Raw genomic sequence first — 57,671 nt, 5'->3', positions numbered from 1 at the left:
ACCGGCCCAAGGCCAAGCGCGATTTCGGCGTGCTGGCCGCGCTGGAACGGCTGGGCGTCAGCGTCCACGCCACCGGCCACAACATCAAGGCCCTGTGCAGTTTCCTCGGCGAGAACCTGGTCAAGGCGGCGCGGCTGGTCAAGGAACCCCGCCGCTTCCGGCTGACCGCCACCGTGCATCAGATGGAGCAGGTCGGGCTGGATGCGGTGCCGCTGGTGGCGCTGTTGTCCTACCTGGTGGGTGCGGTGATCGCGTTCCTCGGCTCGACCATCCTGCGCGACTTCGGCGCCGAGATCTACGTGGTCGAGCTGGTCAACATCGCTTTCCTGCGCGAGTTCGCCGTGCTGCTGACCGCGATCGTGCTGGCCGGCCGTACCGCCAGCGCCTTCACCGCGCAGATCGGTGCGATGAAGGCACGCGAGGAGATCGATGCGATGCGTACGCTGGGCCTGGACCCGGTCGACCTGCTGGTGCTGCCACGCTTGCTGGCGCTGCTGGTCACCCTGCCCTTGCTGACCTTCATCGCGATGATCGCCGGCCTGGCCGGCGGCATCACCGTCGGTGCGTTCGACCTCGACATCCCGCCGCAGATGTACATCGCGCGCATGCACGAGACGATGGAAGTGCGGCACCTGCTGGTGGGCCTGTCGAAGGCGCCGGTATTCGCCCTGGTGATCGGCCTGATCGGCTGCCTGGAAGGGCTGAAGGTGGAAGGCACCGCCCAGTCGGTGGGCGAACGCACCACCTCCAGCGTGGTGCAGACCATCTCGCTGGTGATCATCATCGACGCCTTCGCGGCGTTGTGGTTCATGCACATGGACTGGTGACATGAGCACATCCGCCCTCCCCGAATCCATCGACATGCACGACGACCAGGGCCACGAACTGGCCATCCGCGTGCGTGGCCTGGTCAACCGGTTCGGCAGCCAGACCGTGCACGAAGACCTGGATCTGGACGTACGCCGCGGCGAGATCCTGGGCGTGGTCGGCGGCTCCGGCACCGGCAAGTCGGTGCTGATGCGCTCGATCCTCGGCCTGCGTGTGCCGGATGCTGGGCAGATCGAAGTCCTCGGCCGCGATGCGCGTGCCGACGACGCCGAGAGCCGCCTGCACATCGAACGCAATACCGGCGTGCTGTTCCAGGACGGTGCCCTGTTCTCGTCGCTGACCGTGGGTGAGAACGTCCAGGTTCCATTGAAGGAACACCACCGCGAACTGCCCGATCGCTGGCACTACGAACTGGCGCTGCTGAAAGTGAAACTGGCCGGCCTGCCCGCCGACGCGATCAACAAGCTGCCTTCGCAGCTGTCCGGCGGCATGCGCAAGCGCGCCGGCCTGGCCCGGGCGCTGGCGCTGGATCCGCCGTTGCTGTTCCTGGACGAACCCACCGCCGGGCTCGACCCGATCGGCGCGGCCGCGTTCGACCGCCTGATCAAGACGCTGCAGGAAGCGCTGGGGCTGACCGTGTTCCTGATCACCCACGACCTGGACACGCTGTACGCCATCTGCGATCGCGTCGCCGTGCTGGCCGACCGCAGGGTGGTGGCCAATGCGCCGCTGCCGGACATCGAGAAACTGGATCATCCGTGGATCCAGGAATACTTCCACGGACCCCGCGCGCGCGCCGCGCGTGGCGAACAGATCGAGAGTGCCTGAGCCATGGAAACCAAAGCCAACTACGTGCTGATCGGCGCGTTCACCCTGATCACCGGCCTGGCCCTGCTGGCCTTCGGACTGTGGGCGGCCAAATACTCCTCCGACCGCACCTGGCAGGAGTACCGCGTGGTGTTCCGCGAAGCGGTGACCGGCCTGTCGGTGGGCAGCCCGGTGCAGTACAACGGCATCGCGGTGGGCTCGATCACCGAACTGAACCTGGTGCCGGACGACCCGCGCCAGGTGGTCGCGCGCATCCGCCTGAACTCCAACACGCCGGTCAAGACCGATACCCGCGCCAAGCTGGCGATCACCAGCCTGACCGGCCCGTCGATCATCCAGCTCAGCGGCGGCACGCCGCAGTCGCCGGCGCTGACCACGGTCAACAAGGACCCGGCACCGATCATCCCGACCACGCCCTCGGCGCTGCAGAACATCACCGACGTGGCCAACCGCATCGTCGAGCGCATGGACCAGATCCTCAGCGACCGCAACGTGGCCTCGATCAACGCGACGCTGGCCAACCTGGAGACGATCAGTGGTGGCCTGGCCGACCGTGACCAGGGTACGCAGGCGCTGCTGCTCAGCGCGCGCGATGCCGCCCGCAGCCTGGACACCACGCTGAAGACCACCAACGGCACCATCGAGCGCCTGGACAGGAACCTGGTGCAGCAGCTGCCCGGCATCATCGACAAGCTCGACACGACCCTGGCCAAGCTCGATTCGGCCGCCGGCAACGCCGATTCGATCCTTGGCGAGAACCGCGCCGCAATCAACAGCTTTGCCAACGATGGCCTTGGCCAGCTGGGCCCGACGCTGACCGAACTGCGCGGCCTGATCCGCGACCTGCGCCGGGTCAGCGACCGCCTCGAGAACAACCCCGCGCGCTACCTGCTGGGCCGCGACGCACCGAAGGAGTTCGAACCCAAATGAGCCCGACCACCCTTCCGCGCCTGCTGCTGGCCGCTTCGATGGTCACCCTGCTGGGCGGCTGCTCCATCCTCGGCAGCAGCGAGAAAACCGCGGTGACGCTGTACTCGCCGTCCGTGCAGGTCAAGGCGGACCCGGCATGGCCGCAGGCCAGCTGGCAGCTGGTGCTGGCCAAGCCCAGCGCCGCGCGCATGGTCGACAGCCCGCGCATCAATGTGCGGCCGACACCCTCCCAGCTTGAGATCTACAAGGGGGCCAGCTGGGCGCAGCCGGCCACCGACATGATCGAGGACACCCTGCTGCGTGGCTTCGAGGATTCCGGCCGCATCCGCGGCGTGGCCCGCAGCACTGCCGGCATCCGCGCCGACTACAAGCTGTCCACCGACGTGCGCCGCTTCGAATCGGATTACCAGGGCCAGGCCACGCCGACCGTGGTGATCGAGGTCAACGCCAAGCTGATCCATGTCGCCGACCAGCGCGTGGTGGCCGACCGCACCTTCCGCCAGGCGCAGCCGGTCGGCAGCACCGACGTGCCGGCGGTGACCGCGGCGTTCGAGCGCGGCCTGCAGCAGCTGGCGCAGGACATGGTGGGCTGGACGTTGACCAGCGGCCAGGCCGACCAGCCGAACGTTGCACGCTGATCTCCGCATTCGCCGGGCACGTGGTTGCGGGGTCAGATCCCTTTCCTGCCGGAAAGGGATCTGACCCCTTCTTCGTCAACGTGGGGTAATCCAGCGGAACGTCAGGTTGATGCGCTCGCCCTGCACCCGCGTCATCTTCGGCAACGCGTGCTGGTAGAAGCGCTGGGTCTGCCCGGCCATCAGCAGCAGGTCACCATGGCCAAGCACGAATTCGGCCTTGCGCGCCGGATCGTCGCGTCGGCGCAGCAGGAAACGGCGCGCCGCACCCAGGCTCAGCGACGCGATCACCGGGGCCGGCCCCAGCTCCGGCTCGTCATCGCTGTGCCAGCCCATGTAGTCGCCGCCGCCGCGATAGCGGTTCAGCAGCACGCTGTTGAAGCGACCGTGGCCTTCGGCCCGCAGGCGCTCGCGCACGGCCTGCAACACAGGCGGCCACGGATGCGGCACGAACTCGGCACCGGAGTAGCGGTAGCGCGCCTGCGGGTCGCCGATCCAGCAGCTCAGCCGCGGCGAATCCACCCAGTTGCCGAACATCCGGATGCGGTGGACCTCCCACCGCACGTCGGCCTGCAGCGCCCCCATGAGCCGGTCGGCGTCGGCAGCGGCCAGCCAGCCCGGCAGGTGCTGGACGTCGGCGTCGGGCAGGTCATGGGGAAACAGCATGGTCACACGCTAGCACGGCGGCGTTTGCCGTCATCGTCGCCAGCACTGAGAATGGCACCATGACCGTTGCCCAGATGCCGATACCGTCCGATTGCCACCTGTTGCGGGTACTCGCCCGATGAGCGTGCGTCAATCACTGTTCCCGTTGCTGCGCGCCGTGTTCCGCGCCTTGCCGCTGTCGCAGGCACAGCGCGACCGCCTGCGTACCCGCTGGCTGGCCCGGCACGGCGACTGGGTGCCCCCGCCACCGAAGGGACAGCAGGGCACGGGCGGGCTGCGGGCCAGCGCGCAACTGCGCTGGCGTGCCGACGAGGCCGCGATCGGCTACCGCCGGCACCAGAAGGCCGCGCTGCCGGAGCCGATGCCCGCCACGCTGGTCGCGTTCTACCTCCCGCAGTTCCACACCTTCCCAGAGAATGACGCTTGGTGGGGCAAGGGCTTCACCGAATGGCGCAACGTCACCCGAGCGCTGCCACAGTTCGAAGGCCACATCCAACCGCGGCTTCCGGCCGATCTGGGTTTCTATGACCTGCGCAACCCGCAGGTGATGCGTGACCAGGCGCAGCTTGCCGCCGAGCATGGCATCGGCGCGTTCTGCTTCTATTACTACTGGTTCAGCGGCCGCACGCTGATGGAAGACCCGCTGCGCCAATGGCTGGCCGACGACAGCATCGAACTGCAGTTCTGCCTGTGCTGGGCCAATGAAAACTGGGCGCGACGCTGGGACGGCCGCGACGACGATATCCTGATCGGCCAGCAGCACAGCGCTGAGGACGATCTGGCCTTCATCGCACATGTCGCGCCCTACCTGCGCGACCGCCGTGCATTGAAAGTCGAGGGTCGGCCGATGCTGCTGGTCTATCGCCCGAACCTGCTGCCCGACGCCAGTGCGACTACCGAGCGCTGGCGCCGCTGGTGCCGCGATAACGGTGTAGGCGAGATCCACCTGGCCTACGTCCAGGGCTTCGAGCGCCCCGACCCGCGCGACATCGGCTTCGATGCGGCGGTCGAGTTCCCGCCCAACATGAGTAATCCGCGCTCACTTTCGGCGCAGCAGTGGCTGCTCAATCCCGACTTCAATGGCGACGTGCGCGACTGGCGCGAACTGGCCAGCGGAATCGCCGCCCGTCCCCTGCCCGATTACCCGCTCTATCCCGGGGTCAACCCCGGTTGGGACAACGAGGCCCGACGTTCCGGTCGCGGCCGCGTGTACCTGCACGCTTCACCACGTGGTTACCGTGACTGGTTGCGCACCACGATTCATGAACGCCTCTCCGCAGCACCGCAGGCGCAGCGACTGGTGTTCATAAACGCCTGGAACGAGTGGGCTGAAGGTGCCGTGCTGGAACCGGATGCCCGCCTCGGCCATGCCTGGCTGCAGGCCACCCGTGAGGCGCTGTTGCCGGCGCCGGCACCGCGTCCGGCACCGGCAGTACATCTCCATGCCTGGTACCTGGAAACGCTGCCGGAGGTGCTGTCCGCGCTGCGCGAGGCAGCACTGGACTGGACAATCGTAGTGACCACGCCGGCAACGCAGATCGATCAGGTTCGGCAGGCCCTGGTGGCACACGGACTTGAGGGTGAGGTGGTGGCCGTGGACAATCACGGTCGCGACATCCTGCCGTTCCTGGAGGTCGCCGAACGGCTCCTCCAGGCAGGGCACGAAGTGGTGCTGAAACTGCACACGAAACGCTCAACCCATCGCGCAGATGGCGACCAATGGCGGCAGGAACTACTGCAACGGCTGGTACAGGGCGGACGCGCCGCACGCATCCTTGCCGCCTTCCAGGCCGACCCCGGACTGGGCATGGTGGTGGCCGAAGGGCATCTGCTTCCCGTTGCCGAATTCGTCGGTGGCAATGGCCCCCTACTGGCACGGCTGCAGGCGCGGCTTGGACTGCCCCCCCCCGTGGACACCAGTCGATTCGGCGCCGGCAGTATGGGCTGGTGGCGGCTTCAGGCCCTGCGCCCATTATTGGACGCGCACCTGTATCGCAGCGCATTCGACATCGAGCAGGGCCAGATCGATGGAACGCTGGCCCATGCCGTTGAACGTGTATTGGGTGCGTGCTGTGAACACGCTGGACTGCGCATCACGACAGCCGCAGCCTGCCTCGGCGAGGCCGATGCCAGCAGCGACGAGTACGCCTACGCCCGACGCAGCTGACATGGAGGGGGCACAACGCGCCCCCTCGCCCGTATCAATCAGTCGCGCTGGAACGCAACGCCGGTCTTTTCCTTCAGCTCTTGATCGCTGACACCCGGCGCGGCTTCCACCAGCAGCAGGCCCTTGTCAGTCACGTCGAATACCGCCAGATCGGTGATGATGCGGTCGACCACGCCCACCCCGGTCAACGGCAGCGTGCATTCGGCCAGGATCTTGTGCTCGCCGTTCTTGGCGGTGTGCTCCATCAGCACCACCACACGCTGCACGCCAGCCACCAGGTCCATGGCGCCGCCCATGCCCTTGACCATCTTGCCGGGCACCATCCAGTTGGCCAGGTCGCCCTTGTCGGTCACCTGCATGGCACCAAGGATGGCCAGGTTCACATGGCCACCGCGGATCATCGCGAAGCTGTCGTGGCTGCCGAAGTAGCTGGCACCGGCACGCGCGGTGACGGTCTGCTTGCCGGCATTGATCAGGTCGGCGTCAACTTCAGCGTCGGTCGGGAACGGGCCGATGCCGAGCAGGCCGTTCTCCGATTGCAGCCATACGTCCACGCCTTCGGGAATGTGGTTGGCAACCAGCGTCGGCAGGCCGATGCCCAGGTTCACGTAGGCGCCGTCGGTCAGCTCCTGGGCAGCGCGTGCCGCCATCTCGTCACGGGTCCACGCCATGTCAGTTGCCCTCCGCGCGGATGGTGCGCTGTTCGATTCGCTTTTCAGGATGCGCGTTGTGCACGATGCGGTGCACATAGATGCCCGGCAGGTGCACCTGGTCCGGGTCGATGGCGCCGACCGGCACCACCTCTTCCACTTCCACGATGCAGACCTTGCCGGCCATCGCGCAGGCCGGGTTGAAGTTGCGCGCGGTCTTGCGGAACACCAGGTTGCCAGCCTCGTCGGCCTTCCAGGCCTTGACCAGCGCCACGTCGGCGCGCAACGCGGTCTCCATCACGTAGTGCTTGCCATCGAACGCGCGGGTTTCCTTGCCCTCGGCCACCACCGTGCCATAGCCGGTGGCAGTGAAGAACGCAGGGATGCCCGCGCCGCCGGCACGCAGGCGCTCGGCCAGGGTGCCCTGCGGGTTGAATTCCAGCTCCAGCTCGCCGGCCAGGAACTGCCGCTCGAATTCCTTGTTCTCGCCCACGTAGGACGAAATCATCTTCTTGATCTGCCGCGTTTCCAGCAGCTGGCCCAGGCCGAAGCCATCGACGCCGGCATTGTTGGAGATCACGGTCAGGCCCTTGACGCCGCTGTCGCGCAGCGCAGCGATCAGCGCCTCGGGAATGCCGCACAGGCCAAAGCCGCCCACGGCCAGGGTCTGGCCGTGGGCGACCACGCCCTGCAAGGCCTCCGCTGCACTGGCGTAGCGCTTGCTGCGCTTGCCGCTGGAAGTCGATTGCTGCATTGCTGTACTACCCTGCACGTTGAGGATGACGGCATTCTAGCTGGAGGGCGGCGAAGGGCCTGGATGCGCCGCAGCATTGACGAAGCGCCGGGCGGGCATTGGGTAGAATGGCTGATTCCACCCAGAAGGGTGCCTCATCGCCTGCGCCCCTCCATCTACGATGACGCTGACCTTCACCGACGAAGACCTGTTCCGCTGGATCGACGAATGGACGCTGCAGAAAAGCGAGCAGTGCCTGGGTGGCGTGCGCAACCGGCAACTTCGCGAGGGTCTGCTGACGGCCGAGGTGCAGGGTTCGGCCAAGCATCCCTACCACGTGGAGATCGATCTGGCCGCCAGTATGCGCACCGCGCGCAGCCGCCTGCAGAGTGCCTGCTCCTGCCCCGTCGGCCGCGCCTGCAAGCATGTGGCGGCGGTGCTGGTCTCTCACATGCTGGAACCGCTGGCCATGGATGAGAGCCCCCTGACCGTACAGGATCTGGCGCAACCGCCGCGTGCTGAATTGCTGGCGGATCTCTCGCGTTGGCAGAGCACCCGGATCCGGCCGGCCCAGCCACGCCGGAACGGTGTCATCTTCGAACTGTCCACCTACAACCATCGCCCCGCCGTGCTGGTCCGGCGCGTCAAGTACGGTGCCGATGGTGCAATCAACCCGGGCAAGTGGATGGATATCACCGCAGACCTGCTGCTGGAGCCCCCCGCATACCTCACCCCGACTGATCTGGCGGTGATGATCCAGCTACGCACCCAGCGGCAGCCCGCGACGAAAGACGAATGGATCGACTTCGCGGCCACCCTGCAGCTGATCGTCTCAAGCGGCCATGGCTGGGTCTCATGCGGTACGCAGGACGTGCCGGCCCGGCCGGGCGCTCCACGCCGCGGCGAACTGGGCTGGGCCGTTGACATGGCGCAGGGCGCGACGCTGCTGGAACCCACGTTGAGCGTGGAGGGCGGCGCCAGAGGCGTGGTCCTGGGCCGGAGCGCGTGCTATCTGGATCCGGTCACCGGCGAGGTCGGCCCACTGCTGCTGGATGTCAGGCCCGAGGACGCCGACGCCTTCCTGAGCCTGCCCAGTTTGTTACCCAATGAAGCGTCGGTGGTCGCACAGATGCTGCAGCAGATCGACTCTGCGCTGCCGCGCCCCGGTAAAAGCGACACGCTGCCCACCCTGCAGATCACCTCGATGATTCCCGTGCTGCGCCTGCATACGATCGAGTTCCGGCCGGCATGGCTTGGCCGCCGCGACCCTTCGCAGTGGGCCGATGTCGCGACCGTGGCCTTCGAATACGACGAGCACATCCGGTTCCTGGATGATCCGAGCCTGTTCGCACACGATCCGGAGGGCCAGCTTGCGCTGCTGCCTCGCGACCTGGCTGAGGAATCACGCCGCGAGGCCGAGCTGCGCACGGTGGGGCTATATCGCGACACGGCCCCGCGGGCGCCATTGGAGGGCGCTGGACCTCAGTTCCAGCTGCGCACCCATGACTGGACACGGTTTCTGCTGGACGACGTGCCGCGCTTGGAAGCCTTGGGCTGGAAGGTGGAGACGGACGACGATTTCCGCCATCGCATCACCTGGGTGGATGAGATCGACTTGGACATCCAGGCGGACCCGGCGGATGCGGGCTGGTTCCACCTGGGCCTGGACATCCAGGTGGAAGGCCGCAACGTGTCGATGGTTCCGCTGCTGCAACAGGTGCTGCAGTCCGATCCCCGCTGGATGCGTGGCCAGCTGGACGCCATCGGCGACGATGAGAACATCCTGTTGACGACGGGCGACAACACGCGCCTGGCATTGCGGGCCGCACGACTGAAGCCGATCATGGCCCTGTTGGCGGACCTGTTCGCCCAGCGTGGCGCGCCGCTGCGCCTGTCTGCGCTTGACCGTGGCCGCCTGCAGGCGCTGCAGGACACGGCGCGCCTGCAGTTCCGGGGGCGCAAGGACACCCAGGCGCTGGTGCAGCGGCTGATGCAGGCACCCGCATTGGGTGAAGTGCCGCCGCCGGCAGGGCTGGTGGCGACGCTGCGTCCCTATCAGCGCGAAGGACTGTCGTGGCTCCAGTACCTGCGCCAGCAGGGCCTGGGGGGCGTGCTGGCCGATGACATGGGCCTGGGCAAAACCGTGCAGACGCTGGCGCATGTGCTGGTCGAGAAGGAAACCGGTCGCCTGGACCGTCCGGCGCTGCTGGTGGTGCCCACTTCGCTGCTGCACAACTGGCAGAACGAAGCGGCACGCTTCACCCCGGGCCTGCGCGTGCTGACCCTGCACGGGCCGGCACGTGAAACGCTGTTCGAGGCGATTCCCGGGCACGACCTTGTACTGACCACCTACCCTCTGCTGTGGCGCGACGAGCAGGCGCTGCAGGCACATGCCTACCATCTGCTGATTCTGGATGAAGCCCAGCAGGTGAAGAATCCGAAGTCTCGCGCGGCCATCACCCTGCGCACGCTGCAGGCCCGCCATCGCCTGTGCCTGACCGGCACGCCGCTGGAGAACCACCTGGGCGAACTGTGGACGCAGTTCGACTTCCTGCTGCCCGGCCTGCTCGGCAGCGAGAAACAGTTCAACCAGCATTGGCGCCATCCGATCGAACGCGGCAGCGACCACCGCCGCGCCACGTTGCTGGCGCAACGGCTGCGTCCGTTCATCCTGCGCCGGCGCAAGGACCAGGTGGCGTCAGAGCTTCCGCCCAAGACTCTCATTACCCGCGCGGTGGAAATGGAGGGCGGCCAGCGTGATCTCTATGAAACCGTGCGTGCGGCAATGGAAAAGCAGGTACGCGAGGCCATCAGCGGCAGCGGGCTGGCGCGCAGCCATATCGTGGTGCTGGATGCACTCCTGAAGTTGCGCCAGGTCTGCTGCGATCCGCGCCTGCTGCCTGGTGATGCCCCGGCGCGCAATGCGGGCTCAGCCAAGCTGGAGCTGCTGCGTGAGATGCTGCCGTCGATGGTCGAGGAGGGCCGGCGCATCCTGTTGTTCTCGCAGTTCACCGGCATGCTGGCGTTGATCGCGCAGGCGCTGGATGATCTGGGCCTGGCCTACGTGACCCTGACCGGCGACACCCAGGACCGGGCCACGCCCGTGCAGCGCTTCATGCAGGGCGAGGTGCCGGTGTTCCTGATCAGCCTGAAGGCAGGTGGCGTCGGGTTGAACCTGACCGCCGCTGATACCGTCATCCACTTCGATCCGTGGTGGAACCCGGCGGCCGAAAACCAGGCCAGCGATCGCGCCCATCGCATCGGCCAGCAGCAGCCGGTGTTCGTTTACCGGCTGATCGCCGCAGGCAGCATCGAAGAACGGATTGCCGAGCTGCAGGAGCGCAAGGCCACGCTGGCCGACTCCATTCTCGAAGGCGGCGGCGCTACGGGGCCGCGCTTCAGCGAAGAAGACGTGCAGGCGCTGCTGGCGCCGCTGCCGGGCCTGCCCGGCAAGCGTCTGCGTAAAGCGGGCAAGCGGTCGACGCGAACCTGACCCTCGGACGCCAGTCACGTGGCGTTGCGGCATGGAAACGATTCCCATACAGGACTGGGACTACAATCGTGGGCTGAGTTCCCCAAGGATCCCGATCAATGCCTCTGCCCGCCTTCAAGGCCTATGACATCCGCGGCCGTGTGCCGGAAGAACTGAACGAAGACCTGGCCCGCCGCATCGGCGTCGCCTTGGCCGCGCAACTCGCTCCCGGTCCAGTGGTCCTCGGCCATGATGTGCGCCTGACCAGCCCCGCGCTGCAGGACGCATTGGCCGCAGGCCTGCGCGGTACCGGGCGCGAGGTGATCGACATCGGCCTGTGCGGTACGGAGGAGGTCTATTTCCAGACCGACCATCTGGGCGCGGCCGGCGGCGTGATGGTCACCGCCAGCCACAACCCGATGGACTACAACGGCATGAAGCTGGTCAAGGAGAACGCGCGGCCGATCAGCTCCGATACCGGCCTGTTCGCGATTTCCGATGCGGTCGCCGCCGACACGTCCGAGGCGCAACCGCCGCGTGCCGCGCAGAGCGCCCGGCACGACAAGAGCGCGTATATCCAGCATCTGCTGAGCTATGTCGATGCTGGCAAGCTGCGCCCACTGAAGCTGGTGGTCAACGCCGGCAACGGCGGCGCCGGTGCCATCGTCGACCTGCTGGCACCGCACCTGCCGTTCGAATTCATCCGCATCTGCCACGAACCGGACGGCAGCTTCCCCAACGGCATTCCCAACCCGCTGCTGCCGGAGAACCGCGCCGCCACTGCCGACGCGGTGCGCGAACACGGCGCCGATTTCGGCATTGCCTGGGATGGTGACTTCGACCGTTGCTTCTTCTTCGACCACACCGGCCGCTTCATCGAGGGCTACTACCTGGTCGGCCTGCTGGCCAAGGCAATCCTGGCGCGCACCCCCGGCGGCAAGGTCGTGCATGACCCGCGCCTGGTCTGGAACACCGTGGACATGGTCGAGCAGGCCGGCGGCGTACCGGTGCAGTGCAAGAGCGGCCACGCCTTCATCAAGGAAAAGATGCGCGCCGAGGACGCGGTGTACGGCGGCGAGATGAGCGCCCACCACTACTTCCGCGAGTTCGCCTATGCAGACTCCGGCATGATCCCGTGGCTGCTGATCGCCCAGCTGGTCTCCGAAAGCGGGCGCTCGCTGGCCGACTGGGTCGAAGACCGCATGGCTGCCTACCCGTGCAGCGGCGAGATCAATTTCAAGGTCAGCGATGCCAAGGCCGCCGTCGCACGCGTGATGGAGCACTTCGCGGCGCAGTCGCCCACGCTGGACCACACCGATGGCATCAGTGCCGACTTCGGCGACTGGCGCTTCAACCTGCGCAGCTCCAACACCGAGCCGCTGCTGCGCCTGAATGTTGAAGCCCGGGGCGATGCCGCGCTGATGCAGGCGCGCACCGACGACATCTCCCGCCTCATCCAGCAGTAACCGAGGAACGCATGAGCAGCATCCAGCCCGTCATCCTGTCCGGTGGATCCGGTACCCGCCTGTGGCCACTGTCGCGCGAGGCGTATCCGAAGCAGTTCCTGCCCTTGGCGGGTGAACTGACGATGCTGCAGGCCACCTGGAAGCGTGTCGCGCCGATCGCCGCGCGCGGGCCGCTGGTGATCGCCAACGAAGAGCACCGTTTCGTCGCCGCAGAGCAGCTGCAGCAGGTTGGCGCCGAGCCGGCCGCGATCATCCTCGAGCCGATCGGTCGCAACACGGCCCCGGCGATCGCGGTGGCCGCGCTGGAAGCCACCCGCGACGGCGCCGATGCGCTGCTGCTGGTGCTGCCCTCCGACCACGTGATCACCGACGAGGCGGCGTTCCGCGCAGCGGTTCAGGCCGCCGCCGGTGCCGCCGAAGCCGGCAAGCTGGTCACCTTCGGCATCGTGCCGACCGGCCCGGAAACCGGCTACGGCTACATCAAGGCCGCCGATGGCCAGGGCCTGCGTGCGGTCGAGCGCTTCGTCGAGAAGCCCGACCTGGATACCGCGACCGGCTATGTGAGCAGCGGCCAGTATTACTGGAACAGTGGCATGTTCCTGTTCAAGGCCTCGCGCTACCTGCAGGAACTGGAACGCTTCCAGCCCGCGATGCTGGCTGGCAGCCGCCAGGCCTGGCAGCAGGCGCGCCGCGATGCCGACTTCACCCGCCTGGACAAGGACGCCTTCACCGCCGTTCCGTCCGATTCGATCGACTACGCGGTGATGGAGAAGACCGCCGATGCGGTGGTGATTCCACTGGATGCGGGCTGGAACGATGTCGGTTCGTGGACTGCGCTGCGCGATGTCTCGCAGCAGGACGGCGACGGCAATGCCCACCAGGGCGACGTGATCGCCATCGACTGCCGCAATACCTATGCCTACGGCCAGCGCCTGGTGGCCATGGTCGGCCTCGATGACGTGATCGTGGTCGAGACCGACGATGCCGTACTGGTCGGCAAAGCCGACCGCATGCAGGAGGTCAAGACCGTGGTGGCACAGCTGAAGGCCGAAGGCCGCAGCGAGGCCACCTGGCATCGCAAGGTCTATCGCCCGTGGGGCGCCTACGATTCGATCGACAACGGCGAGCGCTTCCAGGTCAAGCGCATCACGGTCAAGCCCGGTGGCACGCTCAGCCTGCAGATGCACCACCATCGCGCCGAGCACTGGATCGTGGTCAGCGGCACCGCCGAGGTGACCCGTGGCGATGAAGTGATCCTGCTCAGCGAGAACCAGAGCACCTACATTCCGCTGGGCGTGACCCACCGCCTGCGCAACCCGGGCAAGCTGCCGCTGGAACTGATCGAGGTGCAGTCCGGCAGCTACCTCGGCGAGGATGACATCGTGCGCTTCGAGGATACCTACGGGCGCAGTTGAGGTTTGCCCGGGGTCGGATCCCGTTGCTGCGCAGCGGGCTCTGACCCGTTCCTGATCGGCCCGGCCGCGCGGCATCGCCGGGCACGGCCCGGCGCTACGGCCATCAGGCCAGCTCCGCCATCACCCGCTTCAGGCCGTCCTGCCAGGTTGGCAGCACGATGCCGAAATCCTGCTGCAGCTTGCGGTTGTCCAGCACCGACCAGGCTGGACGCTTGGCCGGGGTCGGATACTCGGAGCTGGGAATCGCCTCGACCGTCGGCACCTTGGCCAACACGCCGGTAGCCAACGCTTCGGCGAAGATCGCCTCGGCAAAACCATGCCAGCTGGTCTGGCCGCTGGCGGTCAGGTGCCAGGTCCCGGACAGCTGCCCGGGATGCTGCAACGCCTGCAGGGTGACATCGGCGATCAGCGCGGCAGGCGTCGGCGTGCCGACCTGGTCGGCCACCACCCGCAACGCATCGCGCTCGGCCCCGACGCGCAGCATGGTGCGCAGGAAATTCGCGCCGTGCGAGGCATACACCCACGCCGTGCGGAAAATCAGATGGCGGCCACCGGCCGCACGCACCGCGTCCTCGCCATCGCGCTTGCTGGTGCCATACACGCCCAGCGGTGCGGTCGGCTCGTCCTCGCGATAGGGCGCGCTGCCCTGGCCATCGAACACGTAGTCGGTCGAATAGTGTACGAACGGCACGCCGTGGGCCGCGCACCAGCGCGCGATTGCGCCCGGCGCCTGCGCGTTGGCAGCGAAGGTCGCATCAGCGTCCTGCTCTGCGCGGTCAACGGCGGTGTAGGCGGCCGCATTGACCACCAGCGACGGCTGCACGCGATCCAGCAGTGCCGGCAGGCTGTCGGGCTGGCCGAAGTCGGCCGTTTCGCATGCACTGCCGTCCGGCAGCTGGCCGCTGCGGGTAGTCGCGACCACCTTGCCCAGCGGTACCAGCGCGCGCAGCAGCTCCTGGCCGACCTGGCCATTGCCACCGAACACCAGCACGGTCATGGCACGTAGACCGGCAGGCGGTCTTCAGCAATGTCCTTCAGGAATGGCGCGCTCTCGTCCTTGGCCGACAAGGTCGGGGCACTGACCGGCCAGTCCACGGCGATGTCCGCATCGTTCCAGCGCACGCCGGCATCGAAGTCCTTGAGGTACACCTCGGTGCACAGGTAGCTGAACACCGCACGCTCGGACAGCACAGCGAAGCCGTGCGCGAAGCCCTCCGGAATCCAGAACTGCTTCTTGTTCTCCGCGCTCAGCACCACCGCTTCCCACTGGCCGAAGGTCGGCGAGCCGCGACGGATGTCGACGGCCACATCGTAGACCTCGCCTTCGAGCACGCTGACCAGCTTGCCCTGGGGGCGCGGCCACTGGTAATGCAGTCCGCGCAGTACGCCCTGCGCGGACGTCGACACGTTGCTCTGCACGAAGCGATCGGGCAGGCCCAGCGCGGCGAAGCGCTCGGCATTCCAGGTTTCGAAGAAATAGCCGCGGGCATCGCCAAACACCGCCGGCTCGATCACCACGCAACCGGGCAACTTGGTTTCAATCACTTTCACGGAACGACTCCACGCAGGGCAAGCTTGTGCAGGTACTGGCCGTAGCCATTCTTGATCAGCGGCGCAGCCAGTGCTTCCAGCTGCTCGGCGTTGATCCAGCCCTTGCCGAACGCGATTTCTTCCGGGCAGCAGACCTGCAGGCCCTGGCGGGTCTGGATGGTCTCGATGAAATTGGAGGCCTCCAGCAGCGACTGGTGCGTGCCGGTATCGAGCCAGGCGTAGCCACGGCCGAGGGCCTCCAGGTGCAGGTGGCCCTCGCGCAGGTAGCGCTGGTTCAGATCGGTGATCTCCAGCTCGCCACGCGGCGACGGCTTGAGCTCGGCCGCATAGTCGCTGGCATTGCCATCGTAGAAGTACAGGCCGGTGACCGCGTAGTTCGAACGCGGATTCTCCGGCTTTTCGACCAGATCGATGACCTTGCCGTCCTTGTCGAACTCGGCTACTCCGTAACGTTCCGGGTCGTTGACCCAGTAACCGAATACGGTCGCGCCCTGCTCTCGCTGGTCGGCGTTGCGCAGCACTTCGCGCAGGCCGTGGCCGTGGAAGATGTTGTCGCCCAGCACCAGGCAGCTCGGCTTGCCGGCGACGAAGTCGCGGCCGATCAGATAGGCCTGGGCCAGGCCATCCGGGCTCGGCTGCACCGCGTACTGGATGTCCATGCCCCATTGCGAACCGTCGCCCAGCAGCTGCTGGAACAACGCCTGCTCGTGCGGGGTGTTGATGATCAGCACTTCGCGGATGCCCGCCAGCATCAGCACGCTGAGCGGGTAGTAGATCATCGGCTTGTCGTACACCGGCAGCAGCTGCTTGCTGACGCCCTTGGTGATCGGATACAGCCGGGTGCCGGAGCCACCGGCGAGGATGATGCCTTTACGCTGCGTCATGTCGTCTCCAGGGTTCAGGCCGCAGTGCCGATGCGCTGCAGACGGTAGCTGCCGTCCAGCACGCCGTTGACCCACTCCTGGTTGTCCAGGTACCAGTCGACGGTGAAGGCGATGCCCTGCTCGAAGGTGTAGGCCGGCTCCCAGCCCAGATCGTTCTTCAGCTTGGACGCATCGATCGCATAGCGGCGATCATGGCCGGGGCGGTCGGTGACATAGGTGATCTGGCTGCTGCGCGGCTGGCCATCCGCACGCGGGCGGCGCTGGTCCAGCAGTGCGCAGATGGCCTGCACCACTTCGATGTTCTGCTTTTCCGAATTGCCGCCGACGTTGTAGGTCTCGCCGACCTGGCCCTTGGCCAGCACGGTGCGGATCGCCTCACAGTGGTCGGACACGAACAGCCAGTCGCGCACCTGCTTGCCATCGCCGTACACCGGCAGCGGCTCGCCGGCCAGCGCCTTGGCGATCACCAGCGGGATCAGCTTCTCCGGGAAGTGATACGGGCCGTAGTTGTTGGAGCAGTTGGTGGTCAGCACCGGCAGCCCGTAGGTGTGGTGGAAGGCACGCACCAGGTGGTCCGAAGCGGCCTTCGACGCCGAATACGGGGAATTCGGGGCGTACGGCGTGGTTTCGCTGAACTTGCCGGTCTCGCCCAGAGTGCCGTAAACCTCGTCGGTGGACACGTGCAGGAAGCGGAAGGCCGCTCCCTGTTCGGCCGGCAGCGCCTTCCAATAGTCACGGACCGCTTCCAGCAGGCCCAGGGTGCCCACCACGTTGGTCTGGATGAAAGCGCCCGGGCCGTCGATGGAACGGTCCACGTGGCTCTCAGCGGCGAAATTCAGTACGGCGTCGGGCTGGTGTTCGGCCAGCAGGCGGGTGACCAGGGCGCTGTCGCCGATGTCACCCTGCACGAACACGTGGTTCGGGTTGCCGTCCAGGCTGGACAGGGTCTTCAGATTGCCGGCATAGGTCAGGGCGTCGAGATTGACGACCTTGATGCCACGGGCGACCGCTTCGAGAACAAAGTTACCGCCAATGAATCCGGCACCGCCGGTGACAAGCCATGTGGGCACTACCTGTTCTCCTGATCGAAATTCATCCAAGGGGTGCCATGAAGCACCCCAGCACAGCAGCACAGGATACATGTGGTTCGTCTTCACGACTGCCTGCGTGACGTGAACGACGCACTGGATTCACGCGAGCCATGCCGCAGCGCAGCATAACCATACGCATTCGCATGGTCGTCCCAAGCCAGCTAGAATCGGGATCCCACCCCCGAACCGGTTGCTGTTGCAGGACCGGACGTTCTCCCCGTTATTGAAGGACCCCGTACCAGATGAAAATCCTCGTCGCGTACAAGCGCGTGGTGGACTATAACGTCCGCATTCAGGTCAAGCCGGACGGTTCCGGCGTGGTCACCGACGGCGTCAAGCTGTCCCCCAACCCCTTCGATGAAATCGCCCTGGAAGAAGCGCTGCGCCTGCGCGACAAGGGCATCGCCAGCGAAGTCGTGGTCGCCACCATTGCTCCGGCCGATGCCCAGGCGCACCTGCGCAACGGCCTGGCCATGGGCGCCAACCGCGCCATCCATGTGGTCACCGACCAGGCCATCCAGCCGCTGACCGCCGCACGGACCCTGCTCAAGCTGATCGAGAAGGAACAGCCGGACCTGGTGATCCTCGGCAAGCAGGCCATCGACGACGACGCCAACCAGACCGGCCAGATGCTGGCCACGCTGTGGGGCCGCCCGCAGGCGACCTTCGCCAGCAAGCTGGACATTGCCGACGGCAAGGCCACGGTGACCCGCGAAGTCGACGCCGGCCTGGAAACGCTGGAAGTCGATCTGCCGGCGGTGGTCACCACCGACCTGCGCCTGAACGAGCCGCGCTTCATCAAGCTGCCGGACATCATGAAGGCCAAGGCCAAGCCGCTGGAGACCCTGCAGCTGGCCGACCTCGGCGTTGAAGCCGCCGACACCTTCAAGACCACCCAGTACGCCGCACCGTCCAAGCGCAGCAAGGGTGTGATGGTCAAGGACGCGGCCGAACTGGTGGCCGCACTCAAGCAGAAGGGGCTGCTGTAATGAGCAAGATTCTCGTCATCGCCGAGCACCACGACGGCAAGCTCAACGCCGCCACCGCCAAGACCGTCAGCGCTGCTGCCGCCATCGGCGGTGCCAGCATCGACGTGCTGGTGCTGGCCGCCGACCCGGCCGCCGTTGCCGCCGAGGCCGCGAAGATCACCGGCGTCGCCAAGGTCCTGACCGTGGCCAACGCTGCCAACGCGCAGCCCATCGCGCAGGTGCTGGCGCCGCAGATCGCGCAGCTGGCCAAGGGCTACACCCACGTGTTCGGCCCGTCGACCACCTTCGGCAAGGACCTGATGCCGTGCGTGGCCGCCCTGCTCGGCGTCAACCAGGTCTCCGACCTGATGAGCGTTGAAGGCAGCCACACCTTCAAGCGCCCGATCTACGCCGGCAACGCGATCATCACCGTGGAAGCCCCGGCCGACCAGATCGTGGTCGCCACCGTGCGTGCCGCCTCGTGGCCGGAAGCGGCCCAGGGCGGCAGCGCCGTCGTCGAAGCGGCCAGCGTCGATGCTGCCCTGCCGACCCACACCCGCTTCGTCGGCCTCGCCGCGGGTGCCAGCGACCGCCCTGACCTGCAGAGCGCCAAGCGCGTGGTCTCCGGTGGCCGTGGCGTCGGTTCGGAAGAGAACTTCAAGGTGATCTTCCAGCTGGCCGACAAGCTCGGTGCCGCCGTTGGTGCCTCGCGTGCCGCGGTCGATGCCGGCTACGTGCCCAGCGACCTGCAGGTGGGCCAGACCGGCAAGATCATCGCCCCGGAGCTGTACGTGGCCGTGGGTATCAGCGGTGCGATCCAGCACCTGACCGGCATCAAGGATGCCGGCACGATCGTGGCGATCAACAAGGATCCGGATTCGCCGATCTTTGAGATTGCCGATATTGGTCTGGTGGGGGATCTGTTTGCGATCCTGCCGGAGCTGGAAGCGGCGCTCTGACATTGGACGGGCTGCTGGCCAGGGCGTCCTCGGACGCCCTGGTCCACGCTGGAAAGTGCATGACACCAAGATTCCTACGCTTCCTGGTTTCTGGCGGCTCCGCCGCCGCTGTGGAGTACGCCGCGTTTTTCGTGCTGCAAACCACCTTGGGCCCTTCCTGGCTGCTGGCCAGTCAGTCGCTCAGCTTCGCGTGTGGTTTTGTGGTCAGCTTCCTGCTGAACCGTCACTGGGTGTTCCATAGCGAAGGGAAGGCCGGACAGGAGCTGCTCAAGTACGGAATCGTCGCAGGTATCAATCTTGCCGCCGGCAATCTGGCGATGCTGTTGATGGTGGGAACCGCGGGGATGCATCCGCTCATCGCCAAGTTCATTGTGATGGGAATGATCGCCGCTTGGAATTACCTGATATTTTCCCGACTGGTTTTCAGCACGAGCGCTACGCAGCGGTGATCGCCCAAGCAAGCCAAGGGTCGCGGGCGACACCAAGAATCCAGTAGCGAACCAGAAGAACAGCGCGTTCCATGGATATGAACCGACATCCATTGATGTCGGTTTTTTTTGCAAACAGCGCAGCCGGTCGCATTTTTCAGCATTGATCGCCACGATCAGCAAACTTTCCACCTCTGCGAGTGGGACGTGTTTCGCAACGTATCAATTCACTACACAACGCAATGTTTCGACACTCAATCATAAATGTGACAGTGCAGTGAAGAAGCCCTATGATCCAGCCCGCCAAGGAGTGCCGATCATTCAAGTTCGGCACCTCGCGCATTCCCATTCCCGAGAGGCACGCAGGAAGAATTCCTTGGAGATTCTTCCATCTGGCTGATGAGCATTAGTAACTTGAACATGTGGCGGCGCCTCCCGGCCTGGGGAACCTGCGTTGCTGGATTACTGACCGGCGTATTGTTGTTGCGGATGGACCGCTATTACACGCATGCCGATCTTCTGTACCTGGGCATCAGTTTCCTGCTGGAACTGGTACTGCTCGATCTGGTTACTCGCTTCGCGCTTGGCGTCGGCAACCGGTGGCTGCGGATCGTTGCGCTGGTGATTCCCGCAGCAGCGGGTTTCGTCTACGTGGCCCAACTCTATTCGGCATGGCTGTCCGGGGGACTGATTCCACCCATTGCCTTCGCCAATCAGGAAGTGGTTGGACTGATCGCATTCAACGGCGTGTACGCGATGCTGGGTGCCTATCTGCTCGCCTTCATCGCATTCGCCGTTGTCCATCGCGCGGACGAGCCACGCTTCAGCCCACGCACTTCATTGGCATTGCTGGCCATGGCTGCGGCTGTCTATGCCGGTATGATCCACGCTCAGCCCCTGGCTCGCGGGATAGTCATTGCGCGTGGCGAGGCACCGATCTCGTCGTTCCTGCGTGCCTATTCCACCTTCGCCAGCATGAGCGGCCGCGCCCAGCTCACTGCAGCGGAGCTGCTTGAAGCGCGTGCCGAGTTCTCGCGGAAGAAGGTCTATCAGCAGGGATTCCCGGCCGAGATGACCGCCAGCCTGCCGGCCAAGCCGAACGTCATTGTGATCTTCACCGAAGGCATGTCTGCCCGCTGGATGGATACCTATGACAGCGCCCATGCCGGCGTGACTCCCAACCTGGACCGTCTGGCCGGGGGCTCGCTGGTAGTCACCAACTACTACAACCATACGGCTGCTACATTCCGTGGCCTGCGCGGGCAGTTGACCTCCGGCCACCAGGAAGTCGATGGGTACAACGAAGAAGGCACGGGCATCGGCCAGCGCGACGTTTCAGCCGACATCACCGCCGTCTCCCGGGCGAGCATCGCAGACATACTTCGTGCGCAGGGCTACAGCAGCATGTTCTTCCTGTCGCAGCAGGAGTACATCAACAAGATGATCGACACTCTGGGCTTCGACCGCGTACTGGGCCGCGACTACCTGTATGACCGCCACGTCCGCGGGAACACGCACGGTGCCCGTCCGAAGTATCTTTCCGACGTCCAGTTGTTCGACAGCATGCTCTCCGAGCTGGAAGCGCAGCCAGCTGACAAGCCATTCTTTGCGGCCGCCTACAACTTCCAGACCCATGCATTCCTGGATGGCAGCAACACATACGGCAAGGGCGACAACATCGTCCTGAACAGGTTCCACACCTACGACCACGACATCGGCCACTTCATCGATCGATTCATGGCCAGTCGACTGCATGAGAACACCCTGCTGGTGATCACCGCGGATCACTCCACTTTCCCCGGGCCGAATGCCGTTGCTGCGGACCCCCGTGTCCAGGGCTACTTCGTCGACAAGATTCCCCTGCTGATCTACTGGAAGGGGGTGGAGCACCACACGATCGACGCTGGTGGCAAGAACTCGCTGGATCTGGCGCCTTCGTTGCTCAGCCTGCTGAACGTGAAAAGCGCTCACAACCTGTTTCTGGGTTGCACGCTCTTCGAGCAATGCGCGCTGGACAGGGTGTCCAATATTGGCGTCGAGTACATCCTGACCGACGCCAACAGCTCGTACTCCGAGTACTACGTTCCTCCGGAACAGAAGGCGTATTACGAGCAGTCAAAAGAAACGATCGAACGCTACAAAGCGATGGATCTGATCATCGATACCCGATGATCGGCAATCTGGAGCACCTGAGGGTGCTCCAGATGCAAAGATCAGTTGTTCGGGGCGAACATTGGCCGTTCCAGCTGGAGCATTGAGCGCCCCGCCGTCATCGGCACCTTGCGGATCTCCTTGGGCGCGAAGGGCACGGCACCGAAATACTCCTCAATGCCATACATGGTTTCCTGCTCCGGCGCGCAGTGGAACACCATGCTCTTGCGCGTCCTGCCCGGCGAACGGATAGGCGTACCGCCATGCGGCAGCTCCGGGTGCCAGATGAAGCAGTCCCCTTTCTTGATCAGAGCGATGTGCTGCGGGATGCCGCGACGGTTGACTTCTTCCGCCACCCGCCCGATGTAGCGATTGAACGCATCGCCCAGTTCCGGCGGGGTAGCTCCAGTCGCCTGGATCGGCTCGATCTCGATCTTGTGCCCGCCGGGGAAGTACTGCAGCGGACCGGCATCTGCATGCACATCCTCAAGAGCGAACCAGATCCCCGCAAACATGTTGTTCGGCCGAGTGTGGAAGAACGGTGTATCGCGATGGATCGCCTGCTCGCTGGACTGCTCGAAGAAGAGCGACGTCGCCACGAATGCGCGATCAGAGAAGAACGTATCAAGTGTCTCCATCACCAGCGGCTTGCTGATGGCCAGCTGAGCCGCTTCGCTGACAAGATGCATGTTGGTAAGGCGCGAATGCCTACCGGTCTGCATGACGAACTGATCAGCCTCTTCCTTGTGCTCGTCAACGTACGCATTGAATGCATCGCAGATTCGGTCGCACTCCTCCGCGGTCAGTACACCGGTCAGGTGCACGAACCCCTGCTCATGCAGATTGGCGGCCGCCGAAGCCGCCGTGTGCAGCACCGGTTTACTGCCCTTGCTGCGCGAACCCAAGACGAAATCCAACAGGCCCATTGCTTTTTCCTTGAATGACACGGCCCCCTTTCCGGGAAGCCCGCTCGGGATTCCGAAGCCGCCGCCAAGCGTGCAGGCACCTAACCCCCCCTGTCCGGCAATCACCATGCACTGGCATGGGACCTAGACCGCCGGCCACGCGGGGAGGGTACCACGGGAACCGCTAAGGCACCGAGACGCCTTGCTGATTAAGGCATGAAGAAGTTAAAAGCAACAAACAATATCGCTAGAATGCTGGCTCGAACCCCAACCAGCCTGGGCGGAGCCCCTCCAACGTGCGCCTGCCCCCCCCAAAAAAGGGCCTTCTGCCGCCCGGCCCTCCCAGATGGCGAGGCGTCCTGGCGCTTTCCATCGTGACAGCGGGCTACCTGGCCGTGCTGGCCTACGTGGACCGTGACACCCGCGCGCTCGAACGACTGACCGCTCTTGCCGGCCCTTTGCTGGTGTGTTCGGCATTGGTGCTGGCCAGCTTTGCACTGCGCTATCAGCGATGGCATGGCGCACTTCAACGACAGGGGCACCCTGTCGGTCAATGGCACGGGCTGCGTGCCTACCTGGCCGGTTTCGCGTTCACGGCATCCCCCGGCAAAGCCGGCGAGCTGCTGCGCATCCGCTACTTCGCGGGTATGGGCGTACCGTCGCGCACCGTACTTGCGACCTTCATCCATGAGCGAGGCCAGGATCTGCTGATCCTCACGCTACTGGGCATGAGCGCAGCCGCCCTGGTGCCAGCACTGGGCGCAGTGCTGGGCCTGGTTCTGACGCTGTTGATCCTGCTCCTGCTGACCAGCTGCAGCGCCTGGTTGCAGACACGTCTGTTGCGGCTGATCTGCTTGGTACCCGTCACACCCTTCAGACGCCTTGCCTCCTTCCTGCTCGATGGTTTGATCGCAGCCGGACCATTGTGGAGGCCGGCTGTCGCGCTGCCCGGCATGGCCTGGGGAACGATCGCCTGGCTGCTGAGTGCCCTGGCATTCGCCACACTCTGCTCTGCCGTCGGCCTCCAGCTGGCCTGGCACCAAGCGCTGGGGATCTACCCGATTGCAATGCTGGCAGGCGCGGTGTCATTTGTTCCTGGTGGCGTCGGCACAACCGAAGCAGCCATCGCCCTGATGCTCGCTGCCACCGGCGCTTCGCTGGACGCGGCCCTGGCGGTAGCTGTCGGCATTCGGTTGACCAGCCTCTGGCTGGCGGTGGCCGTGGGCATGCTGGCCATGACGAATCTCGAACTGCAAACGACCCGCACCCTTTCCCTACCCTCCCGTCTCCATTGACCCGCCATGCACCTACTGCACACCGGAGCGCAGAATTTTGGCTATTGAACACCGTGCCCTGTGCGTCGATCTGGATGGCACCCTGCTCCGTTCGGACGTCCTCTACGAATCGTTGCTGGCCCTGCTGGCCCACAACCCGCTGTACCTGTTCCTGGTGCCGTTCTGGCTGCTGCGGGGCAAGGCCTACGTAAAGCGCCAGCTGGCATCGCGCGTGCAACTGCCCGCCGAGACCCTGCCCTATGACGAGCGGGTCTTGGAGATCCTGCGCACGACCTCCCAACGCCCCCGCGTGCTGTGCACGGCCTCTGACCGGCTGCTGGTGCAGCCCATTGCCGACCACCTCGGGCTGTTTGAAGAGGTGATGGCCAGCGATGGCCAGACCAACCTGTCAGGCAGCAACAAGGGACAAGCGCTGGCAGCGCGCTTTGGCGAGCGCGGCTTCGACTACATGGGCAACGGCACGGTGGACCTGAAGGTCTGGGCTCATGCCGCTGGCGCGATCGTGGTCAACAACGGTGCCGGGCTGGCCAACGCTGCGGCGAAGCAGACTGAAGTGCTCGGCCACCTGCCTTCGCAGAACGGCGGTCTGATCACGTGGATCAAGGCGCTGCGCATCTACCAGTGGCTGAAGAACCTGTTGGTGCTGGTACCACTGCTGACTGCGCACCGCTTTCTCGATCTCACCTCGATCATCGATGCGGGCGTGGCCTTCCTGGCCTTCGGTCTATGCGCATCCGGCGTGTACCTACTCAATGACCTGCTCGACCTGACCCCGGATCGCATGCATCCGCGCAAGCGCAAGCGCCCATTTGCTGCGGGCACATTGCCGCTGCTGCATGGTCTGATGGTGGCGCCGCTGATCACCCTCGCCGGCTTCGCCCTGGCGCTGGCCTGCAGCCCGGCTTTTGCAGGCGTGCTGCTGTGCTACTACGTGATGACCCTGAGCTACTCGCTCAAGCTCAAGCGCATTGTAATGATCGACGTGGTGATGCTGGCGGCGCTGTACACCGTGCGCATCATCGGCGGCGCGGTGGCGATCAACTCCGAGCTGTCGTTCTGGCTGCTGGCATTTTCGATGTTCGTGTTCCTCAGCCTGGCCATGCTCAAGCGCTACACCGAACTGGCCTCGGCACTGGCCAACGGCAAGGAAATGGCGATCGGCCGCGGCTACTCGGTGGCCGACCTGCCTCTGGTGCAATCGCTGGGTGCCGCCGCCGGCTACATCGGCGTGCTGGTGTTCGCGCTCTACATCAACAGCCCAGAAAGCCTGGAGCTCTACAGCAGCCCCAAGCTGCTGTGGCTGTTGTGCCCGATCCTGCTGTACTGGATCAGCCGCATGTGGATCGTCTCGCACCGTGGTGACATGCACGACGACCCGATCGTGTTCGCGGCCATGGATCGCGGCAGCCAGATCGTCATCGGCCTATGCGTACTGATCGTGCTGATCGCCATATGAGTGGAACGCTCGGCCAATCCTGGGGGCGTTACCCACGGGTCGAACAGCGGATCGCTCCGATGCTCGACCGTCGGTCCCTCCTGCCGCTGCCGCCGGAGGGCGGTACGGTGCTGCCCCATGGCAATGGCCGCAGCTACGGCGACAGTTGCCTGAATCCTGGCGCCACGCTGCTGACAAGCCGCGCCCTGGACCGCTTCATCGACTTCGACCCTGCCACGGGCATCGTGCGCTGCGAAGCCGGGGTAACCCTGGCCGATATCCTGGATATCGCGCTGCCGCGTGGCTGGTTCCTGCCGGTCACGCCGGGTACCCGCTATGCAACCGTGGGCGGTGCGATCGGCAACGATGTGCACGGCAAGAACCACCACCGTGCCGGCACCTTCGGCCACCATGTGCGCTGCCTGGAACTGCTGCGCAGTGGTGGTCTTCGCCAGCAACTCAGTCCGGCTGACGACAGCGGCCTGTTCGCGGCCACCGTGGGGGGGCTGGGCCTGACCGGCTTCATCACCTGGGCCGAACTGCAGCTGCGGCGGGTTCCTGGCCCCTGGATCGAAACCGAATCGATCCGCTTCGACAACCTGGCAGAGTTCTTCGCGTTGTCGCGTGATTCGGCCAGTGATTTCGAGTACACGGTTGCCTGGATCGATTGCCTGGCCAGGGGCCCCGCGCTCGGGCGCGGCCACTTCCTGCGCGGGGACCACGCTCCGGGCGAGGCGCACGCGGCCACGCCCAGCTCCGCACCCCGGCGCAGCATGCCGCTGGTACCACCGGTATCGTTGGTCAACAAGCTCACACTGCGCCCGTTCAATACGCTTTACTACTGGCGACAACTGGCACGCCGCGCACGCCACCTGTCGCACTATCAGAACTATTTCTATCCGCTGGATGGCATCAACCACTGGAATCGCATGTATGGCCCACGCGGCTTCCTGCAGCACCAGTGTGTATTGCCGCCGCAAACCGCTCAGGACGCCACCGCCGCACTGCTGGGCGAAATCGCCCGCAGCGGGCGCGGCTCGTTCCTCGCGGTGCTGAAGGAGTTTGGCGACCGGCCTTCGTCGGGCCTGCTCTCTTTTCCGCGCCCCGGCACCACGTTGGCACTCGATTTCCCCAATGAAGGCCCCGGCCTGTTGAAGATGCTCGACCGTCTGGACCGCATCGTCAGTGAGGCCGGTGGTGCCGTGTACCCTGCCAAGGACGCGCGCATGTCTGGCGCTCTGTTCCGCCAAGGCTACCCGGCCTGGGAAGCATTTTCCCGCTTCATCGACCCCCGATTCTCATCCGGCTTCTGGCGCCGGGTGATGGAGTAAGCATGCAGAAGATCCTGATCATCGGCGCAACCTCGGCCATCGCTGAATCGGTTGCACGCCTGTACGCCGCACGCGGCGCTGCGCTCTATCTGGCCGGGCGCAGCGCGAGCAGGCTGGACGCCATTGCCGCTGACCTGCGCGTACGCGGCGCTCCGCATGTGCACAGCGGCGTGCTTGACGTGAATGACGTGGCCGGCCATGACGCTCTGCTGGACAGCGCCTGGGCCTCCCTGGGCGGTGTGGACACCGTCCTGATCGCCCACGGCACCCTGCCCGACCAGGCCGCCTGCGATGCCTCGATCGGCCTGTCCCTGCAGGAATTCGCGACCAATGGCACCTCCACCATCGCCCTGTCCGCCGCGCTAGCGCAGCGCCTGCAGTCCGGGGCCAGCCTGGCCGTCATTTCTTCAGTGGCGGGTGACCGTGGCCGCGCGAGCAACTACCTGTACGGAAGCGCCAAGGCCGCCGTCACCGCCTACCTGAGCGGCCTGGGCCAGCGCCTGCGTCCGCTCGGCGTCAACGTACTGGTGATCAAGCCTGGCTTCGTCGATACACCCATGACCGCCGCCTTCAAGAAGGGCGCCCTGTGGGCCACCCCGGACAAGGTCGCGGCCGGCATCCTCAAGGCCATCGGCAAGCGCAAAGCCGTGGCCTACCTGCCAGGGTTCTGGTGGGCGATCATGATGATCATCAAGAACATCCCTGAAGCTGTGTTCCGTCGAATTTCCCTCTGACAACATCACGAACCAGGACGACCGCATGCCAGATATCGATCGCGATCTTGATGTGTTGTATCAGCACCGTTTCCCTGCAGAAGAACTCGCCAACAAGAACCGCATCTGGCAGGTGCTTTGCAGCGAGTACTTCAGCAAGTTCGTCAGCGCCAGCGACACCGTCGTCGACATCGGCGCAGGGTATTGCGAGTTCATCAACAACATTCCTGCAGCCGGCAAGATTGCGGTCGACCTGAATCCTGATGTGCGGCGCTTCGCGGCAGAGGGGGTGCGCACCATCAATGAGTCCTGCACGGCCGTGGCCTCGATTCCAGATGCCAGTGTCGATGCTGTGTTCATGAGCAATTTCCTGGAACACCTGCCCAGCAAGGATCTGGTGCTGCAAACGCTGCGCGAGAGCGCGCGCATGTTGAAGCCAGGTGGCCGTGCGATCATCCTGCAGCCGAACATCCGCTTCCTGTACGACGAATACTGGGACTACTTCGACCACCACACAGCTTTGAGCGACCGCAGCCTGGTGGAGGGCGTTCTGATGGCGGGACTCGAGCCCCGCGTTGTCATTCCCAGATTCCTGCCCTACACCACCAAGAGCCGCCTGCCGCAAGCGCCATGGCTGGTGTCGCTGTATCTGAAAATCCCTCTGGCGTGGTACATCCTGGGCAAACAGGCGCTGGTTGTGGCTTACAAGCCGCGCTGACCTTATTCCATTAGCAGTCGAGCTGGTCCATGGCAAACAAGAACGACAAGATCGTCATCACCGGCGCAGCCGGCCTGGTGGGGCAGAACCTCATCGTGGAGATGAAGCAGCAGGGCTACACCCGGCTGGTGGCGATCGACAAGCATGCGCACAATCTGGACATCCTGCGCAAGCTGCACCCGGAGGTCGAAACGGTGCTGGCCGATCTGGCCGAACCTGGCGCCTGGGCCGAACGGTTTTCCGGTGCACGCCTGGTTGTGCAGTTGCACGCACAGATCACGGGAAAGACCACCGACCTGTTCGTACGCAACAATCTGACCGCGACGGGCCATGTACTGGCCGCGTGCAAGGCGGCCTCTGTACCCTACATGGTGCACATCAGTTCTTCAGTGGTGAATTCGGTGGCCAAGGATGACTACACCGACACCAAGCGCGAGCAGGAACATATGGTCGTGGCCAGCGGCCAGCGCCACTGCGTGCTGCGCCCCACCTTGATGTTCGGCTGGTTCGATCCCAAACACCTGGGCTGGCTGTCGCGCTTCATGGCGCGCACCCCCGTGTTCCCCATTCCGGGCGACGGCAGGTTCATGCGCCAGCCGCTGTACGAACGCGACTTCTGCCGCTGCATCGCCAAGTGCATCGAGACCGAACCCGACGGTGAGGTGTTCGACATTGTGGGCGACACCCGCGTGGACTACGTGGACATCATCCGCACCATCAAGCGAGTGAAGAAGCTTCACACTATGATCGTGCACATCCCGATCGGCTTCTTTGGGTTCCTGCTGAGGATCTACAGCCTGTTCAGCAGCAAACCACCATTTACTGCGGACCAGCTGAAGGCGCTGAGCGCCGGCGACGACTTCAAGGGCGTCGATACCGAAGCAGTCTTTGGGGTAAAGCAGACGCCGTTTGAGGAAGCAATCCGCGAAAGCTATACCGACCCGCGCTACAGCCACATCGTGCTGCAGCGCTGAACAAACAGAACAGACGGAACCCAATTCGAATGAGCACTTTCGCCATCATTGGTAGTGGCCCGATGGGCTTGATGGCAGCCCTTGAGCTGCTGAAGAAAGGTCACCAGGTTGATGTGTACGAGCGTGATGACCGTATCGGCGGCATGTCGGCCGACTTCGATTTCGACGGCCTGCGCATCGAACGCTACTACCACTTCATCTGCAAGACCGACTATCCGCTGTTCAAGCTGTTGGACGAGATGCAGCTGTCCGATCGTCTGCATTGGACGGATACGAAGATGGGCTATTACTACCAGGGCAAGCTGCACAAGTGGGGCACGCCGTTCGCCCTGCTAGGCTTCCCGCATCTGGGCCTGATCGACAAGGTGCGCTACGCCCTGCACGTGATGCACACCAAGGGCATCCAGGATTGGACGGCTCTGGACAAGGCGAACGCGCGCGACTGGATCACCCGCTGGATCGGCCCGAAGGCCTACAAGGTGATGTGGGAAAAGGCATTCGCGCTGAAGTTCTTCGAGTACCAGAATGATCTGTCGGCATCCTGGATCGGCACACGCATCAAGCGCGTGGCGCTATCGCGTCGCAATCTGTTCAACGAGAGCATGGGTTACCTGCAAGGCGGCTCGGCTGTGCTGCTCGACAGGATGGCCAAGGAAGTCGTTCGCCTCGGCGGGCGCATCCTGCTTTCCCAGCCGATCCAGGAAGTCACCTCTGTCGAGGGCAAGGTCACCGGCATCCGCACGCCCGACGGTCATCATCCCTATGAAACCGTGGTTTCCACCGCGCCCATCCAGTACGTGCCCGGCATGGTTCCGGGCCTGCCGAAGGCGTTTGCCGACCAGGTCGGCGCCATCGAGAACATTCCCGTAGCCTGCGTGATCCTGAAGCTTTCGCACCCGGTCAGCGAGAATTTCTGGATGAACATCAGCGATGATCGAATCACCATTCCCGGCCTGATCGAGTACAGCAACCTCAATCCTGGTAGTGGTACTGGTGAGCACATCGTGTATGCGCCGTACTACATGCCCAAGACCCATCCGAAGTGGCAATGGAGCAACCAGCAACTCATCGATGAGGTCATCAGCTACCTGCCGATGATCAATCCTGCGTTCAGGCCGGAATGGATCAAGGCCACCCATTGCCACCGTTACGAGTACGCGCAGACCATCTGCCCGCCGGGGTTCCAGGAAATGTTGCCGCCGATGAAGACGCCCCTGGAGGGGTTCTACATGGCCGATACGGCGTACTACTACCCCGAGGACCGTTCCATCAACGAGAGCATCGCGGTAGGGGCGACGCTGGCAGATCTCGCCAGCCGCTGAACCACTACCTATTGTCCTCCAGGCGGCCCTCCACGATGCCAAGCTTTTCCATCCTCAGTCGCCTGCACCCTGGGAGCAGTATGTTCCTGCGCCTGTTCCTGCTACTGGGTGCGGTGGTCGTGGCGATACTGGGCCTCAGCGACCGCGGGTATCAAGGCCGCATCAGCGGTGGATGCTCGCAGGCGCTGTCGCCGTTCCTGAAGCAGGCAACGTCGTCCAGCCCACGAGCGATTTCCTTCTGCGACCTGCAGAACGCTGATACGGCAGAACTGGTCGTCGAACCCATCCCCGCCGGCACCCCATCAGTGTCGATCGAGATCGCCGGCTACGGTGATACCCCGGGTATCAGCGCGGTCCTGGCCGGGTCCGACGGAGCGGAGGTACCGGTTCCGCTACCGCGGGCGGGGGACCGCTGGGTCCGCTGGGTCATCGATGTGCCGCCTGCGTTGCAGGCGCAACAGAGCCGCCTGATCGTGCGCGACCAGGCCCAGGAAGGCTTCGGCTGGATCGGCGTGGGCATTGTCTCCGGCTACGGTGGATGGCTGCCGGTCAGCATCGGGCTGCTGCTGGTCGCGGTGCTGTATCCCTGGCTGGGCCGCATCGGTCAGCGCAACGCGCTCTCCGACGCCCCGCGCCACCGACGTCAACGCCTCTGGGTCGGTGCATCCGTTGCAGCGGCAACATTGCTGGCACTCGTGCTGCGCCGTCCGTCGCAATGGCGGCACCCCTACGTCTGGGTGGAAGATGGCAAGGACCTGCTGCCGGATTTCCTGCATTACGGATGGGGCACGCTGGTCCAGCCGGTGGCCGGCTACATCCTGCTGCCCAACAAGCTGATCAACGCCATCTCGGTCACGTTGTCGTTCCGCTGGTTGCCGGAAATCAGCCTGGCACTGGCGGCGGCGATGACGATGGCGGTCATGGTCACGCTGGCCCTAGCCCCGACGCGCCTGCGCGCTCCCTGGGCATGCGCGCTGGCGGTCCTTGCGGTTCCCACCGATGCGGAGGTCTTCTCCACATCGGCCTATGCATTGTGGTGGGGCGGTTTCCTGGTGCTGATTCCGCTGTTCTGGGATGAGCAGCGCTCTCCCGGGCTTCGCTGGCGGCTGCCCATGCTGCTGCTCGGTGCGCTGTCTTCGCCGCTCATCGTGATGATGGTGCCGCTTTACGGCGTGCGCGCACTTCTGCTGCGTCGGCGCGATGAGTGGTACCTGCTGGCCGTCGCCGGCCTGTTCGGCGCGATGCAGGCACTGCTTGTGGTGCTGAACCCGGTCGCTTCCCAGGAGCACCGCTCGCTCCCCGGCATCCCGGCGCTGCTGGAGCGCTTCGTCGGTCATTTCCTGTTCTGGCGCCACGACCTGGCCCAGCCCGCACTCGTTGCGGGCATCGGCGTGGCGCTTTCGATCGTCATCCTAGCTGCTGCGTGGGCCCAGCGACGTGAACGCAACTGGGTGCTGCCTGCGCTCATCGCCTGCTTCCTGCTGTCGGTCGCCGCTGCCGCAGCTCGGGTGCCGGTCGATCCGCTGGACCCCTTCAGTGGCGGACCCCGCTACTTCTTCTATCCTTACGTGTTCCTTGCCTGGATCCTGATCCATCTGATTGGCGGGGCCCGCGGCCCGGCACGGGTGATGCTGGTGGTGCTGTTGCTGGCCCCCCTGCATCAGACGCTACAGTACGGATTCCGCACGCACACCACGCTGGACTGGCGGGTAGAGGTTCAGCGCTGTACGGCCGGTCACTCGCTTGCCGGCCCAGCCGTGCATTGGACTGGACGGCTGGAGAACCTATGGCACGCCCCGCTCACGGCAGAGCAATGCCGTCAGCTGGTCAGCCGCAGTCTGTTCGACAACCGCCTCGGCCCGCAGGATCTGCCGTCGTCCCCAGCCTCCTCCACACAGTACCCAGAAGTCTCCAGATGATCGTTTTCAACCTCCGCCGCCGACAGTCATGATCGAGCGCCGCTTCATTCTCTTCATTGTCGCCAGTGGTCTGGCCGCAATCGCGAACTTCGGCTCGCGCATCGCCTTGAGCCATGTCATGGCATATGTGCCTGCGATCGTCCTGGCATATCTCATTGGCATGGCCACCGCCTTCCTGCTCAATCGGGCCTATGTCTTCAAGGACGCGAACAAGCCCTTGGCCTCGCAGGTGATGTGGTTCGTCGCAGTGAACGCACTGGCCCTGCTGCAGACCCTGGTTGTCAGCCTGCTGTTCAGTCATTACGTCTTCCCATGCATGGGCCTGACCTTCCACCCTGAAACGCTCGCACACGCGTTGGGCGTCATTGCGCCGGCGGTGGTGAGCTACTTCGGGCACAAGCATTTCACCTTCAGGAAATCCTAGGCATGTCGACCCTTCCTCCTGCCTCGCCTGCTTCTCCGGGACCCGCAGGCCTGCGTTCACTGCTGCGACAGCCGGCCATGCTCCTGGGCCTGGCCCTCGCACTGTTGTATGCCGTGCTGGCGGTCCTTGCCGGCAAGCACGGTTACAGCCCGGTCCCTTTCTGGGACATGTGGGACGGCACGCTCGGCTTCTATCTGCGCCAGCAGAGCGACCTTTCGGCCTGGTGGGCCCAGCACAACGAACATCGCATCATTCTGGCCAGGCTTCTGTTCTTCATCGACCTGAAGTACTTCGGCGGTCATGCAGTGTTCCTGCTGATCGTCAACTATGCCCTGGCGCTCATCACCTTCGGGCTGCTGGCCTGGTGCGCCCTGCGCATCCTTCCCACGGCCACCTCCGCAATGCGCATCGTCGCCGCGGTGATCCTGAGCCTGGCCTTGCTGTGGACCCAGGAGAACAACTTGACCTGGGGCTTCCAGAGCCAGTTCTTCCTGGCTCAGCTGTTGCCGCTTGCCAGCCTGTTGCTGCTATGGCGCTCCAGCGTGGCCCCACGCTGCCGCAATGCCTGGTTCGGTGCCGCCCTGCTGCTGGCAGTAGTGGCCGCCGGCAGCATGGCCAACGGCGTCCTGGCCACCTGGCTGCTGCTGGCCGGCTGTATTCTCGGCCGACAGGGCACCAAGCGCATTGTCCTGGTGGCGGTGGTCGCCCTGGGGGTCACGGCCCTGTACTTCCATGGTTACGTGTCCCCGGGCACCCATGGTTCGCTGTCCAGCACCCTTCGTGATTCGCCGCGCGGCGTGATGTGGTTCCTCTTTGCCTATCTAGGGAGCCCTTTTGCGCACCTCGCCGGTGACGACAAGCCCAACCTCTACGTCGCCGTCGGCTGCGGCGCGATTGTCACCATCCTGGCTCTCTACCTGGCAGGCACCACGCTGCTTCGCAAGCACCGCGGCGTCGATCTGGAACTGGCACTTTCATTGTTCGTGGGCTACCTGGGCACATCGGCATTTGCGGTAGCCGGCAGCCGCATTGTGTTCGGCCTGGACAGTGCTGTGGCCAGCCGCTACACCACGCCGGCGCTGCTGGTGATTGCCTGCGTGATGATCCTGGGGGTCGCCCGCCTGTGCCGTCGTTTTTCCTGGGCCCGCGGCCAGGCGGCCGCCGTACTGCTGGTCATCCCGCTGATGTTCCTGCCGCTGCAGTGGAACGCGGTCAAGCACAATCCCCTGGCCGATTTCGAGAAGACCACGGCAGCCATGGCGCTGGAAATGGGCGCACGCGATGACGAACAGATTCTCTGGACCTATCCGGACAGTCCGCGTGCGCTGGAAATCGCACGTGATGCGTCCACCCAGGACTTGTCGATTTTTGCCAGTACGTGGTTGAAGGGTGCGCGCGAGAGCATGGGCCAACGCTACGGCCAAGCACCTGCCCAAGGCTGTGGCGTGGTGCCGCCTGTTACCCGGGCATTGCCCGGATCGGGAGGCTGGTCACGCCTGCAGGGCGGGCTGGTCGATACCTATCTCGGCGAGGGTCTGGGTGCGCTCTACCTGCTGGATGCACAGGGCACGATCATCGGCCGCGGTATTCTCGCCGCCCCCGAGCGCCAGCAGGGCTCGGACAAGGTCGGCTCGCCGTTCAAGCTGTATGTGCGCGATGACACCCTGCATGCGGGCCCGATGAAGGTGGTCGTCCCCGGCATCTGCAGCGGCGACTTCAACTACAGCCCCTGAGCTGACGCGTCCCGCCTGGCTGCGTGCCAGGCGGGACGCGCCCATCAACGGCGCAGGCGTGCCAGCGCGCGGTGCAGCGGCGTATTGGGCTGGTTGGCGATGTCATAGCTGAGGAATGCCAGCAGGAACTGCAGGCCGCTGACGATGGCAATCGAGGGCAGCACCACCGTGCCCACCGGCGCGGAGACACCCTCATTGGCGGCAACAATCCAGTTCCAGCCGCCGTACAGTACGCCACCTCCGAGCAGCGCCAGCGCCGCGATCAATTCCAGTGAAGCGATGCTGAGGTCACGCAGGTAGTACCGGTAGGCGATGCGCTTGCAGAAGTTGCGGGCATGCTTGAGCGCGAACTCGCCGAGTACCTGACTGATCTTCAGGTTGCTCACTTCGTCGCCATAGCGCGCATCCATCGGGACATCCTGCACCACAGCCTGCATGGCATTGAGCCTGAACAGGAGATCCGTTTCAAAGAAGTAACGCGTGCTGATCGCCTCCATCGGCAACCGTTGTGCAACAGCGGCGTGGATGGCGGTGTAGCCGTTGGTTGGATCGAACAACCGCCAGTATCCACTGGACGCTTTGGCCAGGAAGGAAAGCCCCAGGTTGCCGACGCGCCTCAGCATCGGCATCCGGCTGATGTGTGAAAGATCCCAGAAGCGGTTTCCCTTGGTGTAGTCGGCCTCGCCGCTGAGGATCGGTGCCACGAACAGGGGCAGCAGTGCCGGATCCATCTGGCCATCGCCATCGATCTTCACAATCACGTCCATGCCATCGGCGACGGCCTGACGGTAGCCGGTCATGGTGGCCCCCCCCACCCCCTGGTTGACTTCGTGGTAGAGCACGCGCACCCGCGGGTCGGTATTGTTTGCTTCGATGTAACGCCCGGACTGTTCCGGGCACGCATCATCCACGCAATAGATGGCAGTGACTTCCGGGCCGATGGTGGCGATCACGTCCAGGATGTGCCGGATGACCTTGTAGCTGGGAACCACGACTGCGATCGCCTGTGACCGAGCGTGCTGTGTGATGTCCATCTGTCCGAGCATTGCCCTCTCCAATTCGTTGTTGTCCATCACCGCCTCACGGATCCAACCGGTAGAACACCAGCCCGTCCGGGCCCACGGCTACCGGCTCTTCGCTGGCGCCCAGTTGCCGGTAACCGGTCAGACAGTACTGCCCATCCATGACCCGCGCATCACTCTGTCCCGGCAAGCGGTGTGCCAGCAGGTGGGTGACTCCGGCTCGACGGAGCATCGCACGGGTCTGCTCCGCCTGCGAACGGCAGAACATTGAACGCAGGTCCCTGGCGAAGTAGCCGTAGCCCGAACCCAGCCTGACGTTGAACAGGTAATCACGCTGGGCGAACGGCAGATAGGGAGTGACATACATCGACGGCAGCACCCAGTCCTCGCGTCCGTTAAGCACGATCGCATAGGCAGGCGCCAACACGACCGCGTCATCTGGCAGTTGGCTCTCCGCGCGCCGGAACGCACGCACATCCGCCTCGGTGATCGGGAACGTCCAGCCCTGATCAGACGGGGTTACTCCCTTGATATCCACCAGGACGAAGGCGGCGACCAGCACCACCGCCACGCCACCCACAAGCACGTTTACCGGCACGCGAACCCAGCGCCGCGCTGGCAACGCCGGGTAGCGCCACTGCAGCAGCGCATCTGCAGTCATCACCAGCGTCGCCAGCAGCAGGGACCAGTGCAGGAGCACCGCGTACATGCTCAGCAGGCCGATGTAGCGCTGCGTGTACGTGCTCAGCAGGCTGGCTTCAAGCGTTTCGTGCCCCAATGCAAGCGTGGTGATGTTCGACACGCGAAGCGCCACGGCCACGGCAATGATCAACGCGATCTGGGCAGCCAGCAGCAGCGAGAACGCGCGGCGGCGCCGGATCGCTTCGGGCGCGATGGTCAGCATGGCCACCGCAAGCACGGAGGTGATCGCAATCAGCAGACGCGTCACCGGCAACAGCCGCTGCCCCATCAGCTGCTGCGACTCGGGCAGATACTGCATGCCGAAGCCGGGTTGGGGCCCATACCACAGCTCCCAGCGCAGTACCTGCATGATGTGCTCGAGAAACGCATCAGAGGTGCGGCTGAGTTCGGCCGGGGTGGCCAGCATGTGCAGCCCCAGTGTCTGTTCCACGAACTGGCGTACCGGTGGCAGCGCTTCTGCCATCAGTTGCAGGTAGTAGGGATCGGTGACCAGCAACAGGCCGCCGAGCAGGCCGCCGCCGACCATGCCCAGCAACGGAACGGCAACCTTGCCGCGCATCGCCCGGGCACGCCACCACAACGGGGCCATCAGCAGCAGCCAGGCCGGCACACTGAAACTGACAAAGGCAATCGCCAGCGATGGGTTGAGCTTGGCCGCCATGGCCCCGGCCAGCGGCAGGCTCAGCCAGGCCAGCAACCACGAACGAAGCGAACGGGCAGGCTCGAGCCAGGCGAACATCGCGCACAGGACCGGCAACAACAGAGTCGAGAAGGCCGCCAGCCGCCCGGTGCTGTTGAGATCGTCCACCGGGTACAGGAACATCGTGCCGCGCAGGATGGCGTAGCCCAGAACCACCGCAAGCAGAGCCGACCACATGCCCTGCGCAGGGTGGGACAGCGCCCGCGCCCGCATCCACAGGAAGATCACTTCCACGAACGCGAACACGGCCAGTGTCGCCTGCAGCACCGGCTGGATCTTCAGGAACGGGCCAATGTGCGCACCCAGCCCCGGCCAGGCCCACAGTGCTGCGAACAGGTGCAGCATTTTCGGGTACTTTTCCAGCCAGTCTGTATGGCCTGCAGTCAGCTTCGGATAGCCCGCATTGAACAGATCCAGGGCGAATGCAATGTGCTGATGCGTATCCAGGCCCAGGGCACCGGCGCGCAGGGAGTAGTGCGACGCCGCCTTGAGCAGCAAGAGCGCAGCCAACAGAGCGAGCAGCAGGCATGCCGGGCCGCCGAGGCGGTGCGCCTGGCGTGCCTCCGGCGCGCACGGCTTCCGCCACATGATGGTGACGGAAGCTGCGACCACGGCCAGGCACATCAGGGAAAGACCAAGAGGCAGGCCCAATGCCCGCCCCCAAACCCAGGTCAACGGTGCCAGCAGCAGCCAGAGCACCACCAAGCCTGTCTGGCCCAGCAACACGCGCACGAAGATCGCCGGCGACTGCAGCACCGCATCCAGCCGGAACATCCGGGCGACCAGCTCGCCCAGCCCCGCCATGCCGGCAAAACCGACGGCAAGCAGCAGCAGGAACTGCGCCTGCTCACCACTGTGCACAAACGGCACGGCGAGCAGGGCCAGGATCACGACCGGCAACAGGTAGGCGCGCAGAGTCTGGCCGCGCACCGGCCACACAGGGGCATCATTCACAATCAAGATTCCATCTTCAACCTCACGCCTCAAGGCGCAAGGCGCAAGGCGTCCATTACATCTTCGGCGATCCTGTCGAAACTCCCCGCGCGCAGCAGCGGATGTTCCAGGCACGCAATCGAACCTGGCATCATCTGCCTCCGTTCGCATGCATCGACCTGGGCCATCAATGCCGCACAGATCGCCTCCGGAGTCATCGATTCCAGCGAGACGATGTTCTCTGTCGTCTCGTCCAGGTGTTTGTTGTCATAGCGATTGGTGACCACGCCCATTCCGAACGCGGCCATCTCCAGCGGTGGATAGCTGGGATGTGGCGACACCATCAAGGACAGTCCCAAGGCCGAAGTGGACAAGAGCTCAGCGTAGGCATCGATGTTCAACTTGCCCAGTGCCTTCAGACTGAACGGTCCCAGGTCCAGGTCGGACTGCAGCTCACCGGGCGCGGAGACCTCCCACTGTGCTGCACGTGCGTCCTTCCATCCCCACAGGCGCAATCCTTCACAGATCAACTCGAACGCATTTCGCGGCGTACCAGGGCGCGCATAGACCACGATGCGGCGATCACGCGCAGCCGGCGCATTGCGGACCTGTTGCAGGGCCGGCCGAAGGCCGTCATGCAGCACCGGCTCGAACACCGAGCGCTGCGCGTAGCGCAGATCGTGCTGTTCAAAGAAGTCGGCAAGCAGGCCCGTATTGAAAATTCCGATGTCACGATCGCAACGGTAGGTACTCAAAGCCAATGCGTACTGGCTGGACCATGGATAGAACCCTGGCTCGAAATCCTGGATCAGGTAGACCATCGGGCGGTCAACGCCGCCATTGTTGCCCTGCCATTGCAACATCCGCTGGGCCGCGTATGCGGTCCACCAGGCGGTTGCCACCCAGATGTCCTCGCCGGCAACCGGCAGGGTCTTCTGATAGCGATCGCTGAACGGTACGATCTGGCGCATCGCACTGGAGGTCTGGTCTGCCGGGACCAGCGTATGGTCGGAGAAACGCGAAAGCGCTTCTTCATCCGGTGAACTGTCGACCAGCACGATCCGCGATGCGGGGAAATGCCGGCACAGCTCACGATAGATCAGCACGGCTGTGTGGATGCCGCCGAAGTAATGTTGCTTATTGATCGACGGCAGCACCAGATTCAGCCGCTTGCCTTCCCAGGCATCATGCCTGGGCGTACATGGGGTGATCTCGGCGACGTTGGTACTGGGGGTGGGCGCACCGGGAGCGCTTGCATCCAGCCGCGCGGCGACGCGCCGCAACAGGTTACCCAGGCGACTCATTGCGCGCTCCCGCGCAGACGGGGCGACGAGGCCATGTAGTCCAGGTTCGGGCTGAAGAACGGATCGCCTTCTTCGCGATACGGCGAATACGCTTCGGCCGAGCGCACGAAGTCGCTCTCGGGGATCGCACGCGGATCACGCGTCTTGGACTCGTGATGGATCATCACCGCGCGTGCGACGTACACAGTGGCCAGGCCACGCGCATGCGCGCGCAGGCACAGCTCCACATCACTGCCGCAGACAATGAAGGATTCATCGAACCCGCCCAGCGACTCGAACGTGTCACGCGCCACCACCATGCAGGCCCCCGTCACGGCCAGCACCTGGCGCTGCAATACCGGCGACACGAACAGATTCTGGTTGTGCACGGGCGCCTCGCCCTTGAAGACGTGGTCGGCCCAGCCACCCATGCCGATCACAACACCGGCATGCTGGATGGTGCGGTCGCCGTACAACAGCAACGGACCGCACACGCCCACGTCCGGTCGCAGCGCATTTTCGGCAAGCCGCTGCAGCCACTGTCCGTCGATGATCTCGGTATCGTTGTTGAGGAAGACCAGAACCTCGCCACGCGCCTCGCGGGCAGCCAGATTGTTCAGTGCCGACCAATTGAACGGTACGTCTGCGCGGATCACCCGGAAGCTGTCACGGCGGGACATCGCTTCCAGCCACTGCAGGGTCTCATCCTGGGTTGAACCATTGTCGACAACGATGATCTCGAAGGCGCGGTAGTTCGTCTTCGCGTACAGCGATTCCACACAGGTACGCAACAGGTCCAAGCCATCGCGGGTCGGGATGACGATGCTGGCCAAGGGCCCCTTGTCCGCATACGGATAGCGAACGTCATAGCAGAACAGCTGTTCGCCATCGTCCACCTGCGCCCCGGGATGGATTGCCTGCACATGCTGCAGCAGCGCGCGGCGACCGGCGTGGTGCGCATAGGGCTTGGAGCCGGCATTGGCCGCAGTGGAACCGGCGTGCGCGCGCCAGTGGTAGAGCACCTTGGGAACATGCGCGATGGTGGCGCCAGCTGCCGCACAGCGAAGCACCAGATCGTAGTCCTGCGAGCCGTCACAGTCACTTCGCAGCCCACCCAGCTGATGGACCAGCGCGGTGTCGAAACTGACCAGGTGTCCCAGATACATCTGCGACAGGAACAGGTCCAGATTCCAGTCGGGCTTGAAGTACGGATGGCGAAGGCGGCCGTCTTCGCCCAGCACATCATGGTCGGTATAGACGACACTTGCCGATGTGGCCACATGGCACGCGACCACCGCAGCCAGTGCATCCGGCTCCAGCAGGTCATCATGGTCGAGGAAGGTGATCCAGCGCCCCTTGGCCAGTGCTACCGCAGCGTTGGTCGTGGCCGCAATGCCCTGCCGTTCGCTTGAGCGTGAAACACGCAGGTTCGGCAACCGCCGCGCCAGTTCTTCCAGCACGCGTGCCACGTGCGGTTGATCGGACGCGTCATCGTGGATGCACAGCTCCCAGTTCGAGTAGGTCTGTGCTTCGACGCTGGCCACGGCCTCGCGCAGGAACACCTCCGGCGTGTTGCAGACCGGCATCACAATGCTGATCAGGCCGGCGTCGGCCGGAACCGTGGCCGGCGCCTGCTGGCGCAGCCATTCGGTGTAAACGTCCGGAGGCGTGGTCGCTGCTTGTGTGTGCGATCCATTGGCATACGCGAGAATCGCCCGGGCCAGATGCTTGGGGCCCCTGCTGGCAGCACGGGCCAGAGCAGAGAGGATGGTGCCGACAGAAACACCCTGTCCCTGCGCGCGACGAATGCTCCAATAGATTCCGCGAAGCAGATTACCCATCTTGGACATCAGGCATTACCTCGTTGATTCAGTACGATCACTTTTCGGTTGCCCCATCGCATCAAGACACGCCCCAACCCACCAGCGCGCCAATGACGAGGCACCCCAGCGCCAACCCCACCATTGCGGCTTTCCACTTGCGGCGCGAGCGCTGGTAGTCCGCCGTGCGCTGCTGCAGGCGCTGCTCGAGCTCACGTTCCACATCCAGTGCCCGCAGACGGGCGATCTCCGCGGCCTCCACCAGTTCGCCAATGCGCGCCTGGGCGCGCTGCGCCTGCTGCTGCTCATTGGCAATATGCGCCTTGAGCTGCTGCTCCCGTTGCTGCCATTCCGCATGGTGCGCGGTCCAGCTGGCGTTCGCCTCATCCTTGCTCTGCTGCAGCTGCTGCGCATAGGTGGCGGTGGCACCCCACTCGCGCTTGGCCACAGCAAGATCGGTGACGTAGGCATCCAGCAGCCGCGCCGTGGACTCCCATTCCCTCTCGGAATTGGCAGTACGCACAGCGAGGTCACGCAACCCGCCCGCAAGCCCGGTCAGCAGCGCAGTCGCTTCCACGTCGAGTTCGGAACGGAACGGCGGATTGGCCTGGAGGCGCGCGGCATCGCTCTGCAGTCGCACCGCCACGCAGTACTCGCGATAAGGTTGGTCACTGTGGTCGCCGGCGAACACCCGACTGTTGTAGAGACGGTCGGCGGCGCTGACCAGTGGTTCCAGCTCGGGGAACTTCACCTTGATGAAATGAGCGCCCATCAGGCTGGACCACAATGCGGCATTGCCCTGGCCGAAGCGCAGCACCGTCATGCCAGCGCTTTCAAATGCGGCAACGATTTCGGCGGTGTCGACCAGGCCGAACTCCTTGTGCTCCTGCAGCCAGACGTAGTCCTCGCCGAACAGCTCATGCCAGCGGCCATTCGCATCCAGTTCCGCATCGCGCACCCAAGGCTGGTCCGGCGGGAAGCCGACAATGACCGCACGGCCGGCGACACGCGCCATTTCGGTAGCGGCCTTGGCACGCAGGGGAGCGGGAATATGCTCAAGCACGTCCAGCGAAACCACCGCGTCGAAGCCCTGCTCCGGGAAAGGCAGCGCAGTGGCGTCTGCCACAACGAAGTCCTTCTCGTCCCCTTCGGCATGCAGATCGGTGTACAGGAACGTCGCCTGTGGCAGGAACTGCCCGAGCAGGCGCTGACGGTTGGCCCCTACTTCCAGCACCCGCGGCGCAGGCAGATCCAGCGCTTGCAACAGGTGCGTCGCCGCACCGTAGCGCTGGTAATGGTCAAAGGGAATTTCAAGAAGCGTCGGGGTCATGGACCTTCCACTCATGCGGGATATAGACCACGCCCTCACTGAAGTAGGGTGCGGCCACGGTGAAGACGCTGGCTTCGGACAGATAGTCCAGGCAGACCAGGCCCTTGTCAGTGAACAGTCCCACGTCAACGCGGTAGCTGCCGGTCAGCAGGGTCATCGATGGAATGCAATAGCTGACGCGATGAGACCCCCGCGAGGTGGGAATCACCACCCGCTCAAGATAGGTATTGGGACCAAAGATGTGCAGGCCATCCATGCCCTTGATCGCGACCCCCAGCAACAAGCCATCGACCACTTCATCGCCAACGGTATAGCTGATGTCCACCGTCAACGGCTCGAAGGGCGCGAGCATGTCGGTACTCAGTGCAACCGTTTCAAGGTGGGCCGGGATGCTGCCCGGGGCTGGTGCCTGGCGGACTTCCGCGCCCTCTGCCACGGCAAGGTCCTTGCCCAGTTCATAGTCGCGGAAGCGGTCGGCGACGAAGCTGGCTTCGCCATGCAGCTTGACCTTGCCGCCTTCCAGCCACAACGCGGTCTGGCAAAAACGTTTGACCTGTTCGAGCGAATGCGACACAAACAGGATGGTGGCGCCCCGTGCACGGATCTGTTCGATGCGTGCAAGGCATTTCATCTGGAAGCGGATGTCACCCACCGACAACGCTTCATCGATGATCAGCACATCCGGTTCGGTGTGGATGGCCACCGAGAACGCCAGGCGCACATACATGCCGCTGGAATAGGTCTTGACCGGCCGGTCGAAGAAATCGCCGATATCCGCGAAGTCGATGATCGACTGAAGCTTGTCGTCCACCTCTTTGCGGCTCAGTCCCAGCAGCGACGCACTCAGGTACACGTTGTCGCGGCCGGAGAAATCCGGATTGAAACCCGCCCCCAGCTCGAGCAGCGCGGCGAAGCGCCCGCGGATACTGACCGAGCCCGACGTCGGACGCACCGTGCCGCACAGGATCTGCAGCAAAGTCGACTTGCCGGCGCCGTTGCGACCGATGATGCCGACCGTTTCTCCCTTGGGCACGACCAAGGTGATCCCATCCAGCGCTCGGAAGGTACGGCTGGCCCGATCACCGGAAGGCTTCAGCAGCGACAACAAGCGGTCGCGCGGGTTGGCATAGACCGGATAGTCCTTGGTCACGTCCAGCACTTCGATGGCCGCGTCAGGCGTGGCCTGCAACGTGGTGGTCTGCGGGTTGTTCATAGGACGTCCGAGAAGCCGCGCGAGAGGCGACGGAAGAGCGCGTAGGCCAGCATCGCCGCCACCACGGAAAGCAGGAAGTGCGGCAGCAGTGTCGCCATATCAGGTGCCGAGTTCTGGACAGTCACCGCACGCAGTTGTTCGATGGGCGTGACCAGCGGGTTGAAATATACCAACCCCCTGGCCGCCTCTGGCATCGCATGCGCCGGGAAGAAGATAGGACTGAGGAACAACAGCACGCTGCTGAGGATGCCGACAAACTGTCCGATGTCGCGCAGATAGACCCCGAGCGCCGACAGCGACCAGGCTATCGCAAGCAGCATGGGCGTCATTTCAAGCAGGATCAGTGGCGAGGCGAGCGCCCACGCCGACGGCAGCCCCGACTGCCAGGTCTGCGCGACCAGCAGGATAGTCAGGCCGATGCCGGCGGTCGTCAGCGCTGCGGCCACCTTCACCATCGACAGCACCGGCAGGGGAAAGACCACCTTCTTCACGAAGTTGGGTTGCCCAGCGATGATCCCAGGGGCCGTGATCAGCACTTCCGACAGCAGCGTGAACGGTACCAGGCCCGCAAACAGCATCAGCGCGAAGTCGCCGGTGGATTCGGCACCCGCCCATCGCGCCTTGAATACGCCACTGAACACCAGCGTATAGACACACAACATCAGCAACGGTTGCAGGACCAGCCAGAGAACACCCAATGTGGTGGTGCGGTACCGCGCTGCCAACTCACGCCCCAGCAGCTGGCGGAACAGGAACAGGAGATTGGCGTGCTTCTGCATGGATCAGCTATTCCCTGCCGACAGCGCATTTTCCAGATCCACCTGCAGATCCCCCAGTTCCTCCACCCCCACGCTCAGCCGCACCAGTGCATCACTGATCCCCAGCTGCTCCCGACGCGCCACCGGGATCGAGGCATGCGTCATCACCGCCGGATGGTTGACCAGGCTTTCCACACCGCCCAGCGACTCGGCCAGGGTGAACAGTTCGGTCTTCTCGCAGAAGCGCTTGGCGGCCTCGAAACCACCCTTCAGCACGATCGAGACGATGCCGCCGTAGCCGGCCATCTGCTTGCCGGCCAGCTCATGCTGCGGGTGAGACGGCAGGCCCGGGTAGATCACCTTCTCCACCGCCGGGTGCTTTTCCAGCCACTGCGCCAGCGCCAGCGCGTTGGCGCAGTGCGCCTTCATGCGCAGCGGCAGGGTCTTCAGGCCACGCAGGGCCAGGAAGCTGTCGAACGGGCCCTGCACGCCACCCACCGAGTTCTGCAGGAACGCCATCTGTTCGGCCAGTTCGGCGTTGTCACCGACCACGACCATGCCACCGACCATGTCCGAATGGCCGTTGAGGTACTTGGTGGCCGAATGCAGGACCAGGTCTGCGCCCAGTTCCAGCGGGCGCTGCAGCATCGGCGAGGCGAAGGTGTTGTCCACCACCACGATCAGGCCATGGCGCTTGGCGATGGCAGCGACCGCGGCGATGTCCACGATCTTCAGCATCGGGTTGGTCGGGGTTTCAATCCAGACCATCTTCGTCTTCGGCGTGATCGAGGCTTCAAAGGCCGCCAGATCGGTCAGGTCGACGAAGCTGAAGTCCAGCCCGGCGGTACGGCGGCGCACGCGCTCGAACAGGCGGAAGCTGCCGCCGTAGATGTCGTCCATCGCCACCACGTGGCTGCCGGCGTCCAGCAGCTCGATCACCGTCGAGCTGGCCGCCATGCCCGAGGCGAAGGCGAAGCCACGGGTGCCGCCTTCCAGCGAGGCCACGCAGCGCTCATAGGCAAAGCGCGTCGGGTTGTGGGTACGCGAGTACTCGAAGCCCTGATGCTCGCCCGGGCTGGACTGGGCATAGGTCGAGGTGGCGTAGATCGGCGGCATCACCGCGCCGGTGCTGGGATCGGGCGACTGGCCGCCATGGATGGCCAGCGTGGCCAGGGCCAGCGCGCGGTCGGGCGAAGAGGAGTTGGACATGTGGTTTCCTGAATGGCGCCGACGTGCGGCGCCGTCAAAGGATCGGGAGTCTATCAGCGCAGCCTTAACGAGCTTTGACGCGAATAAACCGGAATTCAGCGGTGAACGGCAGCGATCAGCGGTTTACTGCACGCGACGGCGCAGATAGTTCAGCAGGTCGATGCGGGTGATCAGGCCGAGGAAGGCGTCACCGTCCATCACGATCGCCACCTGCCCGCGGTCGAACACCGGCAGCAGGGCCTCGATCGGCGACTTCACGTCCAGCCGGTCCAGCTTGCTGACCATCGCGGTGGCCACGGTGTCGCGGAAGCGCGCTTCGTCACCATAGACATGCAGCAGCACGTCGCTTTCATCGACGATGCCGACCAGCTGCTCACCGTCCATCACCGGCAGCTGCGACACGTCATACAGCTTCATGCGCTGGTAGGCGGTGGTCAACAGGTCGTTCGGACCGATCACCACCGTGTCGCGCTGGCCGTACGGACGCAGGATCAGGTCGCGCAGGTCACCGTGCTGCGGGCGCTCCAGGAAGCCGTTGTCCAGCATCCAGTAGTCGTTGTACATCTTCGACAGGTACTTGTTGCCGGTATCGCAGACCAGCACCAGCACCTTCTTCGGCGTGGTCTGCTCCTTGCAGTACTTCAGTGCCGCGGCCAGCAGGGTGCCGGTGGACGAACCGCCGAGGATGCCTTCCTTGCCCAGCAGCTCGCGCGCGGTGTGGAAACTCTCGGCATCGCTGATGGCATAAGCCTTCTTGACACGGCTGAAGTCGGAGATCGAGGGCAGGAAGTCCTCGCCGATGCCTTCCACCAGCCAGCTGCCCGACTTGTCGTTGAGCACGCCGTCGTTGATGTACTCGGCAAGGATCGAGCCGACCGGATCGGCCAGCACCAGCTCGGTCTTCGGCGAGAGCCTGGCGAACGCACGCGACAGGCCGGTCATGGTACCGGAGCTGCCGCAGCCGAACACGATGGCGTCGAGGTCACCGCCCATCTGTTCGAGGATCTCCGGGCCGGTGCCGAACTCATGCGCGGCCGGGTTGTCCGGGTTGCCGAACTGGTTGATGAAGTAGGCGCCCGGGGTCTGCTCGGCGATGGTCTTGGCCAGGTCCTGGTAGTACTCCGGGTGGCCCTTGGCGACGTCCGAACGGGTCAGGCGCACTTCGGCGCCCATCGCCTTCAGGTTGAAGATCTTTTCGCGGCTCATCTTGTCGGGAACGACCAGGATCAGCTTGTAGCCCTTCTGCTGGGCCACCAGTGCCAGGCCCAGGCCGGTATTGCCAGCGGTACCCTCGACCAGGGTCGCCCCCGGCTTCAGGTCACCCCGCTGCTCCGCTGCCTCGATCATCGAAAGGCCGATGCGATCCTTGATCGAACCGCCCGGATTGGCGCTCTCGAGCTTCAGGTAAAGCTCGCAGACGCCGGTGTCCAGGCGCTGGGCCTTGACGATCGGGGTCTGGCCGATGAGTTCGAGGACGGAAGAATGGATGGGCATTCGGAGGACTTTCGATTCGCGCCACGCAGGGCCGGACCGATGATTATCCGACGGATGGCGCTGAATGTCAGGTCGGCGCGGGCATGCCGCCCGCCGTCCCGTAGAGGGATGCGGACGGCCCCGGGTCGACGAGGAGACCGGTACCGCCCGCATCGGTGAGTTGTGCCTGCAGGCCAAGGCACCACCGCCTGTGGTGCCTTGGCGCGGCCGCCTCATCGGCGGTGCCGCGATGCCGGGGCAGGAGCGCCCGGCCGGACCATCGATGGCCGGGTCACGCCGTTCCGGGCGTGACGGGGTGCGTCAAAGCGTGGGGGACGTCGTTGGGAGCGGTGTTTCGTACATTCGCAGAAGTCGTTGCTTGGCCAGCAGCTTCTCGCGCTTCATGCGACCCAGGGTGACATCATCGATCGGGAGTACACCCAGCTCCGCGTCCATGCACTTCTTGTTCAACTTGCGGTGCTGGTCATGGAGTGCCCTGAACTCCGGATCACGCGCGCGACGTGCGTCGATCTCGCTCTGGGGCTGATCTTCAAACATGATGGACCTCCTTCGACAGATACACGAACGCCCCGGCCGCAAGGCACGGGGCGTTGTTCATGGAGGAGTGCCGGCCGATGGCCACCTGGACGCCTGCAACGACCTGCGGCACTGGCCTGCGCACGTCGATCTGCTGCGGTTCGCGCCCTGCTTGCATCGGCCCGGCCCTCCCATCGTCCGGTCCGCGGCATTGCGTCCCGGACGATTGACCCTACGCCTGCTCAGGGCGGGGTACAAGACCCCTGCGACAAAAAGACCGAACCCCGCCGGGGCGGGGTTCAGGCTGAATGCTCATTGCAACGAAAAACAAACAATATCAATGCATTACGGCGCGATGATGACCTCGGCCGAGCGCGCCCGGGTGGACGCAGCCTTCTTGCCACTGACCTGGATCCGGTTGCTGGCGACACCACCTGCGACCAGGGCGTCGCGCAGCGCTTCGGCACGCTTCTGGCCCACGCCGTTGGCACTGTCGTAGGCCTCGATGCGCAGGCGCCCCTTCTTGCCGATGTTCAAGTACTCGGCGAGCGCTTTGGCCTGGTTGCGGGCGCCGCCAGACAGGCTGGACGCACCTGCAGCGAACGCGTCGCCCCCGAAGGTGAAGACCTCACCGCGCGCATCGAACCTCGAACCCGGCAGCTTCTGCCCGGACACCAGCTCGGCTTCCTCCCGGGCCAGCCTGGCAGCGTTCTGCTGGGCAGCGCTCAGACGCTGCTGCTGCTTGCCGGCCACGCTGGTCAGGGCGTTTTCGGCGTCCTGGCGGGCCAGGGTTTCGGCCTCGGCGGCCTGGCGCAGGCGTTCGGCCTCCTCGGCCTGCACCTGCGCCTGCATGCGCAGCTGCTCGGCTTCCTGGCGGGCACGGGCGGCATCGCGGCGGCTGGCCTCGATCAGCAGGTCGCTGCGGGTACGCTCCAGGCGGTCGACCTCGCGCGCGGCCAGCGCGGTGCGCACGGCGGTCTCGGCAATCTCCACCCGGCGCTCGGCCAGGTACGTGGCCAGCTCCTGGTCGCGGCGCTTGGCCTTGTCCAGGGTGGCGATCGCCTGCTGCGCCTGCATGCGCTCGAAGGCGCCCAGCTCAGCGGTATCGGGGTTGGCCTGGATGGCCATCAGGCGCTGGCTCAGCTGCGCCACCATCGGGTTGTCGGCGGCAGTGGCCAGGGTCGGCAACGCCAGCAGCGCGGCCAGGGTTGCGGCGGTCATCGGCTTCACCGGCGGTCCTCCCCGGTCGACAGCTGGCGCTGCAGCTGGTTGACCTCGTTGCGGCGCAGCTGCAGCTGCGCGGTGACGGTGGCTTCCTCACTGCGGACGCGGGCCAGGTCGGCATCGGCGGCGGCGCGCAGGGCCATCGCCGGGGCGTTCTTGCGCTCGCGGCGGTCGCCGGCGGCGCGCTGGGCCTGCTCCAGCCCCTGCCGGGCCAGCCCGATCAGGTCCGGGGCGTACTGGTCGGCATCGGCCCGGGTGGCCTTGTCGACCGCCTGCCGGGCCTGCGCCAGTTCCAGGGCGGCGTCCTGCGCCCAGGCGGGGGCAGACAGTGCGAATGCAAACGCCATCACATACAGGCCATGGCGCATTCGTGCGAAGCTAAGTCGTTTCATTGGGGAGGCCGTACCGGTTGTCGGTTCACGGCCATTGTCGTCAAGCCGACACCGTGCTGGCAACGGGCGTCGGCCGTTTCGTTGGGGAAAATTCGCAATGGATATCGGCTACTTCCTGAAGCTGATGACCGAAAAGAACGCTTCGGACATGTTTCTGACCACCGGGGCACCGGTCTACATCAAGATCGAGGGGAAGCTCTATCCGCTGGGCAACACCGGCCTCCCGCCGGGCATGGTCAAGAAGATCGCCTACTCGCTGATGGATGAGGGCCAGGTGCCGCAGTTCGAGCGCGAGCTCGAGCTCAACATGGCCATCGCCCTGCCCGATGCCGGGCGCTTCCGCGTCAACGTGTTCAAGCAGCGGGGCGAGGTCGGCATGGTCATCCGCGCCATCCGCAGCCGCATCCCGAGCATCGAGGAGCTGAACCTGCCGCAGGTGCTGAAGGACGTCATCATGACCCCGCGCGGGCTGGTGCTGGTGGTGGGGTCCACCGGCTCCGGCAAGTCCACCTCGCTGGCGTCGATGATCGACCACCGCAACAGCACCACCACCGGTCACATCCTCACCATCGAGGATCCGATCGAGTACCTGCACAAGCACAAGATGTCGATCGTCAACCAGCGCGAGGTCGGCCTGGACACCCATGCCTTCCACAACGCGCTGAAGAACGCGATGCGTGAAGCGCCGGACGTGATCCTGATCGGCGAGATCCTGGATGCGGAGACGATGGAGGCGGCGATCGCCTTCGCCGAGACCGGCCACCTGTGCCTGGCCACCCTGCACTCCAACAACGCCGACCAGACCATCGAGCGCATCCTCAACTTCTTCCCGGAAAGCGCGCACAAGAACGTGCTGATGAACCTGGCGCTGAACCTGCGCGCGGTGATCAGCCAGCGCCTGGTGAAGAACAAGGAGGGCCGACGCCTGCCGGCCACCGAGGTGCTGATCAACACTCCGATGATCCGCGACCTGCTGCGCCGCGGCCAGGTGCACGAGATCAAGGCGGCGATGGAAGCCTCGCTGGAGGAAGGCATGGAGAGCTTTGACCAGTGCCTGTTCCGGCTGGCCAAGGCCGGCATCATCGAGCAGGAGGAAGCGCTGCGCGCAGCCGACTCGCGCGATGGCCTGGCCCTGAAGTTCCGCCTGTCCGAGGGCAGCAGCGGCGAGCATGACCCGTACGCCGATTTCTCGGCGGGCGCGCCCAGCATCACCCACGGCTTCTGATCCCACGAAAAAGGGGACGGAGGGGATTAAGTCGTTTGTGCACTTGCGACTTGATCCCCTCCAATCCCCATTTTCTGAAGAGTTCAGGGGCGGTCTCATCCAATGAGACCCCTCATCCGTAGGTTTCCTCAATGGAAACCATCCGCAAGCTGGCCATTCTGGCTGATGCCGCCAAGTACGATGCCTCCTGCGCCTCCAGCGGCTCGGGAAAGCGCGATTCGCGCGCCAGTGGCGGTATCGGCAGCACCGAGGGCATGGGCATCTGCCACAGCTACACGCCCGATGGCCGCTGTGTTTCGTTGCTGAAGATCCTGCTGACCAACTTCTGCATTTACGACTGCGCCTACTGCGTGAACCGGGTCTCCAGCAACGTGCCCCGTGCGCGTTTCAGCGTGGATGAGGTGGTCACGCTCACCCTGGACTTCTACAAGCGCAACTACATCGAGGGCCTGTTCCTGTCCAGCGGCATCATCCGCAATGCGGACTACACCATGGAACAGATGGTGGAAGTAGCCCGGCAACTGCGCGAAGAGCACCGCTACGCCGGCTACATCCACCTCAAGACCATTCCCGAGGCCTCGCCGGACCTGCTGGCCAGCGCCGGGCGCTATGCCGACCGTCTGTCCATCAACGTGGAACTGCCGACCGAAGCCGGCCTGAGCGCCTTGGCGCCGGAGAAGACGGTTCATTCCATCCGTGGCGCGATGGGGGAACTGCGCTGGCGCATCGAGGAAGCCAAGGAAGCTCGCAAGGCCCCCGCAGCGGTGGCACCGACGGCCAGCCGCAGCACGCGGGCGCGCCCTCCCCGTTTCGCACCGGCCGGGCAGAGCACCCAGATGATCGTCGGCGCGGACGGGGCAAACGACCAGCAGATCCTGGCCAGCGCCGACAGCCTGTACGGCAACTACCGCATGCGCCGGGTCTACTACTCCGCGTTCAGCCCGATTCCGGACGCCAGCCGGCAGCTGCCACTGCAGCCGCCACCGCTGCAGCGCGAACATCGCCTTTACCAGGCTGACTGGCTGCTGCGCTTCTACGGCTACGGCGTGGATGAGATTACCGATACCACCCAGGACGGCATGCTCGACCTGGATATCGACCCGAAGATGGCCTGGGCGATCCGCCACCCCGAGCGCTTTCCGGTCGATCTGAACCGGGCACCGAAGGAAATGCTGCTGCGCGTGCCCGGCCTTGGCGTGCGCAACGTCAAGCGCGTGCTGATGGCACGCCGCCACGGGCGGCTGCGCGTGGCCGACATCGCGCGCCTGAAGGCACCGATGAGCAAGCTGCTGCCGTTCGTGCTGCTGGCCGACCATCACCCGCGCAAAGCACTGGATGATCCGGCGGCGCTGCGCGCGCAGCTGGCCCCGCCGCCGCGACAGGGTTCGCTGTTCGATGCCCCGTCCGCGGCCTGACGCGCAGCGCTGGTCGCTGCGGGTGGATCCGCCATGGTCGCTGGAGGCCTGGCGCAGCGGTGCGCGCGAAGCCCTGCTGCGCGGCGTCGCGCCGGAGCAGCTGGACTGGCTCGAGGGCAGCGACGCATCACTGCTGGACGCGCCAGCGGTCACCTCGGCGCCCGCACAGGCCGACGCTGGCGCACCGACGGTACCGCGCGACTTCCTGGAGCTGGCGGACACCTGCCTGTGCCATCGCGACGGACAACGCATGGCCCTCCTGTACCGGTTGCTGTGGCGCATCGCCCATGGCGAACGCTCGGTGCTGTCAAACCCTGCCGATGCCGACGTACTGAGGGCGATGGCCATGGCCCAGGCGGTCCGCCGCGACACGCACAAGATGAAGGCATTCGTGCGCTTCCGCGAAGTGCCTGGCCAGCCTGATGCGTTCATCGCCTGGTTCGAGCCACAGCACCACATCGTCGACCGGGTCGCGCCGTTCTTCGCGCGCCGCTTCACCGGCATGCGCTGGGCCATCCTCACGCCTTCGCGCAGTGCCTCCTGGGATGGGCAGGCGCTTGCCTTCGGCCCCGGTGCACGACGCGAGGATGCCCCGGCCGAGGATGCACGCGAGTCGCTGTGGCAGACCTATTACGCCAGCATTTTCAATCCGGCCCGGCTCAACACGCGGATGATGATGCAGGAGATGCCGGCCAAGTACTGGCGCCACCTGCCTGAAGCCCGATTGCTGCCGCGCCTGGTACGCGACGCCGCCGACCGCGTGCAGGAAATGCATGACCGTCCCGCGCAGGCACCGCAACGCAGGATTCCGCTGCGAGCGAACCCTCCGGCATCGGCAGCCGAAGCCAGCAGCCTGAACAATCTGCGCGGACAGGCCAGCGCCTGCCGCCAGTGCCCGTTGTGGGAGCACGCCACGCAGACCGTATTCGGCCAGGGGCCGGCAGGGGCCGAGGTGATGCTGGTCGGAGAACAACCCGGCGACACCGAGGATCTGCGCGGGCAGCCGTTCGCAGGACCCGCCGGCCAGGTGCTGGACCGCGCACTGGCGGAGCTGGGAATCGATCGCGCCCAGCTGTACCTCACCAACGCGGTGAAGCACTTCCACCATGAGCGGCGCGGCAAGGTGCGGCTGCACAAGCGACCGGAAAGCCGCCACATCCAGGCCTGCCGCCCCTGGCTGATGGGCGAGATCGCGCGTGTGCGGCCCAGGGTGATCGTGTGCCTGGGCGCGACAGCGGCAGCCTCGGTGTTCGGTCGTGACTTCGACCTCTCGCGCGACCGCGGACGCTGGCACACCCTCGAAGACGGCACCCGCGGCTACGCCACGGTGCACCCGGCGTGGGTGCTGCGACAGACCGACGATGCCCGCCGCGAGGAGGCCTACCGGGTGTTCCGCGATGACCTGGCCCGATTGCGGCAGAAAGGGGACGGAGGGGATTAAGTCGTAAGTGCATATACGACTTAATCCCCTCCGTCCCCTTTTTTCAGGCGGCGTCGAGCTGGTGTTCCGGGCGGGCGCGGTCGAAGGCATCCAGTGCCTGGCAGGCCGCTTCGATGCGGCGCAGGGTCGGGTACGGTGCCAGGTCCAGGCCGAAGCGGTGGGCGTTGTACAGCTGCGGCAACAGGCAGATGTCGGCCAGGCCAGGACGGTCGCCGTGGCAGAAGGTGCCGGTGTCGCGGCTGTTGGCCAGTATCGCTTCCATCGCGTCAAAGCCTTCGGCGATCCAGTGCAGGGTCCACTGCGTGCGGGCGTCGGCAGGCAGCTGCAGGTCGCGTTCCAGGTACTGCATCACCCGCAGGTTGTTGATCGGGTGGATATCGCAGGCTACCAGCTGGGCCAGCGCCCGCACCCGTGCGCGGCCGGCGGCGTCGGCCGGCAGCAGCGGCACCTGTGGGAAGCGCTCTTCCAGGTACTCGATGATCGCCAGCGACTGGGTCAGCGTGTGCCCATCATGCAGCAGGGTCGGCACCAGCTGCTGCGGATTGAGCGCGCGATAAGCCTCATGGTGCTGCTCGCCACCGTCGCGCACCAGATGCACCGGCCGCGCCTCCCAGGCCAGGCCCTTCAGCTCCAGCCCGATGCGCACGCGGTAGGCGGCGCTGGATCGCCAGTAGGTGTACAGCACGATGCCGTCGTCGACCGGAATCTCCATCGCCGCCTCCATGCTCAGGGCTTGGCCGCCTGTTCGATGCGCTGCTCGATCGCACCGAAGATGCTGTTGCCGGCAGCGTCGAGCATCTCGATGCGGACCACGTCGCCGAAGGACATGAACGGCGTGCTCGGCTTGCCGTCACGCAGGGTCTCGACCACGCGCTGCTCGGCGAAGCATGAGGCACCCTTGCTGGTGTCTTCGTTGGCGATGGTGCCCGAGCCGACGATGGTGCCGGCACCCAGCGGGCGGGTCTTGGCCGCATGCGAAACCAGCTGGGCGAAATTGAACTGCATGTCCACGCCCGCTTCCGGCGCGCCGAACCACTGGCCGTTGATGTGGGTCAGCAGCGGCAGGTGCACCTTGCTGTCCTGCCACGCAGCGCCCAGCTCGTCAGGGGTGACGAACACCGGCGACAGCGCCGAACGCGGCTTGGACTGCAGGAAGCCGAAGCCCTTGGCCAGCTCGCCCGGGATCAGGTTGCGCAGCGAGACATCGTTGACCAGGCCGACCAGCTGGATGTGGCCGGCGGCCTGTTCCGGGGTGGCCGCCATCGGCACATCGTCGGTGATCACCACGATCTCCGCTTCCAGGTCGATGCCGTAGTCCTCGCTGACCACCCTGACCGCATCGCGCGGGCCGTAGAAACCGGCGCTGGTGGCCTGGTACATCAGCGGGTCGGTGTAGAAGCTCTCCGGCACCTCCGCACCACGGGCGCGGCGCACGCGCTCGACATGCGGCAGGTAGGCGCTGCCATCGACGAACTCATAGGCACGCGGCATCGGCGCTGCCAGTGCCTGCGGATCGAGATCGAACACGCCATCGGCGTCGCCGGCGTTGAGCGATTCGTACAGGGCGTTCAGGCGCGGTGCGATGTGGCTCCAGTCCTCCAGGGCCTGCTGCAGGGTGGCGGCAATGCCGGTGGCGCGCACGCCGTGGCGCAGGTCGCGCGAGACGACGATCAGGGTGCCGTCGCGGCCGCCTTCCTTCAAAGAACCAAGCTTCATGGGTGGGTGTCCGGAGTCGTGGGCAAACAAGTTTCAAGTGTAATCAAATCTGCGGCGGCGCCAAGCTGCAGCGCGGCATCGGCCCACCCTACCGTAGTGGGGGGTTCGGCAGGGCTTGCAGCCCTGCACCTGCTTCAAGCCAAGGCAACAGCCGACGCAACAGCAACAGCGGGCATTCCGTGGGATGGCGAGGCACTGTGGGTTTGCGGGGACGCCGTAAACCCATCCATGGGGGCTTGGTCGCGGCATCCATGCCGCTCACACCCCGCAAACCCACAGTACCCCGCCTTCGACAGTAGGCCGGTGGCCAGTAGATCCACGCCCTGCATGGATGAAATCTGTCAGATATCGAATGAAATTCCGGGGTCAGATCCGTTTTCCTGCGGAAAACGGATCTGACCCCATGCCATTCCGACAGATCGCAGGAAACTGTCGAAGGGGGGGTGGGTCCGGTGGCGGGAGTGTCCGCGGCATGGATGCCGCGGCCAAGCCCCCAGGGACGGGTTTACGGCGTCTCCCGCCACCGGACCCACCCCGCCATCCCACAGGAAATCAGCTTTTGCCGTTGCCATTGCCATTGCCCTGGCCTCTGCGGGTGCAGGGCGCAGCCCTGCAGAGAGAACCCCTACCTGAACAGGCCTTTTTGCGTGAAGTCTCAAACATCGTTTAGACTTGCGCGGTCTGCAGCGGCCGTCCGTTTCCCTTCGGGATCGCCGGCGACCAGGGTCCGCCCTCTTCGCCCGCCCCCACTCCGACGCCGTTCGTCACGCATTCCAGCCTGCGCTTCGTGCCGGCTGCACCCAATTCTCGCAGCGCGGTTCACGGGAACGCTCCGAGTCAGCCGATCACTTTGATCTGCCCCCGTCTGTCCGTTCGGACAGGCGTTTCTTGTACCTGGAGCAATCTCAATGTCTTTTGAATCGCTGGGCCTGGCGCCCTTCCTGCTGCGTGCGCTTGCCGAGCAGGGCTACGAAAACCCGACCCCGATCCAGCAGCAGGCGATCCCGCTGGCGCTGGCCGGTCGCGACCTGCTGGCCGGCGCACAGACCGGTACCGGCAAGACCGCCGCGTTCGGCCTGCCGCTGCTGCAGCACCTGGGCACCGCCTCGCAGGAAGTGCGTGCCGGCCCGCGCAAGCCGCGTGCGCTGATCCTGGCCCCGACCCGCGAACTGGCCACCCAGGTGCATGACAGCCTGCGCGGCTACAGCAAGTACCTGCGCATTCCCAGCGCCTGCATCTACGGCGGCGTCGGCATGGGCAACCAGCTGGACATCCTGCGCCGTGGCGTCGACCTGCTGGTGGCCTGCCCGGGCCGCCTGATCGACCACCTGGAGCGTCGCAGCGTCGACCTGTCCGGCATTGAACTGCTGGTGCTGGACGAAGCCGACCGCATGCTCGACATGGGCTTCCTGCCGTCGATCAAGCGCATCCTGGCCAAGCTGCCGAAGCAGAACCGCCAGACCCTGCTGTTCTCGGCAACCTTCGAGGACAACATCCGCCAGCTGGCGCTGGAGTTCATGCGCAACCCGGAACAGATCCAGGTGACGCCGAAGAACACCGTGGCCGAAACCATCACCCATCGCGTGCATCCGGTCGATGCCGGCCGCAAGCGCGACCTGCTGCTGCACCTGCTGGCGCAGGACAGCCGCGAGCAGACCCTGGTGTTCGCCCGTACCAAGCATGGCAGCGACAAGCTGGCCACGTTCCTGGAAAAGTCGGGCATCAAGACTGCGGCGATCCATGGCAACAAGAGCCAGGGCCAGCGCCTGCGTGCGCTGGGCGACTTCAAGGCCGGACGCGTGACCGTGCTGGTGGCCACCGACATCGCCGCGCGCGGCATCGACATCAACGAGCTGCCGAAGGTGATCAACTTCGACCTGCCGATGGTGGCCGAGGACTACGTGCACCGCATCGGCCGTACCGGCCGCAACGGCGCGACCGGCCAGGCGATTTCGCTGGTGGCGCAGGATGAAGTGAAGCTGCTGCGCGCGATCGTGCGCCTGCTGGGCCGCGACATGGACATCCGCGATGTGCCGGGCTTCGAACTGCAGACGCCGATCCGCTGGGGCAACAGTGCGCCGGGCAAGGCCGAGCACGATACCGGCGAGCGCGCACCGCGCAAGAGCCACGCACGCCGTCCGCACGGTGATGCGCCGCGCCATGCGCATGCCGGCCCGAAGAAGGCCGGTGGCGGCCGCCGCGAGGGTGGTGGCAACGGCCAGCAGCGTGCGGGTGCAGGCGCCGGTCAGGGCCAGCGTCGTGGCGGTGGCGGTAATGGTGGCGGCCGTGGCCGCGGCCAGGGAGGCAACGGCGGCGGTCGCGCCGGCTGATCACAGCTGACAGCTGTTGTGCTTCCCGTTGCGCGGGAGGCTATCGAGGGACGGCGCTGACGCGCCGTCCTTTTTTGTTGCTGGCTACCGGGTGATGAAGCACGCGGTGGCGGTACCGAGGGCGGATGGGCATGGGGCAGCGCAGAACACGCTGTAAATACGTCCATGTAAGCCGAAGTCGCGATTCCTGGCTGTGCTTTTGCTTTTGCCCTTGCTCCCGTCTTGGGGTCTGATGCGTCCGCGCCCGCAGGAAACCGTCGAGGGGCGGCCGGGCGGGCTGCGCAGGACCGTTGGCGCCATGGATGGCGCCATCGAGCCCCCAAGGACGGGTTTACGGCGTGTCCTGCGCAGCCCGCC

The 57,671-nt window shown here is 65.1% G+C and carries 48 protein-coding genes and 1 pseudogene (1 of these 49 running past the window's edge); 26 read left to right on the top strand and 23 right to left on the bottom strand.

The annotated features are described in order from the left end of the window. The 4 genes in view from AC10QF_RS18490 to AC10QF_RS18475 are tightly spaced (at most 3 nt apart) and all read left to right on the top strand, a layout consistent with a single transcriptional unit that may run on beyond the window. Positions 1-827, top strand: the 3' portion of a protein-coding gene (locus tag AC10QF_RS18490; protein WP_065179137.1) for an MlaE family ABC transporter permease. It extends 295 nt beyond the left edge of the window; only the last 827 of its 1,122 coding nucleotides appear in the window; the start codon falls outside the window, past its left edge; its stop codon occupies positions 825-827. A gap of 1 nt (position 828) precedes the next feature. Beyond that, positions 829-1,656: an ABC transporter ATP-binding protein gene (locus AC10QF_RS18485; RefSeq protein WP_494542653.1), complete on the top strand. Its 828-nt coding sequence runs from the start codon at positions 829-831 to the stop codon at positions 1,654-1,656. A 3-nt stretch (positions 1,657-1,659) separates the two neighbouring features. Continuing rightward, positions 1,660-2,586: an MlaD family protein gene (locus tag AC10QF_RS18480; protein WP_005415199.1), complete on the top strand. Its 927-nt coding sequence runs from the start codon at positions 1,660-1,662 to the stop codon at positions 2,584-2,586. After that, complete coding sequence (locus tag AC10QF_RS18475; protein WP_065179136.1) at positions 2,583-3,224, top strand: ABC-type transport auxiliary lipoprotein family protein; 642 nt, start codon at positions 2,583-2,585, stop codon at positions 3,222-3,224. The genes AC10QF_RS18480 and AC10QF_RS18475 overlap by 4 nt, the downstream gene beginning before the upstream one ends. Positions 3,225-3,299: 75 nt before the next feature. Here AC10QF_RS18475 and AC10QF_RS18470 read toward each other — a convergent pair whose 3' ends face one another. Then, the gene (locus AC10QF_RS18470; RefSeq protein WP_494542652.1) at positions 3,300-3,887 is read right to left on the bottom strand and encodes an alpha-ketoglutarate-dependent dioxygenase AlkB family protein; all 588 of its coding nucleotides are present in this window, start codon (positions 3,885-3,887) and stop codon (positions 3,300-3,302) included. A gap of 118 nt (positions 3,888-4,005) precedes the next feature. Here AC10QF_RS18470 and AC10QF_RS18465 point away from each other — a divergent pair, with 118 nt between their 5' ends. Then, positions 4,006-6,054: a glycoside hydrolase family 99-like domain-containing protein gene (locus AC10QF_RS18465; RefSeq protein ID WP_494542651.1), complete on the top strand. Its 2,049-nt coding sequence runs from the start codon at positions 4,006-4,008 to the stop codon at positions 6,052-6,054. A gap of 38 nt (positions 6,055-6,092) precedes the next feature. Here AC10QF_RS18465 and AC10QF_RS18460 read toward each other — a convergent pair whose 3' ends face one another. After that, complete coding sequence (locus AC10QF_RS18460) at positions 6,093-6,725, bottom strand: CoA transferase subunit B (protein WP_065179133.1); 633 nt, start codon at positions 6,723-6,725, stop codon at positions 6,093-6,095. 1 nt (position 6,726) lies between these two features. After that, entirely contained in the window at positions 6,727-7,458 is a 732-nt protein-coding gene (locus AC10QF_RS18455) for a CoA transferase subunit A (RefSeq protein WP_494542650.1), read from the bottom strand. Positions 7,459-7,618: 160 nt separating this feature from the next. On the opposite strand from AC10QF_RS18455, the gene AC10QF_RS18450 reads away from it, so the two are divergent. The 3 genes from AC10QF_RS18450 (at position 7,619) to AC10QF_RS18440 (ending at position 13,790) form a co-directional block, all read left to right on the top strand. Then, the gene (locus tag AC10QF_RS18450) at positions 7,619-10,930 is read left to right on the top strand and encodes a DEAD/DEAH box helicase (protein WP_494542649.1); all 3,312 of its coding nucleotides are present in this window, start codon (positions 7,619-7,621) and stop codon (positions 10,928-10,930) included. Between the two features lie 98 nt (positions 10,931-11,028). Further along, positions 11,029-12,375, top strand: coding sequence for a phosphohexomutase domain-containing protein (locus AC10QF_RS18445; RefSeq protein WP_111126832.1), 1,347 nt, complete (start codon positions 11,029-11,031; stop codon positions 12,373-12,375). A gap of 11 nt (positions 12,376-12,386) precedes the next feature. Beyond that, positions 12,387-13,790, top strand: a complete 1,404-nt coding sequence (locus tag AC10QF_RS18440) for a mannose-1-phosphate guanylyltransferase/mannose-6-phosphate isomerase (RefSeq protein ID WP_206620165.1) — start codon at positions 12,387-12,389, stop codon at positions 13,788-13,790. 103 nt (positions 13,791-13,893) lie between these two features. On the opposite strand, the gene rfbD is transcribed toward AC10QF_RS18440, so the two are convergent. From rfbD to rfbB, 4 genes are read right to left on the bottom strand one after another with little or no spacing between them, the layout of a single operon-like run. Continuing rightward, positions 13,894-14,787 (bottom strand): dTDP-4-dehydrorhamnose reductase, encoded by an 894-nt coding sequence (gene rfbD, locus AC10QF_RS18435; protein WP_095378659.1) that lies wholly within the window; start codon positions 14,785-14,787, stop codon positions 13,894-13,896. After that, positions 14,784-15,341, bottom strand: coding sequence for a dTDP-4-dehydrorhamnose 3,5-epimerase (gene rfbC / locus AC10QF_RS18430; RefSeq protein WP_049434959.1), 558 nt, complete (start codon positions 15,339-15,341; stop codon positions 14,784-14,786). The genes rfbD and rfbC overlap by 4 nt, the downstream gene beginning before the upstream one ends. Then, complete coding sequence (rfbA, locus tag AC10QF_RS18425) at positions 15,338-16,225, bottom strand: glucose-1-phosphate thymidylyltransferase RfbA (RefSeq protein ID WP_014645856.1); 888 nt, start codon at positions 16,223-16,225, stop codon at positions 15,338-15,340. Before rfbA ends, rfbC begins: the two co-directional genes overlap by 4 nt. Positions 16,226-16,239: 14 nt before the next feature. After that, positions 16,240-17,295: a dTDP-glucose 4,6-dehydratase gene (rfbB, locus tag AC10QF_RS18420; RefSeq protein ID WP_494542648.1), complete on the bottom strand. Its 1,056-nt coding sequence runs from the start codon at positions 17,293-17,295 to the stop codon at positions 16,240-16,242. Positions 17,296-17,558: 263 nt separating this feature from the next. On the opposite strand from rfbB, the gene AC10QF_RS18415 reads away from it, so the two are divergent. From AC10QF_RS18415 to AC10QF_RS18400, 4 genes are all read left to right on the top strand, one after another. Then, a complete protein-coding gene (locus AC10QF_RS18415) occupies positions 17,559-18,305 on the top strand; it encodes an electron transfer flavoprotein subunit beta/FixA family protein (protein ID WP_005415186.1) in 747 nt (248 codons plus the stop codon). Continuing rightward, entirely contained in the window at positions 18,305-19,243 is a 939-nt protein-coding gene (locus AC10QF_RS18410) for an electron transfer flavoprotein subunit alpha/FixB family protein (RefSeq protein WP_164263064.1), read from the top strand. The genes AC10QF_RS18415 and AC10QF_RS18410 overlap by 1 nt, the downstream gene beginning before the upstream one ends. A gap of 59 nt (positions 19,244-19,302) precedes the next feature. Further along, entirely contained in the window at positions 19,303-19,692 is a 390-nt protein-coding gene (locus tag AC10QF_RS18405; RefSeq protein ID WP_494542647.1) for a GtrA family protein, read from the top strand. A gap of 378 nt (positions 19,693-20,070) precedes the next feature. After that, positions 20,071-21,843, top strand: a complete 1,773-nt coding sequence (locus tag AC10QF_RS18400; RefSeq protein ID WP_494542646.1) for an LTA synthase family protein — start codon at positions 20,071-20,073, stop codon at positions 21,841-21,843. Positions 21,844-21,884: 41 nt separating this feature from the next. On the opposite strand, the gene AC10QF_RS18395 is transcribed toward AC10QF_RS18400, so the two are convergent. Next, positions 21,885-22,748 (bottom strand): phytanoyl-CoA dioxygenase family protein, encoded by an 864-nt coding sequence (locus tag AC10QF_RS18395; protein WP_005415182.1) that lies wholly within the window; start codon positions 22,746-22,748, stop codon positions 21,885-21,887. Between the two features lie 353 nt (positions 22,749-23,101). Here AC10QF_RS18395 and AC10QF_RS18390 point away from each other — a divergent pair, with 353 nt between their 5' ends. The 10 genes from AC10QF_RS18390 (at position 23,102) to AC10QF_RS18345 (ending at position 34,591) form a co-directional block, all read left to right on the top strand. Then, positions 23,102-24,022 (top strand): lysylphosphatidylglycerol synthase transmembrane domain-containing protein, encoded by a 921-nt coding sequence (locus tag AC10QF_RS18390; RefSeq protein WP_494542645.1) that lies wholly within the window; start codon positions 23,102-23,104, stop codon positions 24,020-24,022. A gap of 58 nt (positions 24,023-24,080) precedes the next feature. Continuing rightward, entirely contained in the window at positions 24,081-25,478 is a 1,398-nt protein-coding gene (locus AC10QF_RS18385; protein ID WP_494542655.1) for a UbiA family prenyltransferase, read from the top strand. Beyond that, positions 25,475-26,788: an FAD-binding oxidoreductase gene (locus AC10QF_RS18380; protein WP_494542644.1), complete on the top strand. Its 1,314-nt coding sequence runs from the start codon at positions 25,475-25,477 to the stop codon at positions 26,786-26,788. Before AC10QF_RS18385 ends, AC10QF_RS18380 begins: the two co-directional genes overlap by 4 nt. Positions 26,789-26,790: 2 nt before the next feature. Next, positions 26,791-27,522 carry an SDR family oxidoreductase gene (locus AC10QF_RS18375; protein WP_494542643.1) on the top strand — a complete coding sequence of 244 codons (732 nt, stop codon included), beginning with the start codon at positions 26,791-26,793 and terminating at the stop codon, positions 27,520-27,522. Between the two features lie 25 nt (positions 27,523-27,547). Further along, a complete protein-coding gene (locus AC10QF_RS18370) occupies positions 27,548-28,219 on the top strand; it encodes a class I SAM-dependent methyltransferase (protein WP_138953178.1) in 672 nt (223 codons plus the stop codon). A 29-nt stretch (positions 28,220-28,248) separates the two neighbouring features. Further along, a complete protein-coding gene (locus AC10QF_RS18365; protein ID WP_138953177.1) occupies positions 28,249-29,193 on the top strand; it encodes an NAD-dependent epimerase/dehydratase family protein in 945 nt (314 codons plus the stop codon). A gap of 29 nt (positions 29,194-29,222) precedes the next feature. After that, positions 29,223-30,515, top strand: coding sequence for an NAD(P)/FAD-dependent oxidoreductase (locus AC10QF_RS18360; protein WP_494542642.1), 1,293 nt, complete (start codon positions 29,223-29,225; stop codon positions 30,513-30,515). Between the two features lie 80 nt (positions 30,516-30,595). After that, the gene (locus AC10QF_RS18355; RefSeq protein ID WP_494542641.1) at positions 30,596-32,434 is read left to right on the top strand and encodes a hypothetical protein; all 1,839 of its coding nucleotides are present in this window, start codon (positions 30,596-30,598) and stop codon (positions 32,432-32,434) included. A gap of 28 nt (positions 32,435-32,462) precedes the next feature. Continuing rightward, positions 32,463-32,858 (top strand): GtrA family protein, encoded by a 396-nt coding sequence (locus AC10QF_RS18350; protein ID WP_065196209.1) that lies wholly within the window; start codon positions 32,463-32,465, stop codon positions 32,856-32,858. Between the two features lie 2 nt (positions 32,859-32,860). After that, positions 32,861-34,591, top strand: coding sequence for a hypothetical protein (locus AC10QF_RS18345; RefSeq protein ID WP_065196208.1), 1,731 nt, complete (start codon positions 32,861-32,863; stop codon positions 34,589-34,591). Between the two features lie 44 nt (positions 34,592-34,635). Here the strand turns inward: AC10QF_RS18345 and AC10QF_RS18340 are convergent, their stop codons facing one another. The 13 genes and pseudogenes from AC10QF_RS18340 to AC10QF_RS18280 form a co-directional block, all read right to left on the bottom strand. Beyond that, positions 34,636-35,637: a glycosyltransferase family 2 protein gene (locus tag AC10QF_RS18340; protein WP_005415171.1), complete on the bottom strand. Its 1,002-nt coding sequence runs from the start codon at positions 35,635-35,637 to the stop codon at positions 34,636-34,638. A gap of 34 nt (positions 35,638-35,671) precedes the next feature. Beyond that, entirely contained in the window at positions 35,672-37,969 is a 2,298-nt protein-coding gene (locus AC10QF_RS18335; RefSeq protein ID WP_494542640.1) for a hypothetical protein, read from the bottom strand. Positions 37,970-37,998: 29 nt separating this feature from the next. Further along, the gene (locus tag AC10QF_RS18330; RefSeq protein ID WP_494542639.1) at positions 37,999-39,252 is read right to left on the bottom strand and encodes a rhamnosyltransferase WsaF family glycosyltransferase; all 1,254 of its coding nucleotides are present in this window, start codon (positions 39,250-39,252) and stop codon (positions 37,999-38,001) included. Further along, complete coding sequence (locus tag AC10QF_RS18325; RefSeq protein ID WP_494542638.1) at positions 39,249-41,081, bottom strand: glycosyltransferase family 2 protein; 1,833 nt, start codon at positions 41,079-41,081, stop codon at positions 39,249-39,251. The genes AC10QF_RS18330 and AC10QF_RS18325 overlap by 4 nt, the downstream gene beginning before the upstream one ends. 52 nt (positions 41,082-41,133) lie before the next feature. Next, on the bottom strand, positions 41,134-42,066 hold the full coding sequence (locus AC10QF_RS18320) for a wsae (RefSeq protein WP_494542654.1): 933 nt from the start codon (positions 42,064-42,066) through the stop codon (positions 41,134-41,136). Next, positions 42,067-42,381 (bottom strand): annotated as a pseudogene (locus AC10QF_RS18315) (class I SAM-dependent methyltransferase); the annotation flags it as partial. It abuts the gene before it with no gap. Beyond that, the gene (locus tag AC10QF_RS18310) at positions 42,362-43,594 is read right to left on the bottom strand and encodes an ABC transporter ATP-binding protein (RefSeq protein ID WP_005415166.1); all 1,233 of its coding nucleotides are present in this window, start codon (positions 43,592-43,594) and stop codon (positions 42,362-42,364) included. The pseudogene AC10QF_RS18315 and the gene AC10QF_RS18310, both read right to left, overlap by 20 nt. Continuing rightward, on the bottom strand, positions 43,591-44,373 hold the full coding sequence (locus tag AC10QF_RS18305) for an ABC transporter permease (protein WP_005415165.1): 783 nt from the start codon (positions 44,371-44,373) through the stop codon (positions 43,591-43,593). The genes AC10QF_RS18310 and AC10QF_RS18305 overlap by 4 nt, the downstream gene beginning before the upstream one ends. Positions 44,374-44,376: 3 nt before the next feature. After that, positions 44,377-45,561, bottom strand: a complete 1,185-nt coding sequence (locus AC10QF_RS18300; RefSeq protein WP_065196205.1) for a cystathionine gamma-synthase — start codon at positions 45,559-45,561, stop codon at positions 44,377-44,379. Between the two features lie 123 nt (positions 45,562-45,684). Continuing rightward, positions 45,685-47,055, bottom strand: a complete 1,371-nt coding sequence (locus AC10QF_RS18295) for a pyridoxal-phosphate dependent enzyme (protein ID WP_005415163.1) — start codon at positions 47,053-47,055, stop codon at positions 45,685-45,687. Positions 47,056-47,355: 300 nt separating this feature from the next. Beyond that, positions 47,356-47,592 (bottom strand): HP1242/YdcH family protein, encoded by a 237-nt coding sequence (locus tag AC10QF_RS18290; RefSeq protein WP_005407964.1) that lies wholly within the window; start codon positions 47,590-47,592, stop codon positions 47,356-47,358. A gap of 324 nt (positions 47,593-47,916) precedes the next feature. Further along, positions 47,917-48,801, bottom strand: coding sequence for an OmpA family protein (locus AC10QF_RS18285; RefSeq protein WP_494542637.1), 885 nt, complete (start codon positions 48,799-48,801; stop codon positions 47,917-47,919). After that, the gene (locus tag AC10QF_RS18280) at positions 48,798-49,163 is read right to left on the bottom strand and encodes a DUF4398 domain-containing protein (RefSeq protein WP_447906389.1); all 366 of its coding nucleotides are present in this window, start codon (positions 49,161-49,163) and stop codon (positions 48,798-48,800) included. Before AC10QF_RS18280 ends, AC10QF_RS18285 begins: the two co-directional genes overlap by 4 nt. Positions 49,164-49,284: 121 nt before the next feature. Between AC10QF_RS18280 and AC10QF_RS18275 the strand changes: the two genes are divergently transcribed. The 3 genes from AC10QF_RS18275 to AC10QF_RS18265 all read left to right on the top strand — a co-directional run bounded on the left by AC10QF_RS18275 (position 49,285) and on the right by AC10QF_RS18265 (position 53,268). Further along, on the top strand, positions 49,285-50,412 hold the full coding sequence (locus AC10QF_RS18275; RefSeq protein ID WP_014035879.1) for a PilT/PilU family type 4a pilus ATPase: 1,128 nt from the start codon (positions 49,285-49,287) through the stop codon (positions 50,410-50,412). A 131-nt stretch (positions 50,413-50,543) separates the two neighbouring features. Further along, complete coding sequence (locus tag AC10QF_RS18270) at positions 50,544-51,827, top strand: putative DNA modification/repair radical SAM protein (protein WP_049414453.1); 1,284 nt, start codon at positions 50,544-50,546, stop codon at positions 51,825-51,827. Further along, a complete protein-coding gene (locus AC10QF_RS18265) occupies positions 51,808-53,268 on the top strand; it encodes a UdgX family uracil-DNA binding protein (protein WP_494542636.1) in 1,461 nt (486 codons plus the stop codon). The genes AC10QF_RS18270 and AC10QF_RS18265 overlap by 20 nt, the downstream gene beginning before the upstream one ends. 43 nt (positions 53,269-53,311) lie before the next feature. On the opposite strand, the gene maiA is transcribed toward AC10QF_RS18265, so the two are convergent. Further along, positions 53,312-53,980, bottom strand: coding sequence for a maleylacetoacetate isomerase (gene maiA, locus AC10QF_RS18260; protein ID WP_049414451.1), 669 nt, complete (start codon positions 53,978-53,980; stop codon positions 53,312-53,314). A 14-nt stretch (positions 53,981-53,994) separates the two neighbouring features. Beyond that, on the bottom strand, positions 53,995-54,984 hold the full coding sequence (locus tag AC10QF_RS18255; RefSeq protein WP_099486317.1) for a fumarylacetoacetate hydrolase family protein: 990 nt from the start codon (positions 54,982-54,984) through the stop codon (positions 53,995-53,997). Positions 54,985-55,892: 908 nt separating this feature from the next. Between AC10QF_RS18255 and AC10QF_RS18250 the strand changes: the two genes are divergently transcribed. Further along, positions 55,893-57,314: a DEAD/DEAH box helicase gene (locus tag AC10QF_RS18250; RefSeq protein WP_049414254.1), complete on the top strand. Its 1,422-nt coding sequence runs from the start codon at positions 55,893-55,895 to the stop codon at positions 57,312-57,314. Positions 57,315-57,671: the final 357 nt, after the last annotated feature.

This window comes from Stenotrophomonas maltophilia complex sp. Om-AH-Sm3 (assembly GCF_059337855.1).
Note: the sequence above shows the minus strand (reverse complement) of the source record. Positions and strands in the feature narration are given on the sequence as shown.

Coding starts and splice junctions, on each gene's coding strand:
- AC10QF_RS18275 (WP_014035879.1), top strand. CDS start 49,285: ATGGATATCGGCTACTTCCTGAAGCTGATGACCGAAAAGAACGCTTCG.
- AC10QF_RS18450 (WP_494542649.1), top strand. CDS start 7,619: ATGACGCTGACCTTCACCGACGAAGACCTGTTCCGCTGGATCGACGAA.
- AC10QF_RS18445 (WP_111126832.1), top strand. CDS start 11,029: ATGCCTCTGCCCGCCTTCAAGGCCTATGACATCCGCGGCCGTGTGCCG.
- AC10QF_RS18290 (WP_005407964.1), bottom strand. CDS start 47,592: ATGTTTGAAGATCAGCCCCAGAGCGAGATCGACGCACGTCGCGCGCGT.
- AC10QF_RS18280 (WP_447906389.1), bottom strand. CDS start 49,163: ATGCGCCATGGCCTGTATGTGATGGCGTTTGCATTCGCACTGTCTGCC.
- AC10QF_RS18460 (WP_065179133.1), bottom strand. CDS start 6,725: ATGGCGTGGACCCGTGACGAGATGGCGGCACGCGCTGCCCAGGAGCTG.
- AC10QF_RS18380 (WP_494542644.1), top strand. CDS start 25,475: ATGAGTGGAACGCTCGGCCAATCCTGGGGGCGTTACCCACGGGTCGAA.
- rfbD (WP_095378659.1), bottom strand. CDS start 14,787: ATGACCGTGCTGGTGTTCGGTGGCAATGGCCAGGTCGGCCAGGAGCTG.
- AC10QF_RS18325 (WP_494542638.1), bottom strand. CDS start 41,081: ATGTCCAAGATGGGTAATCTGCTTCGCGGAATCTATTGGAGCATTCGT.
- AC10QF_RS18415 (WP_005415186.1), top strand. CDS start 17,559: ATGAAAATCCTCGTCGCGTACAAGCGCGTGGTGGACTATAACGTCCGC.
- AC10QF_RS18455 (WP_494542650.1), bottom strand. CDS start 7,458: ATGCAGCAATCGACTTCCAGCGGCAAGCGCAGCAAGCGCTACGCCAGT.
- AC10QF_RS18300 (WP_065196205.1), bottom strand. CDS start 45,561: ATGTCCAACTCCTCTTCGCCCGACCGCGCGCTGGCCCTGGCCACGCTG.
- AC10QF_RS18330 (WP_494542639.1), bottom strand. CDS start 39,252: ATGAGTCGCCTGGGTAACCTGTTGCGGCGCGTCGCCGCGCGGCTGGAT.
- AC10QF_RS18295 (WP_005415163.1), bottom strand. CDS start 47,055: ATGCCCATCCATTCTTCCGTCCTCGAACTCATCGGCCAGACCCCGATC.
- AC10QF_RS18395 (WP_005415182.1), bottom strand. CDS start 22,748: ATGGGCCTGTTGGATTTCGTCTTGGGTTCGCGCAGCAAGGGCAGTAAA.
- AC10QF_RS18465 (WP_494542651.1), top strand. CDS start 4,006: ATGAGCGTGCGTCAATCACTGTTCCCGTTGCTGCGCGCCGTGTTCCGC.
- rfbA (WP_014645856.1), bottom strand. CDS start 16,225: ATGACGCAGCGTAAAGGCATCATCCTCGCCGGTGGCTCCGGCACCCGG.
- AC10QF_RS18310 (WP_005415166.1), bottom strand. CDS start 43,594: ATGAACAACCCGCAGACCACCACGTTGCAGGCCACGCCTGACGCGGCC.
- AC10QF_RS18255 (WP_099486317.1), bottom strand. CDS start 54,984: ATGAAGCTTGGTTCTTTGAAGGAAGGCGGCCGCGACGGCACCCTGATC.
- AC10QF_RS18345 (WP_065196208.1), top strand. CDS start 32,861: ATGTCGACCCTTCCTCCTGCCTCGCCTGCTTCTCCGGGACCCGCAGGC.
- AC10QF_RS18485 (WP_494542653.1), top strand. CDS start 829: ATGAGCACATCCGCCCTCCCCGAATCCATCGACATGCACGACGACCAG.
- AC10QF_RS18410 (WP_164263064.1), top strand. CDS start 18,305: ATGAGCAAGATTCTCGTCATCGCCGAGCACCACGACGGCAAGCTCAAC.
- AC10QF_RS18370 (WP_138953178.1), top strand. CDS start 27,548: ATGCCAGATATCGATCGCGATCTTGATGTGTTGTATCAGCACCGTTTC.
- AC10QF_RS18475 (WP_065179136.1), top strand. CDS start 2,583: ATGAGCCCGACCACCCTTCCGCGCCTGCTGCTGGCCGCTTCGATGGTC.
- AC10QF_RS18350 (WP_065196209.1), top strand. CDS start 32,463: ATGATCGAGCGCCGCTTCATTCTCTTCATTGTCGCCAGTGGTCTGGCC.
- AC10QF_RS18355 (WP_494542641.1), top strand. CDS start 30,596: ATGTTCCTGCGCCTGTTCCTGCTACTGGGTGCGGTGGTCGTGGCGATA.
- AC10QF_RS18440 (WP_206620165.1), top strand. CDS start 12,387: ATGAGCAGCATCCAGCCCGTCATCCTGTCCGGTGGATCCGGTACCCGC.
- AC10QF_RS18400 (WP_494542646.1), top strand. CDS start 20,071: ATGAGCATTAGTAACTTGAACATGTGGCGGCGCCTCCCGGCCTGGGGA.
- AC10QF_RS18405 (WP_494542647.1), top strand. CDS start 19,303: ATGACACCAAGATTCCTACGCTTCCTGGTTTCTGGCGGCTCCGCCGCC.
- AC10QF_RS18375 (WP_494542643.1), top strand. CDS start 26,791: ATGCAGAAGATCCTGATCATCGGCGCAACCTCGGCCATCGCTGAATCG.
- AC10QF_RS18320 (WP_494542654.1), bottom strand. CDS start 42,066: ATGGCGCGTGTCGCCGGCCGTGCGGTCATTGTCGGCTTCCCGCCGGAC.
- AC10QF_RS18305 (WP_005415165.1), bottom strand. CDS start 44,373: ATGCAGAAGCACGCCAATCTCCTGTTCCTGTTCCGCCAGCTGCTGGGG.
- AC10QF_RS18470 (WP_494542652.1), bottom strand. CDS start 3,887: ATGCTGTTTCCCCATGACCTGCCCGACGCCGACGTCCAGCACCTGCCG.
- AC10QF_RS18340 (WP_005415171.1), bottom strand. CDS start 35,637: ATGCTCGGACAGATGGACATCACACAGCACGCTCGGTCACAGGCGATC.
- AC10QF_RS18365 (WP_138953177.1), top strand. CDS start 28,249: ATGGCAAACAAGAACGACAAGATCGTCATCACCGGCGCAGCCGGCCTG.
- AC10QF_RS18265 (WP_494542636.1), top strand. CDS start 51,808: ATGCCCCGTCCGCGGCCTGACGCGCAGCGCTGGTCGCTGCGGGTGGAT.
- AC10QF_RS18250 (WP_049414254.1), top strand. CDS start 55,893: ATGTCTTTTGAATCGCTGGGCCTGGCGCCCTTCCTGCTGCGTGCGCTT.
- maiA (WP_049414451.1), bottom strand. CDS start 53,980: ATGGAGATTCCGGTCGACGACGGCATCGTGCTGTACACCTACTGGCGA.
- AC10QF_RS18360 (WP_494542642.1), top strand. CDS start 29,223: ATGAGCACTTTCGCCATCATTGGTAGTGGCCCGATGGGCTTGATGGCA.
- AC10QF_RS18270 (WP_049414453.1), top strand. CDS start 50,544: ATGGAAACCATCCGCAAGCTGGCCATTCTGGCTGATGCCGCCAAGTAC.
- AC10QF_RS18480 (WP_005415199.1), top strand. CDS start 1,660: ATGGAAACCAAAGCCAACTACGTGCTGATCGGCGCGTTCACCCTGATC.